Consider the following 57,671-nt stretch of genomic DNA (forward strand, 5'->3'; position numbering starts at 1 on the left):
TTTGGACCCGAAGATAAAAGGGTGATTTTAGCGATAAAAAAGGCGGATGACGCTTGCGCTTATCCGCCCTACAACTGCTTATCCGTAGGTCGGATAAGCGTTAGCGTCATCCGACATTCAGAACTTAAACCACTGAACCCCAAAGATCATATTCGTCCGCGTTTTCAACTTTCACGCGCACCACATCACCTGGTTTCAGTTTGGTTTCGCCGTTCAGGTAAACCGCGCCGTCGATTTCTGGAGCGTCAGCCATGCTGCGGCCAATCGCGCCTTCTTCGTCAACTTCATCAATGATAACCAGAATTTCGCGGCCCACTTTTTCTTGCAGACGTTCAGCAGAGATCTGCTGTTGTAGCTGCATGAAGCGGTTCCAGCGCTCTTCTTTCACGTCTTCCGGCACCGGATCGGCCAGTTCGTTGGCGGTCGCACCTTCTACCGGGCTGAACTTGAAGCAACCAACACGATCCAGACGCGCTTCTTTCAGGAAGTCGAGCAGCATCTGGAAGTCTTCTTCGGTTTCGCCTGGGAAGCCCACAATAAAGGTGGAACGCAGCGTCAGATCCGGGCAGATCTCACGCCATTGCTTAATGCGCTGCAACTGGCGATCAACGCTGCCTGGGCGCTTCATCAGCTTCAGAATGCGTGGGCTGGCGTGCTGCAAAGGAATATCCAGATACGGCAGGATCTTGCCTTCCGCCATCAATGGAATCACATCATCCACGTGCGGATATGGGTAAACGTAGTGCAGACGCGTCCAGACGCCGAGTTTAGCCAGCTGCTCACACAGGCTGACCATGCTGGTTTTCACCGGCTCGCCGTTGTAGAAACCGGTGCGGTGCTTAACGTCCACGCCGTAAGCTGAAGTATCCTGAGAGATAACCAGCAGCTCTTTCACGCCCGCATCTACCAGACGTTTCGCTTCAGACAGCACATCGCCAATCGGACGGCTGTCGAGATCGCCACGCATGGAAGGGATGATGCAGAAGGTGCAACGGTGGTTGCAGCCTTCAGAAATTTTCAGGTAGGCGTAGTGACGCGGGGTCAGTTTCACGCCTTGTTCCGGCACCAGGCTCAGGAACGGGTTATGTTTTGGTTTCGGCACATAGTGGTGAACGTGCTGCAAAACTTGCTCGTAGCTGTGCGGGCCGGTAATTTCCAGAACTTTAGGGTGCACTTCGCGGATTTGATCTTCTTTAGCCCCTAAACAGCCGGTCACAATCACTTTGCCATTTTCGTTCAGCGCTTCGCCGATCGCTTCGAGCGACTCTTGTACGGCACTGTCGATAAAGCCACAGGTGTTAACGATAACCATATCGGCATCATCATAGCTAGGCACTACATCGTAACCTTCGGTGCGCAGCTCAGTCAGGATCCGTTCAGAATCAACGAGGTTTTTTGGGCAGCCGAGGGATACAAAGCCAATACGGGGTTGTTGCATACGGGTTACGCTCACAAAGTAAACAGAAAATAAAAGCCGGGCGATTCTACACGGGTTTTGGGCAAGGCTCTACTGGTTGTTTTTAAACTGCCGCGCAAACAATTTCAGACGATTGGATAAGGCTTATTTTTGCTTAGTGGGTAAGCTGGCTCTATTATCTCCCCGCTTCGTTTGCTTGAAGTTTATATTGAAACCTCCCGCTCAAAGAGAGAACCGCACTATGCGTAAGATTTTAGCCCTTTCCGGGATGCTGACGGGTGCCTTGTTGCTGTCGGCTTGTAACGTGATTCCAACCCCGCTCAACACGCCTCCTGCAACCGCGCAAAAGTTTGTCTGTGGCGGTGAAAAACTGGCAATAGATGGCGACTACGCCTGGTATAACGGCGACCGTTATTCCTATCAAAATATGTCCGGTGGGCAGGCGTTTTACCGTTACCACAGCAGTAATTTCGGCCTGAAGAAAGTCGGTGAAAACCGCACGATGCTGATTGGCCTTGATGCCAAACCTTGTGTTGCGGCGAATTAATGATGCAGCCACACTGTCGCCTGGCGGGCCTGAGTACGCTGCTGCTCGGTTTTACGCTGGCAGGGTGTGGAACGCTGTCTAACGTCGCCCCTGAGGCCGAAGCGCCGCAAAAGGCACAGCGTGTTTGTGGCGCTTCACAACCGCGTGATATCAACCAGTGGCTTCCCACCATGGTTGAACAGCAATCGCCCGCGATGGTGGTGGGAGTGATTGATGCAAATGGGCAACGCCATTACTGGCATTTTGGCGTCACCGATAGCGAACATCAGTATCCGGTCGATGAGCACACGCTGTTTGCGGTTGGCTCGCTCAGTAAAGGCATGACCGCTGAAGCAACGGCGGTGCTGGTGGCGCAGGGGCGTCTGCATTGGTCAGATACTCTTGAAACGTTATTGCCGCCATCGGTGCCGTTAAGCGATGACGCAAAAAAAATCACCCTGCTGCAACTGGTGACGCACACTTCTGGTTTGCCACGGCAAAATATGGACTTGCCGATGCTGACCGCGTTTATTCGCTATCTGGGTAACGGTGAGAATTTCTATGCTCATCTTGATAGCGACGAGGTGGTGAATGACCTGGCTGATTTCTCCAAACCGCACAATGACGAGCCACGTTATTCCAACCTGGGCTACGCGGTGCTGGATTATGTTCTGCGTTATCAAACTGGGCGGCGCGCCGACCAACTGGTTCAGGCGTTGATCTTTGACCCACTGAATCTGCGTAACAGCAGCTTTACCCCTCAGAAATTAAGAAGTTACCCCCAGCGGGCGATTGGTCACGCGGGTAGCCAGCCAAAGTTTGTTCCGCGTGGGCAAGTGGTGCCGGACTGGCAATTCCACGGCAATATGCTGGGTGCAGGCGGTTTGTACACCGACACCGCCGATTTGCTGACGTTTGCCGCAGCCCATCTGGATAGCACGGGCGATCAAACGCTGGATAAAGCAATTAACGATACGATGCAAATCTACTATCCGCGTAACAACGAGCGGCGTGACAAAGAAGCCGCCAATATCGCCTGGGTCACGGATACTTATGGCGAGCAAGCGATCACTTATCAGGTGGGATATATCGGGGGCTACTCCAGCTATATTGGTATTGACCGCGTGAATCACTTCGCTGTGGTGGTGCTGCAAAACAGCTTCACCTGGCAAAATAACCTTGGGCACAGTGTGTTACGGCAGATGCTTGAAGAGAAGCAGCAGGCGGCCACTTGTCGGGCTCCTACCGCTGCGTAATCCCTTGTTTCGCTGCGATTGTTAGCCTTTGTAAAGCTTATTGCCATGGATCAAAAAACTCGGCAAAAAAGCCAGGTCCGGTTAAAACTTATCCATACTATAAGTGTGTGTTATTGATTGGAACCACACGGAGGGTAAATGTATGACTGGGGAGCCACTCAAACGCGATCTCTTGAAAAAGATGATCATCGCTAAAATAGACATTGCCGCTTATCTGCGCATGAGAAAAGCGAAAGGGTATATGTCGGTCGTTGAAACTGAGCATCTGCGCGATAACTTGTTCGACTTGTCGAATGAATATCGCGAGAAGTCCTTACGCCTCAAATCACCTCTTGCGCTGCAAGAAATAGCCAGCCTGAATCAAGGAATGAGCGCGGTGTGTTCTGCCGCAGTTTGCCTGATGACCGGGCGTCACGATTGCCCGCAGTACATTGCCATCGACGCTGGAAAACTGGAAAGTTGCCTGTCTGATCTGTCCGACAGCCTGAAAGAGATTATGGGCCACCCACTGGCGGTAGAAACGTGACCAGCAGGGGGAGGTGACTCCCCCTGTTTAAGTTTTTGTAAAATTCCGCGCCCTCCTGACCTGGAAGACTAACCTTATCGGATAAACCGATAAGGAGAAGGCCATGCCACGGCTGCCGTTTCGTACACTCATCGCCGCTTCACTCTTACTTTCAGCCAGCATGACTCATGCCGCCGGGGTAAAAGTTGAAGTGCTGCAAAGCAAACTTGATCACCCCTGGTCACTGGCTTTTTTACCTCAAAATCAGGGCATGCTGATTACATTGCGTGACGGGCAATTACGCCGCTGGCAGCCCGGAGAGGGCTTAAGCGATCCGATTGTCGGTGTGCCAAAAGTCTGGGCGCATGGGCAGGGAGGTTTACTGGACGTGGTGCTGGCACCGGATTTTGAAAAAAGTCGCCGTGTCTGGCTCAGTTTTGCCGAAGGCAATAGCGATGATAAAGCCGGAACCGCCGTCGGCTACGGAACCTTAAGCCGCAATATGGAACGCCTGGAAAATTTCAAAGTGGTGTTCCGCCAGACGCCGAAACTCTCGACCGGCAATCATTTTGGCGGACGCATGGTGTTTGACGGCAAGGGTTATTTGTTTATCGCGCTCGGTGAAAACAACCAGCGTTCGACTGCCCAGGACATGGATAAACTTCAGGGCAAAGTGGTGCGCCTGACGCAAGACGGCGAAGTGCCGCCGGATAACCCGTTTGTCGGCAAGCAGGGCGCGCGCAGTGAAATTTGGTCTTATGGACACCGTAACCCGCAGGGTATGGCGTTTAATCCGGCGAATGGCGAACTGTGGCTCAACGAACACGGCCCGCGGGGTGGCGATGAAATCAACGTAGCAAAGGCGGGTAAAAACTACGGCTGGCCGCTGGCGACCTGGGGCATCAATTACAGCGGGCTGCCGATCCCGGAAGCGAAAGGTGAAATTGTGGCGGGCACTGAACAACCCATTTATTACTGGAAGGTTTCCCCTGCGGTGAGCGGCATGGCGTTCTATAACGCCGATAAATTCCCGCAGTGGAAAGGAAAGCTGTTTATTGGCGCACTAAAAGAGAAAAACCTGATTGAACTGACGCTCAGTGGCGACAAAGTCACCGAACAAACGCGTTTGCTTGACGACCACGGCGAGCGGATCCGTGATGTGCGCGTCGGCCCGGACGGTTTTCTGTATGTCCTGACCGACGAATCAGATGGGCAATTGCTGAAAATCAGCCCGTCCAGCTAAAGTTTCTAACTCAGTGGAATCATAACGATTTTCTTAAATGCCGGGCGCTGGGTCAGTTGCTGATACCAGCGTTGCAGGTTCGGAAAATCATGCCATTGCACGTCGAGATTGAGCAGGTTGTAAACGCTCGGCGCAAGGGCGATATCCGCCACGCTGAACGCATCGCCACCCAACCATTTTTGCTTCGCCAGTTCGGCTTCAACGATGGCAAACAGCGCGTTACATTGCTCGATACTCTCGTCGATAAGTTTTTGACTGCGATCTTCCGGCGCGATTCGCACCAGGCTGAAAAATACGCCACGGTGCGGGCCTGCCAACGTTGTTCCTGCCCAGTCCATCCATTTTTCGCCACGCGCACGCGTCGCAGGATCTGCAATCCACAACGACTCTTTGCCATACTGCGCGGCCAGATAACGCACGATGGTATTGGACTCCCATAACGTCAGGTCGGTAGCGTCATCATGAATACAGGGCACTAACGCGTTAGGGTTCATGGCCAAATATTCGGCATCGTGGGTTTTACCAAACTTCCCGCCAGCAGGAACCGAGTGATACGCCACGCCTAACTCTTCCAGGCACCACAACACTTTCTTCACGTTGGTTGAATTGTCTCTGCCCCAAACAGTAATCATTTTGTTTCCTCTATGTTGGTTTTCATCCCAGTATGCCGTGCACTGATGAAGAAAACAGCAGCGAAACTTAACGGCAGGTAAAAAACTCATCAACGTGGCGGCAAGTCAGGCAGTTATCGAATAAACTTAAAAAACTTTACCAACACTATGTTTCATTATGTGGTTTCACAAGTTAGCTTACTGGCAACTTGAACGATTGAGTAACGGCGTGTGTCGTGACTTTTATAGAATGGATACTGGGTGGTGTTATGAAAACTTTGCAAATCCCTGCTTCGCTTCGAGCATTACTGGCAGGGTCGACCCTGCTGTTGGTAGCCGCGCCAGCGGTTAGTGCAGAACAAACTGCTGATGCACCGCAAGTTGATGCTAAAGCCTGGATCTTAATGGATTATGCCAGCGGCAAAGTATTGGCCGAAGGGAACGCCGATTTGCAGCTTGATCCGGCGAGCCTGACCAAACTGATGACCAGCTATGTCGTCGGGCAGGCTATCAAAGCGGATAAAATCAAGCTGACCGATATGGTCACTATCGGCAAAGATGCGTGGGCAACGGGCAACCCGGCGCTGCGTGGTTCGTCGCTGATGTTCCTCAAGCCGGGCGATTTAGTCTCGGTTGAAGATCTGAACAAAGGCGTGATCATTCAGTCTGGTAACGATGCAAGTATTGCGATTGCCGATTACGTTGCAGGCAGCCAGGATTCGTTCGTCAGCCTGATGAACAACTATGCGCAAAAGCTGAACCTCACCAACACCACCTTCAAAACCGTACATGGCCTGGATGCACCGGGGCAGTTCAGTACCGCGCGTGATATGGCGCTGCTGGGCAAAGCGTTAATTCATGATGTGCCTGAAGAGTACGCTATCCATAAAGAGAAAGAGTTCACCTTCAACAACATCAAGCAGCCGAACCGTAACCGTTTGTTGTGGAGCAGCAATCTTAACGTTGACGGCATGAAAACCGGCACGACCACCGGGGCAGGCTACAACCTGGTCGCGTCGGCCACCTCCGGCGACATGCGTTTGATTTCCGTGGTTCTGGGAACCAAAACTGACCGTATTCGTTTCAACGAAAGTGAAAAATTGCTGACGTGGGGCTTCCGCTTCTTCGAAACCGTGACGCCAATTAAACCGGACGCCACGTTTGTGACCCAGCGCGTGTGGTTTGGTGACAAGAGCGAAGTGAATCTCGGGGCGGGCGAAGGGGGTTCAGTAACGATCCCTCGCGGCCAGTTGAAGAACCTGAAAGCGAGCTTCTCGCTGACCGAACCTCAGCTAACCGCGCCGCTGAAAAAAGGCCAGGTCGTCGGCACAATCGACTTCCAGCTCAATGGCAAATCTATCGAACAGCGTCCGCTGATGGTGATGCAGGCCGTGGAAGAAGGTGGTTTCTTTAGCCGGATGTGGGACTTTGTGTTGATGAAATTCCATTCGTGGTTCGGCTCCTGGTTCTAATACCCTTCATATTTTGAGTTGCAGGGGTGTTGGCTACGGCCATTCACCCCAGTCACTTACTTATGTAAGCTCCTGGGGATTCACGTCCTTGTCGCCTACCTGCAATCTCAAACTATTTTGGGTATAGCTTATTTATTACCACTCAATCTGAATATTCTCCGACGCGGCAAATTCAACAAATGCCGCGTCGGGTTCTTGATTACTGATAATCAAATCAAAAGCAGCAAGCGGCCCCATACAGGCTGAACGCACTTTGCCAAATTTGCTGTCATCTACCACCAGCACGCGCTGCTGCGCCATCGCTAACGCCCAATGCTTTACTGGCAACTCATCAAGATTAAAACAGGTCGCGCCGTGACGTGTGTGAACACCCGCCGCCGAGAAAAAGGCGATATCCGGGCAGAAGTTATTCAGACATTCCTGGAAATTAATCGGTTTGAAAATCGCATTGCTGGCGTGAAATTCGCCGCCGCTCAAAATAACCCGACAGCCGGGTTTATCCTGCAACGCCAGAAATGTGTTTAACGAGTAACACACTCCGGTAAATTCCAACTCATCGTCCAGCGCTTCAATGATGTAAGGCGTGGTGGTGCCGCAATCAAAAAATACCGTCTGGTGCGGGCGAACTAATGCCGCTGCGATGCGCGCCGCATGGCGTTTTTCTTCAATACGACGGGTTTTTTGGTCACTTAACAGATAGTGGTTAGCCGTGACGCTGCGGGGTTCGAGAACCACATATCCCCCCAGCAAAACCACCGGCCCAGGTTCGCTATTGAGGTCCCGTCGAATCGTCATTTCAGAAACGCCCAACAAAGCGGACGCTTCTTTAAGGTGAATTTTGTCGCTGCGTTTAAGCGCCTGAATCAGGCGATTGATGCGTTCGTCGCGCCGGGTTTCCATAATGAGCAACTAAACCTTTTAATTCCCTCTCCAGAAGAAGAGGGTTGGGGTGAGGGCGTTAATTAACGCATCTTACCTTTGCTCAAAGGGTTAGTCACGCACCCAGCCTTTGCGGATGGGCAGGGCAAAGCAGAAACGATAGGCCTGATGCAAGCGCGCATAAAGCGACTCGCCAAGCAGGTTCCAGACCATTTGCGCCAACAGGCAAGAACACAAGCCCACCAGCAAACCGCCGAGCATATCCAACGGCCAGTGCACACCAAGATAAACGCGTGACCAGGCAATCGCACAGGCGATAACAAAAAGCACCACGCCTGACCAAACCCGATGCCAGAACAAAAACGCCAGCGCGAAGGTGAAAATCACCGTACCGTGGTCGCTTGGGAAAGAATCATCTGGCGCGTGATGCAGGAAGTTATAGCCAAACCCGCTGACAAACGGCCTGTCGTGCGGGAAAGCATGACCGATAATCCACGATAGCGACACGCTAACGATAATGGCCAGTGCGGTCTTAATCACGACGACACGTTGCGCGGTCATCTGGCGGCGTTGCCCCCACAACCACAGAATGGCAATCAACAATGGCACGATGCTAATCAAATCTTTGGCAATAAAAATGGCAAATTTAATCAACCATTCGGGTGAATCCGGTGTGGCATTAATCAGCAAAAAAAGAGACTGATTCAATTGTTCAATCATAACGTTATGAGTTCCTTAACCCGTCAAATGAAGATGATGCCGTACACCCTGCATCGTGACCATAGGACGACAGCCTACTTTGAGCTTCTTAAGAAATCCTTAAACGACTGAACGATTGTGCTTGTTAAATAACAATTCACTATCTACCGCGAAGCCAATTTATTACACTTCGTTCGTTTTTCTTCTCCTTCGAGTTTTTCATGCAAAATAATAAGCGACTGGGTCGCCAGGCACTGCTATTCCCGCTGTGCCTGGTGCTCTATGAATTTTCTACGTATATCGGCAATGACATGATCCAGCCCGGCATGCTGGCGGTTGTCGAACAATACAACGCGGGAATCGAATGGGTGCCGACCTCCATGACTGCGTATCTGGCTGGCGGCATGTTTTTACAGTGGCTGTTAGGGCCGCTTTCGGATCGTATTGGCCGTCGTCCGGTGATGTTGACCGGCGTGGTGTGGTTTATCGTCACTTGCCTGGCGACGTTGCTGGCGCAGAACATCGAGCAATTTACTTTCCTGCGATTCCTGCAAGGGGTCAGCTTGTGCTTTATTGGCGCGGTCGGTTATGCGGCGATTCAGGAATCGTTCGAGGAGGCGGTGTGTATCAAAATCACGGCGCTGATGGCGAACGTGGCGCTCATTGCTCCGCTGCTTGGCCCGTTGGTTGGGGCCGCGTGGATCCACTACGCGCCGTGGGAAACCATGTTTGTGCTATTTGCAGCCCTTGCCGCATTCTCATTCTATGGTTTGCATCGCGCGATGCCGGAAACCGCGACGCGTCTGGGTGAAAAACTCTCGCTGCGTGATTTAGGCCACGACTACAAGCTGGTGCTGAAGAACGGGCGCTTTGTGGCCGGGGCGCTGGCGATTGGTTTTGTCAGCCTGCCGTTGCTGGCGTGGATTGCGCAGTCGCCGATTATCATCATCAGCGGTGAAAAGCTGTCGACGTACGAATATGGTTTATTGCAGGTGCCTATCTTCGGCGCTCTGATTCTCGGCAACCTGGTGCTGGCGCGTTTAACGTCACGCCGCAGCGTGCGCTCGCTGATTATTATGGGCGGCTGGTGGATTGTGCCGGGCCTTGTGGTGGCTGCTGTCGCAACCGTGGCGTCAACACATGCTTATTTGTGGATGACTGCTGGGTTGAGTATTTACGCCTTCGGTATTGGTCTTGCCAACGCAGGCCTGGTGCGCCTGACGCTGTTTGCCAGCGACATGAGCAAAGGCACGGTTTCGGCGGCAATGGGCATGTTGCAGATGCTGATTTTCACCGTCGGTATCGAGGTGAGCAAACATGCTTATCTGTTTGGCGGCAATGGTTTGTTCAGCCTGCTGAATTTGCTTGGTGGTATGATTTGGTTCGGTTTGATGTTTGTGTTCTTAAAAGATAAGACCGTCGGCAACAGAACGGATGCGTAATTTTCCGGGCTTGCGGTAAAGGGCCATTGAGGATTCGTCACGTTCAGGGGAATAGTTCTGTACTGTTCCCCTGAACGCCAGCGCTAGTTAATCCGTGTACCGCTGCGCTCATCAAACAGATGCGCGAGCTGAACATCTGGCAGTAAGCGCATTTCACTCCCCGGTTTTGTTTGTATCCTGTCTCTGAATACGGCAATCGCCTTTTGATTCCCGATATTAAGGGCAATCTGTGTTTCCGCACCTGTTGGTTCTACGACGTTCACTTCTGCCAGCACTCCCCCTTGTGAAACCCGAGAAAAATGCTCTGGCCGCACGCCATACAAGACTCGTTGCCCCTGTTCGACGGCAGGCACGTTGGCTAACGGCAGGCGCAAACCATCATCGGTGACCACCGATTCACGGTCGATTTTGCCGCTAAGTAAATTCATCGAAGGTGAGCCAATAAACCCGGCGACAAAAGCATTGCGTGGGCGATCGTACAGCTCAAGTGGCGTACCGACTTGCTCGATGACCCCATCTTTGAGAACCACAATCCTGTCGGCCATCGTCATCGCTTCGACTTGATCATGAGTTACATAAACCATGGTGGCGTTCAGGCGCTGGTGCAGCGCTTTAATTTCGGTTCTCATCTCGACCCGCAGCTTGGCGTCGAGGTTTGACAGCGGTTCGTCAAAAAGGAACACGCGCGGGTTGCGCAAAATAGCTCGCCCCATAGCCACACGCTGACGCTGGCCACCAGAAAGCTGGCCAGGTTTACGTTTGAGCAATGTGGATAAGCCCAGCGTTTGTGCCACCTGAGCGACGCGTTCATCAATCAGCAGTTTTGCCACGCCCTGCATCTTGAGCGAAAACCCCAGATTCTCTGCCACAGTCATATGCGGGTATAACGCATAGTTCTGAAACACCATCGCGATGTTTCGATCCTGCGGGGAAATATCGTTAACGATTTCACCATCCAGCGCGATTTCGCCGTCGGTAATGCTTTCAAGCCCGGCAATCATGCGCAGCAGGGTGGATTTCCCACAACCTGAAGGGCCAACCAGCGCGACAAACTCGCCTTCGTGAATGGTTAATTCCAGCCCGTTGATTATCACGTTATCTTCATAACGTTTATGAATATTGCTTAACGTAATCGTTGCCATGATTTAGTCCTTCAGACCGCCTGCGGTGAGGCCGTGAACCAGATAGCGGCGCACCAGCAGCGTAAATGCCACGACCGGCAGCATCACCAACGTACCGCTGGCTGCTATTTTGCTCCACTCCCACCCCTCGTACTGGAGAAAATTAACGATTGCTACCGGTGCCGTGACGGCCTGAGTACGAGTCAGGATCAAGGCATAGAAGAAATCGTTCCACGAAAAAATAAAACACAGAATGGCGGTTGCCGCTAAGCCTGGCGCCACAAGTGGTAGCGTTATGGTCCAGAACGTTCGCCATATAGAACAGCCATCAAGCCAGGCCGCCTCTTCTAAAGCGCCAGGGACGGCTGCAAAAAAGGTCTGCATCAGCCAGATAACAATCGCCAAATTAAAGGTGAGATAGACAATCGCCAGCCCGATGACGGTGTCCTGCAAACCTAACCAGCGCCAGGCGAGATAAAACGGGATGGTGAATGCGATGGGCGGTGCCATACGGGTCACCAGAATCCAGAGTGCCACGTATCTGCGCCCGGGGAATTGCCAGCGGGTTAATACCCACGCCGCAGGAACGCCGATGACCAGCGAAAGCCCCGTTGACAGCGTACTCACCAGCAGACTGTTACCGAACGAGTGGAGAAAATTCCCCTGCCAGAGTGCGCGAAAGGCATCAAGCGTCGGGGTAAACCACAGCGTGAGATCAAACACCTCGATGGCCGGGCGAAAGGCCATCACCACCATCCACAGGAAAGGGGAAAGCACGGCCAACAGCAATAGCCAGGTCGCAACTTCCCGACTGCCTCGCAGACGAAATGGCTTTCTGCGTCTGGCGTTGCCAGACACCTGTTCAAGCGCTAGCTTTTCGCTCATCGCTCCACCCCGCTTTGCCAATGATATAGCTCAGTACAAATACCCCGACCAGAATCACCACGGCGATCGCGCTGCCATAGCCCCAGTAGGAGAAATTAAACGCCTGAATGAAGCCGTAATAGTTGGTGACTTCAGTGACCGTGCCCGGCCCGCCATCGGTCAAAATGTAAATCAGCGGGAAGGCTTTAAAGCTGTCGATAAGCCGGAAGAGGGCGCAGACCACCAACACCGGTTTAATGTAGGGCAACACGATATAGCGGAACATATTGCGCGCACTCGCGCCGTCCAGACTGGCGGCTTCTAGCGGGTCGCGGGGGATCATCTGCAAAGCCGCCAGCACCATTAACATGGTAAACGGGAACCACTGCCAGATATCCGCCACCGCAATCGCCCATAAAGCGGTCGCTGGATTGGCAATCAGCGAATTGAGGGTGATTCCCCATAGCTCTAAGACTTGATGCAGCGGGCTAATATCCGGCGTGTAAATGATTTTCCAGATAAGCGCCACGATAATCGGTGGGAGCACCATGGGAATCAAAAATAATGTCCTGGCAGTATGCAACCACGCAGAGGTGCCATTTAATAGCAACGCTAAACCCAGCCCAATAATCACCTGGAATAACACGCTGACTAACGATAATTTTATTTGCGTAATAATAGAATTCAGAAATCGTGGATCCTCGAGAAGTTGCCGGTAATTAATTAGCGGATCGCTAAAATTAAATGTTTCCTGGGGATTAGTCAGACTTAACGGTGTCAGGCTGGTAATGACTAATGCCATCGCCGGTAATAACGTAATCACCACCAGCAAAATAATCGACGGCATTAACCCAGCCAGCCAGGCGTTGCGCTGTTGGCTACGCCAGTTGGTTTTACCCTTCATCAAGGCTCCTTAGATTTTCGCACCCGAGCGTCTGAGATCGGCAATCGACGCGGTTTGAGCCTGCTGCATAGCTTGTTTAGCCGAAAGCTGACCCGAAATTATCAACGCGATAGCCTTATTGAGCTGCTGGTCAACCTGAGGGTAAACATCCACGGTGCGGTATTTCATGTAGCCACCCTGAGCTGCACGCTCAATGGCGCTGAGCGAAAGCTGAGCCAAATCGACACCGTTGATAATTTGCTTACTGCGATAGGCCTGAGAATCAATATCGCTCCGGCGTGTTGGCGAACCATACCCCGCCTGAACCGCACGTTGCGTGGTTTGCTTAGAAAGCGCCCACTGAATAAATGCCCACGCGGCTTCTTTATTTTTCGAACCGGCAGGGATGCCCAGAGCGTGTACCGCCATTCCCGGGAAGCGCCCCGCAGGCCCTTGTACCAGTTGGCCGAAATTCACGGTTTTTAATGTCCGTGAAGACGTCGGGTCGCCAAGCTGTGCAAGGTAGGCCTGGCTTGAGTCGGAGAAATTAACGCGTCCTAATTTGAGTGCCTGAGTCGATTGATCGGCGGTGTAAGTCAGGCCACCGTTAGGGCCAAACTCGCGGATAAGTCGTGCAAAATAGTCCGCCGCGGCAATAGCCTCTGGGGTATCAAGCGTTGGGAACAGGTCGTCAGGTGGATTGCGAAAAACGTTGCCGCCAAACGCTTGCAGATAAGGAATGAACGTCCAGCCGTAATGGCTATCGGTCACATAAGCCGACACACGTTCCTTTTTATTGACGGCCTGGAAAACCTTAACCAGATCGTCGGTGGTGTCAGGATATTTGAGCCCGGCTTGTGTCACTAAATCAAAGCGCGAGGCGCCTGATAGCATCCCTTCAAGTACCCACGGAATGCCGTAAAGTTTGCCATCCCGCCCGGTTTCCGGCCCCAGGCCGCCGGCCAGGAAGTCGTGCACATCCCACTCGGTACTGGTCAGGTTTGGGTTGGCGATAAATTCATCCAGTGGCGTTAACCAGCCGGAGTTTATCCAGCGGCTGGTGTAGATAAAGGTCACGTTGACCACGTCGTAGGCGGAACCTTTGGTGGACAACTCGAGATCCGCTCGCTGGTTATAAACCGGAAACGCAGGTGTATCGAAGTTCACTTTCGCCCCGGTCAACGCTTCAAATTCCGGTAGCCACTGGCGCAGTAAAGTGGGGTAGGCGGTGCTAAACGTCGAGACATTCAGCGTCACGCCATCATACTTTTTGGCACCATTAGCGCCGCGTGCAAAAGACGGTACCATCGCATAAACCCCGAAGGCCGCCATCGCTTTCAATAAATCCCGACGTTGCATCATTCTCTTCCTTTTTATTGCGCGGCTTAGGCCACTTCGCTGACGGGGGATTGTGCGTCCGGGCGGCTCAAGGTGCGGCTACGGCTGCCATCAACGGCAACGGCAGCATCACCCTCAATGGTGACTCGGCGTACGAGGCGCGGTTGCGTACCGTAATCATTAACCGCGTAATGCTGGGTGGCGCGGTTATCCCAAATCACCACGTCATCTTGCTGCCACTGCCAGCGCACGGTGTTTTCCAGTTGGATGACACGGTTTTGCAGCAGCTCAAACAGGCGTGCCGATTCACGGCTACTAAATCCAGATAAACGTTTGAAGAAATGCCCGAGCAGCAGTGCCTTTTCTCCACTGACCGGATGCACATGGACAACCGGATGCTCTGCCTCATAAACCGCAGAAACAAAGACTTTACGATGATGATCCAGGCGCTGCTGTTCAGCCACAATACGGTCTGCGCCATAGTCATAATCATTGCTGTGCACCGCTCGCAGGCTTTCGGCAAAGCGTTTTAACTCTTCCGGCAGGTTTTCATAAGCCGTCGCGGTATTTGCCCAAACGGTATCGCCGCCGTATTCAGGAATTTTCACTCCACGCAAAATAGAAATTTTTGGGAAAGCCTCAACGAAGGTGACATCGGTATGCCAGGAATCCGCTCTGCCGCCGCCTTTAGACGCGTCCAGTTCGAAGAGTTTAGTGCCGGTCGGTGCCGGAACGGTAGGGTGGGCGACCACTTTGCCAAATCGTGCACCAAATGCCTGGTGAGATTCGTCATTTAATTGTGTCTGCTTACGGAAAAAGAGAACTTTATATTTCACCAGTGCGGCTTCTATTTGTGAAAATATATTTTCATCGATGTCAGGCGTTATTTTGAAGTCAACAATCTCAGCGCCAATATTTCCGGAAACACGGCGAATAGTCAGGTTTTTAAATTCAACGTCAGGATGTGAAGAATGAATTGTCATAGTAGCGGACCATTAATGGTGAAGTGAGTCCGCAGTATAAAAATTACAAACTGATAACTTAAATAACCATTATGCATAACTTAAAAATTTGGTGGTGGCAAAGCTTAGTTAATTTACGTATATAGGCAGAAGGGGGCATTATTGGCGGGAAATAAAAATGGCTCCCGGTTAGGGGAGCCATTAAAGATTTTACTCAGTTGCGATTACTTAACCGCCATACCGGCTTGCGCACCGCTATCCGGGCTTAACAGGAAGATATCTTTCCCGCCAGGACCTGCCGCCATCACCATCCCTTCTGAGATGCCGAAGCGCATTTTACGCGGAGCCAGGTTTGCCACCATAATGGTCAAACGGCCTTCAAGTGCTGCCGGGTCCGGGTAAGCAGAACGAATGCCGGAGAACACGTTGCGTTTCTCACCGCCAAGATCCAGCGTCAGGCGCAGTAGCTTGTCAGAACCTTCAACAAATTCCGCTTTCTCAATCAGCGCCACGCGCAGATCCACTTTCGCAAAATCATCAAAGGCGATGGTTTCAGCAATCGGGTCGTCAGCCAGTGGGCCAGTGACCGGAGCGGCAGCGGCTTTCACTTCTTCCTTCGATGCTTCAACCAGCGATTCAACCTGTTTCATTTCAATGCGGTTATACAGCGCTTTGAAATTATTCACTTTGTGATTCAGCAGCGGCTGCTGGATAGCATCCCAGCTCAGTTCCGTATTCAGGAACGCTTCAGCACGTTCAGAAAGCGTTGGGATAACCGGTTTCAGCCAGGTCATCAGCACGCGGAACAGGTTAATACCCATGGTGCAGATGGCTTGCAGGTCAGCATCGCGGCCTTCAAGCTTTGCCACCACCCACGGCGCTTGTTCGTCAACGTAGCGGTTTGCCACGTCTGCCAGCGCCATAATTTCACGCACGGCTTTACCAAATTCGCGGCTTTCCCACGCTTCGCCAATAGTTTGCGCCGCATCGGTAAAGGTTTTGTACAGTGCCGGGTCAGCGATTTCAGCAGACAGCTGGCCGTCGAAACGCTTGGCAATAAAGCCTGCGTTACGGGACGCCAGGTTCACCACTTTATTCACGATGTCGCTGTTCACGCGCTGCACGAAATCTTCCAGATTCAGGTCGATATCGTCGATACGTGAAGAGAGTTTCGCGGTGTAGTAATAACGCAGGCTGTCGGCATCGAAATGGTTCAACCAGGTGCTGGCTTTAATGAACGTGCCGCGAGATTTGGACATCTTCGCGCCGTTCACCGTCACGTAGCCGTGAACGAACAGGTTGGTTGGCTTGCGGAAACCGCTGCCTTCCAACATCGCAGGCCAGAACAGGCTGTGGAAATACACGATGTCTTTACCGATGAAGTGGTACAGCTCGGTCGTAGAATCTTGCTTCCAGTATTCGTCAAAGCTTTCGGTATCGCCGCGTTTGTCGCACAGGTTTTTGAATGAACCCATGTAACCGATTGGCGCGTCCAGCCAGACGTAGAAATATTTGCCCGGTGCATCAGGAATTTCGAAGCCGAAGTACGGCGCATCGCGGGAAATATCCCACTGTTGCAGGCCAGACTCGAACCACTCCTGCATTTTGTTCGCCACTTGCTCTTGCAGCGCGCCAGAACGAGTCCAGGCTTGCAGCATTTCGCTAAATGATGGCAAATCAAAGAAGAAGTGCTCGGAATCACGCATCACAGGCGTTGCGCCGGAAACCACGGATTGCGGGTTAATCAGCTCGGTTGGGCTGTATGTTGCGCCACACACTTCGCAGTTATCGCCGTATTGGTCCGGGGCTTTACATTTCGGGCAGGTGCCTTTAACGAAACGGTCAGGCAGGAACATGCCTTTTTCCGGGTCGAAAAGTTGAGAAATGGTACGGTTTTTAATGAAACCGTTCTCTTTCAGACGGCCATAAATCAGCGACGCCAGCTCGCGGTTTTCGTCGCTGTGCGTGGAATGATAGTTATCATAGCTGATGTTAAAGCCAGCAAAATCAGTCTGATGCTCCTGACTCATTTCGGCAATCATCTGTTCTGGGGTAATCCCTAATTGCTGTGCTTTCAGCATGATAGGAGTACCGTGTGCATCGTCTGCGCAGATGAAGTTGACCATGTTTCCGCGCATTCGTTGGTAACGGACCCAGACGTCAGCCTGGATGTGCTCCAGCATGTGACCAAGGTGGATTGAGCCGTTAGCGTACGGGAGTGCGCACGTTACCAATAATTTTTTCGCGGTATGAGCCATAGTAGAAATTGCATCTTCTAAAGAGAAAAGGGCCTTAGATGTTAACTGAGAGCCGCCTTGCGGTAAACCACACAAGGTGAACAAGGAAATTTTATCGCGCCTGGTGGCTTCTGGTATGCTTAACAAACTGCAATGTCCGACAATAAAAACATAAGGAGCCGGGATGAATTCGCAATCCCCGTCAAGTCGTTCCCCCGAGCAGCTACGCGCTATGGTCGCCGGGACGCTGGCTAATTTTCAACACCCAACGCTTAAACATAATCTGACCGCGCTTAAAGCGCTGCATCACGTCGCTATGCTGGATGACACGCTGCATGTCGAACTGCTTATGCCGTTTGTCTGGCGCAGCGCGTTTGAAGAACTGCAAGAACAGTGCAGCTCAGATTTATTGCGTATTACCGGCGCGAAAGCGGTGGACTGGAAACTGAGCCACAACATCGCCACGCTAAAACGTGTGAAAAATCACCCCGGCATTAGCGGCGTGAAAAACATTATTGCGGTGAGTTCAGGCAAAGGCGGTGTGGGGAAATCCAGCACGGCGGTCAACCTGGCGTTGGCGCTGATTGCCGAAGGGGCAAAGGTCGGGATTCTGGATGCGGATATTTACGGCCCGTCGATCCCAACCATGCTGGGCGCGGAACACGAGCGCCCAACGTCGCCTGATGGCACGCACATGACGCCAATCGTAGCGCACGGCCTGGCAACAAACTCCATTGGTTATCTGGTAACGGATGAAAACGCGATGGTGTGGCGTGGCCCGATGGCCAGCAAAGCGCTGATGCAAATGCTGCAAGAAACCATGTGGCCAGATCTCGATTATCTGGTACTGGATATGCCGCCGGGAACGGGTGATATCCAACTGACGCTGGCGCAGAACATTCCGGTAACGGGGGCAGTTGTTGTCACCACGCCACAAGATATCGCGCTGATCGATGCCCGCAAAGGTATCGTCATGTTTGAGAAAGTCGATGTGCCAGTATTGGGTATCGTTGAAAACATGAGCATGCACATTTGCAGCAATTGCGGGCACCAGGAACCGATTTTCGGCACCGGCGGCGCGCAAAAACTGGCGGATCAATACCACACCAAACTGCTGGGTCAGATGCCGCTGCACATTACGCTGCGTGAAGATCTCGATGCCGGTAAACCGACGGTGATTAGCCGCCCGGAAAGCGAGTTTACGGCGATATATCGCCAGTTGGCGGGGAGCGTTGCAGCCCAGCTTTACTGGGGCGGGGAAGTGATCCCTGCGGATATCGCGTTCAGAGCGGTGTAATTTAAAATCACCCTCATCCCAACCTTCTCCCTGAGGGAGAAGGAGCACACCATACCCCTCTCCCGTGGGAGAGGGGTATGGTGAGGGCAAATCACCCCGTATAACGCATCAAATAATACTCGCCGTCCGCGCTATCCCCGGTTGATTCAATTTTCCAGCCGTGTCGCAGGTAAAATTCCAACGCATTCTCGTTCTTCACCAGACACTTCAACGTGCCGCTAGCGGTAAATTCAGCCTGGACCCTTTTTAGCAACTCCAGCCCGACTCGTTTTCCCTGGTGTTTTTGAGCGACATATAAACTATGCAAAAAATTATCGGCGATCACGACCGAAGCAAAGCCCAACAGTTCGCCGCTCTCTTGCGCAACCCAAATTTGTTCATCTTGCGTAGTGCTATCAAAATCTTCTGGCTGCCAGGCGCTGCTGTCCAGCCACGGCCAGGCGCTCAGGCGAACCTGCAAATATAAGGTCTGTAAATCGAGACGATCGTTCTCGGTAAAAGGGCGAATAAGCAAATTGATGCGCTCCATGTTCTGAATATTGCGATTATTGAGGGCAAATCAAAAATTATTGAAACCCTTCAAAGAAAGTTAAAGCATGTCAGTGTATGTTACGCGTCCATTAATACTCACTGGCGCTGATGATGTACGAATTTAACCTGGTATTACTGCTGCTTCAGCAGATGTGCGTCTACCTGGTTATCGCCTGGTTGATGAGTAAAACGCGGCTGTTTATCCCGCTGATGCAGGTCACAGTACGTTTACCACACAAATTACTTTGCTACGTCACGTTTTCCATCTTCTGCATTATGGGCACCTATTTTGGCCTGCATATCGACGACTCCATCGCTAACACGCGAGCGATTGGTGCGGTGATGGGTGGGTTGCTCGGCGGCCCGTTAGTGGGCGGACTGGTGGGCTTAACCGGAGGCTTGCACCGTTATTCGATGGGTGGCATGACGGCATTGAGCTGCATGTTTTCAACCATCGTTGAAGGATTGCTGGGCGGGTTGCTACACCGTTTTCTGATTCGCCGTGGGCGTAGCGATTTGCTGTTTAACCCGCTGACCGCAGGCGGCATTACGTTGCTGGCTGAATTCTTCCAGATGGGCATCATTCTGCTGATTGCCCGCCCGTTTGCCGATGCGCTCAACCTGGTGAAAAGCATTGCCGCACCGATGATGGTGACTAACACCGTAGGTGCCGCGCTATTCATGCGTATCCTGCTCGATAAACGCGCGATGCTTGAGAAGTACACCTCGGCATTTTCGGCTACCGCGCTAAAAGTGGCGGCCTCGACCGAAGGGATTTTGCGCCAGGGCTTTAACCAGGAAAACAGCATGAAAGTGGCGCAGGTGCTGCATCAGGAGCTGGATATCGGCGCGGTAGCCATCACCGATAATGAAAAGCTGCTGGCCTTTACCGGCATCGGTGCTGACCATCATTTACCGGGCCGCCCCATCTCGTCGGATTACACCTGGCAGGCGATTGAACGCGGTGAAGTGGTGTACGCCGATGGCAACGAAATACCGTACCGCTGCTCGCTGCATCCCAACTGCAAATTAGGCTCGACGCTGGTGATCCCGTTGTATGGCGAAAATAGCCGCGTGATTGGCACCATCAAACTGTATGAAGCGAAAAACCGCTTGTTCAGTTCGATCAACCGCACGCTGGGCGAAGGTATTGCGCAACTGTTATCGGCACAGATTCTTGCCGGGCAGTACGAACGGCAAAAACAGATGCTCACGCAGTCCGAAATTAAGCTGTTGCATGCGCAGGTCAACCCGCATTTCTTGTTTAACGCGCTCAATACGCTGGTGGCAGTTATCCGCCGTGATAACGAACAGGCCTGCCAGTTGGTGCAATATCTCTCGACGTTTTTCCGTAAAAACCTTAAACGCCCGAGCGAAATTGTCACGCTGGCCGATGAAATCGAACACGTTAATGCGTATCTGCAAATCGAGCAGGCACGGTTTCAATCGCGTTTGCGCGTGCAGCTGAATGTCCCGCAGGCGTTGGCGCAGGTGCGTTTACCGGCATTCTCATTACAGCCGATAGTCGAAAACGCCATTAAGCATGGCACTTCACAACTGCTAGGCGTCGGTGAGATCACCATAAATGCCTGCCAGACAGGCGAGCATTTGCACTTGTCCGTAGAAGACAACGCCGGTCTATATCACGACAACCCCACGGCGAGCGGGCTGGGGATGAGTCTGGTCGACAAGCGCTTGCGTGCGCGTTATGGCGATGACTGCGGCATAAAAGTGGACTTCGAATCAGACCGATTTACCCGTATTACCCTACGTTTACCTCTGGAGGAAACCCCATGTTAAAAGTGCTGATTGTCGATGACGAGCCGCTGGCGCGTGAGAATCTGCGAGTCATGCTGCAAAACGAGACCGATCTGGAAGTTGTAGGGGAGTGCGGAAACGCGGTGGAAGCGATTGGCGCCGTGCATCGTTTGCGCCCGGACGTGGTGTTTCTTGATATCCAGATGCCGCGCATCAGCGGCCTGGAAATGGCAAGCATGCTGGACCCTGAACAGCTGCCCTGGATCGTGTTTCTCACCGCCTTTGACGAATACGCGGTGCAGGCATTTGAAGAACATGCGTTCGACTATTTGCTCAAGCCAATTGATAGCAAACGCCTTGAGAAAACCCTGCACCGCCTGCGCCACGAGCGAGGGGATCAGGACATCACGCTGCTCGCACCCAATCAGGAAGATCTCAAATTCATTCCATGTACCGGGCAGAGCCGCATTTATTTGCTGCAAATGGAAGAGGTGATGTTTGCCAGCAGTCGCATGAGCGGGGTTTACGTCACCAACGCGCAGGGGAGCGAAGGATTTACCGAACTCACCCTGCGAACGCTCGAAAGCCGCACGCCGCTGGTGCGCTGCCATCGGCAATACCTGGTTAACATGGCGCATCTTAAAGAGATCCGCTTCGAAGACGGCGGCCAGGCTGAATTAATGCTGCGCGACGGGAATTCTGTTCCGGTGAGTCGCCGCTATTTAAAAAGCCTGAAAGAGGCACTGGGGTTGAAAGCGGTCTAGTTTAAAACGAGTTAGTTTTATGTAGGGTATATGCGGTCATGCCGATATACTCCCCGCTTTCAAGATTTGGAACGAGAGAACCGCCACTATGATGAATAACGACGTATTACGCAGCGTGCGCTACATGCTGAATTTAGGCAATGACGACATGGTGAAAATTTTCGCCCTGACCGACACGGCCGTTACTGCGGAGCAAATTGTTACCTGGACCAAAAAAGAAGACGAAGAGAACTTCAAACTTTGCCCGGATATTCTGATGGCAAACTTCCTTAACGGTTTGATTTACTTCAAGCGCGGCAAAGACGAAAGCAAGCCTGCACCAAAAATTGAACGCAAGATGACTAATAACATCATCCTGAAAAAACTGCGTATTGCGTTTGATTTGAAAACTGACGATGTGCTGGAAATTTTAACCAGCCAGGAATTCCGCATCTCTATGCCAGAAATCACTGCGATGATGCGTGCCCCTGAAAACAAGAATTTCCGCGAATGTGGCGACCAGTTCCTGCGCTACTTCCTGCGTGGTTTAACTTCTCGCGTACACGTCGCGAAGAAGTAATATTTATCGCGGTGGATGGCGCTGACGCTTATCCACCGTACTGCTACGGCAACCCCTGTTTATCCCCGCGCTTCATTTTTACGCTTCACAATATCTGCCATCACCGCCAACGCAATTTCTGCGGGCGTTTTGCTGCCCAGCGGCAAGCCAATCGGCGCGTGAATGCGTTGTAACTCCTCCGGGCTTAACTCTGCCAGATTGTGTAATCGCTCCAGACGGCGGGCGCTGTTCTTCTGTGAACCCATCGCACCAATGTAAAACGCAGGCGTATTCACCGCTTCCATCATCGTTAAATCATCCATACGCGGATCGTGGGTGAGAGCGACAATCGCCGTATTGGCGTGGCAGGAATTTTGTTCGAGATAGTTCGCCGGGAATTGTTTAATTAACGTGATTTCAGACTTCAGCAGGGCGGCAAAGTTTTCCAGCGCGTCCGGGCGATTCTCGCAAACTAACACTTCAAACCCGAGTGAACTGGCAAAATCTGCGCAGTACAGCGCAACGCACGACAGCCCGGCAATCAGCAACCGTGGGGCGGCGGCAATATGCAACGTTACGTGTTGCCCGTTGCGCTCGACCTGGGTGATATCGGCAAAGTCAGTCACTTCCAGATGGCAGCAAGCTTCAGGAAGGGTCAGGCATTTTTGCAGGGCAAAATGGCCGCTCAACGCATCACCCATTTTCTCAAGGTAGGCAATATTCCCCGTGCTGGCCGGTAAATACTCGACCAGAATATCGAGCACTCCGCCGCAGGGCAGCGCAATACCCGGTTCCAGCCCGCCTTCGCCGTAGCGCACAATCTGGCTGGCTTGCTGATATTCACCTTGCGCAATACGCTGTAAAAAATCCTCTTCCACACAGCCACCGGAAAGCGAGCCGCAGAAGCGACCATCGGTGGTGGCTGCCATCAGCGCACCCGGTGAACGTGGTGAAGAACCGTAAGTATTCAGTACCGTACACAGCCAGACCGGCTGCCTGGCAAGCCAGTCACGCGCCTGGCGAATCACACTCATATCAAGATGCTGCATGATTATTCTCCTCTCCCTGGGCCAGGTGTGATGGAAGGTCGATATCGCGTTGCGAATCGCCATCTTCAATCTCGATAAAATGCACCGCTTCTGCACGCAGCAGCTCGCGCGCGCCGTTATCACCTGTCAGGCTACTCAGTTTGTCGTACCAGCAATGAGCGAAACCCACCGGGTGGCCGGGTTGCGCATTCACGCGAGGGCGAACCAGTTCGTGAAGCGTCAGCGCATCCGCAACCTGGACAAACATGGCGGGGGGAACAAAGGGCATATCGGCCAGATGAATCAGCCAGCCATTCCAGTGGGGGTTCGCGCTAACGCCTGCGGCAATAGATTCTCCCAGACCTGCGCTTTCGATAAGCGTGAAAGGGATTTGTTGCGCACGACACAGTTCCTGAATATGAATATTTTCCGGACGCGTCACGACGTGAACCGCAAGATCAGTTGCGCAGGCATGACGTAGCGTTTGCGCAAACACACTGCAATTGTTAAGCCGCGCATCGAGTTTATTGCCATTTCCACCCGCTTTCCTGAAGCGTTTAGCGAACCCGGCTGCGGTGATGATAATGCCCACATTCCTGCTCAAGACTGATTCCTCGGCACTTTTTGACACACTCGTCACGTAAATTTGTTGCGCAATAGTTTGCGCAACAATGTTTTTTTTATGAAAATGAGATGTTAATTCTTACATGCTTTAACGCAAATGCATATACTTATAATAACTACGGAAATGAATATCTGGTCTTCACAAACAGTTCAAAAAAAAGACAATTATAATTTAACGGGACGTTTTATGAGCAATTTTAATCCATCGCGGCGCCGCTTTATTAAAAGTGCCGTAGTCGCAGGAGTCGCAGTCTATCTTGCCCCTCTCTACAGCCGCGCATACGCCGCACTGTTTGAAGAGAAGATCCTCAATTCCCCTGAGTGGGATGCCAAAAATAAACGCATTCGTTTCCGCATTGATGGCCAATCGAAAGTCATGGGGCACAAAGTTTTTGCCCGTGATATTCGCGCTGTTGATATGCCGCACTGGTCGCAAAAACAGGCGCACGCCTTTATTTTGCGCACCACGAAAGCCGACCGTCTGTTTAGCGGCATCGACCTGACTTTATTGGGCGATGACCTGAAACCCGATCGCCTCGTTACCGCCGAAGATCTGGCACGCGACGGTCTGGCATTCCCGGCGTTTTACGGCGAAGACATGCTACTGCCGACGGGCAAAACGCCAGCGTATTTAGGCCAGGCCGTGGCGATTTTGATTTACCACGATTTTGCCCGTTTCCGCTTTGCCAAAGACAAACTGAAATTCAAAGATGAAGCCATTCAGTACGGTGCCGAAACTGGCCCGCTTGAGCGTGATCCGTGGGGCACTTTCCGTTTTGTGCGCGTTGGTGGCGCAACATCCCAGGATGATGACAAATTCTCCAGCCTGAAAGATATGCCGATTTTCCCGTTGTCGATGAGAAGACATTTGCCGGTCTGGCCGGAAGGGCGTGAAGGCGGCAAGCTGGATGAGGAAGGCATGTTCTACGCCGGAATGATTGCCGACGAGATGAAAAACCCGCCGCAAGACTGGCTGGTGATGCAACGCCGCTACACCACGCAATCTATCGACACTGCCGCCCTTGAGCCGGATAACGCCAACGGCTGGTTCGACACCACCACGCAGACCTTGCACATGGTGGTGCCGACGCAATCCCCGCAGGAAGTCGCTGACGAGATGCCGCGCATGCTGGCAAAAGGCACCACGCCGGTAAAACAGCTGATTCTGCATCCGTGTTACACCGTGGGTTATGGCTCCAAAGATCACTACAACTTCCCGTATTACGGGGCGGTGGCAGCGATGTATGGCGACGGGCACCCGGTGCGTCTGGCCAACGATCGCTACGAGCAGTTCCAGACCTCGATCAAACGCCACGCGTTCGACATGAATTACACCATCGCGGTGGACAAGAAAACCGGCATTCTGCAATCGTTCCTCGGCGATATGACCGCCAACGGTGGCGGGCGCAGCAACTTTACGCCATCGGTATCGATGGTGGGCGCGACTGCCGCGCAGTCTATTTATTACTTCCCGAAGAGCGATTTGTCGGCGGTGGGCGTGGCCTCTCGCGCCATCGACGCCGGTTCCGCTCGCGGCTACGGCACACTGCAAAGTATGGCCGCCACCGAAATGATGGTGGATGAAATCGCTGCGCAATTAGATATCGACCCGATTGAATTTCGCATGCGCAACGCGCTGAAATCCGGCATGAAAAACACCCAGGGTGCCATTCCTGCCGGGGCGATTCGCGTGGATGAAGTGCTGGCGAAAGCAGCGAAAAATGAAATCTGGCTCAAACGTGCGGAACGCAAAGCCGAATTTGAAATGAAAAACCCAGGTAAGCGCTACGGCGTGGGCTTTGGGTGCGTGCAAAAAGACTTTGGCACAGGGGCAGAAACCTCGTTTGCCCGTGTTGAAGTGAGTGCTGACGGGCGCATTTCCTTGCACCATAGCGGCGCGGAAATGGGCACGGGTATGTCAACTTCGCAATCCGTGCTGTGCGCGCAATGGCTGGGCAAACCTGCCGACGAAGCAAATTTCTCTGTGACAGACTGGTCAACATTGCCGATTGTCACCAGCGGCGACCCGTACATTATGTCCCAGGAAGAGCAGGACAAACTGGCGACGAACCCGGCGTGGTCGCCATCTTACTGTTCGCCATCGAGCGCCAGTAACTCAGCCTATTACTTCTCGCACAGCACGCGGGAAGCGGCACGTTTAGTGTTTGAACACGGCTTATGGCCTGCGGCGATGGCCATCTGGACCACCGGAATTGGTGGCGGCCAGGCGGCTCCATTAGTGGTGCGCATTGAAGACGCCCGCTGGGTGGAAGGCGGTTTAACTGCCGCCGGAATGGAAATTTTAAGCCTCGATCTACTGGCGAAAAAAGCGCATGAAATGGGGCTGATGACCGGTGCCGCGGTGCATGTCTTTAACCGCTGGCAGTGGGCGGAAGCTGATTTCAAATTGGGTGAGCAGAGCAGACGCCTGCCTATCGACGGCCTGTCGGTGCGCAACGGTAATGGCGAATTTACCACGCTCGCTCGCGAACACGTTTATTACCCGCCAACGCAGCGTAACAACGCGGCGGTGACATACTACAGCGCCGTCGGCACGCTGGCTGAAGTTGCGGTCAGTCTCGCAACCGGCGAAGTTGAACTGCTCAATCACCATTCAATTATGGAGTGTGGCAACTTGATCGTGCCGGAACTGGTTTCCGGGCAGTTGCAGGGCGGCCTGGCGATGGGTATTGGCCACGCGCTCCACGAATATTTACCTCTCTACGAAGACGGTCCCGGGAACGGAACATGGAACTTCAACCGTTACCACCTGCCGCGTGCCAGTGATGTTGCAGTCTGGAAACAGACTGGCGATATCCTCCCCGCGCTTTCGGAAACTGACCCGCCAAAAGGCATGGCTGAAGTCGTGATGATCCCGGTTGTTGCCGCGATTGTGAATGCGATTGCCGATGCCACCGGCCACCGTTTCCGTGATTTGCCCGTCCGTGCTGAACATATTCGTGAGGTATTACCATGAGCATCAAAACTAAACCAATGACCCTGACCATCAACAACAAACCGTACGGCCCGATTGACGTGCCGGAAGGGTTGATGATGATCGATTTCCTCCACGAATACGTTTATCTGACCGGTTCGCGCCTCGGCTGCGGGCAGGGCATTTGCCACGCCTGTGTGGCGATTGTCGATAACCCAAGCGGCACCAGCGAAGAAGTACGCACCTGTATCACTGGCGCGCATTTCTTTAACGGCAAAAAAGTCCGTACCGTAGAAGGCCACGCCAAAGTTGATGAGCAGGGCGAAGTCGTCGAACTCTCGCCGATTCAACAATCCTTCCTCGATCATTACAGTTTCCAGTGCGGCTACTGCACGCCAGGCTTTGTGAACGCCGCAACGATTTTTGTTGAGAAGCTGAAACGTGAACCGATTGCACGTGAAGACCTGGAAGGGGCGATTTCCCATGCGCTGGAAAACCATATCTGCCGCTGTACCGGTTATGTGCGTTACTACGAAGCGGTGCGCGATGTGGTGCTGAAAACGCCGGGGCTGTTGAAGGAGGCGGTGAAATGAAAAAACGTCTCGCGCTCATTGTGCTGGCGATAGTCGTCATTATTGTGGCGATATTGTACTGGCGGGAATACCGCACGTATGACGGGCCGGTGCAGAAAGTCACCGCCAGCAAAGAGCAAATCGAACGTGGGAGTTATCTGGCGAAAGCGGCTGACTGTGCGGCTTGCCACACGGCATCCGGCGGCGCACCGCTGGCGGGTGGCTATCCGCTGGAATCCCCTTATGGCACGATTTATGGCAGCAACCTGACGCCATCTGCTGATGACGGGATTGGCCGCTGGACAAAAGATGATTTCTACAAAGCGCTGACCGAGGGCGTTGGCCCAACCGGGCGTCATCTGTTCCCGGCGATGCCTTATACCTCGTACAAAAACATTTCGCGCCAGGATTCTGACGACATTTATGCTTATCTGATGACGCGTCCGGCGGTGGACGTTAAGACGCCGGATAACGAAATGGCCTTTCCGTTCAACCAGCGTATCGCGCTGATTGGCTGGAATATTTTGTTCCATGACAAAGATCCGCTTCCTGCGATTTCCACCGGTGATTCAGCCGACTGGCATCGCGGCCGTTATCTGGCAGATGTGCTGGGGCACTGTGGCGAATGCCATACCGAGCGCGGTTTGCTTGGCCAGATGAAACTCGATAAAGCCATGCAGGGCGGGGAGTTAGGACGCTTTATGGCACCGGATATTACGCCAAAAGCATTAGCACAGCGTGGCTGGACGCCGCAGGATGTGAGGCAATTCCTCACCACCGGCATTGCGCCACAGGGCAGTGCGTTTAGCGAAATGCACATGGTGGTGGACCTGAGCACGCAGCATCTGACGCCTGAAGATCAAAAAGCGATGGCGACGTACCTGATGGGTGAAGCGCCTCCGGCGGCGATCCCGGCGAAACTCGGCCAGGGAAATGAAGCCGGGCGCATGACCTATCTTGATCAGTGTGCCGGTTGCCACGCTCGTGAAGGCGAGGGTAAACCGCATGTTGCCGTTTCAATGCTCAATAACGCAACCCTACGCCAGCCCGATGCAAAAAACCTGATTGTTTCGGTGATGGACGGCCTGCCTGCGCAGAACTTCCCGAACGGGGAAAGCATGCAAAGTATGCCAGGCTTTGGGGAGCGCCTGAACGATGAGCAAATCGCTGAACTGGTGAATTACCTGCGTGTGACGTGGGGTGGTTTGCCAGGTGATGTGACGGCGGAGCAGGTGAAAGCGCTGCGGGTGGAGAAGTAAACTGGGGCGTTTGGCGTATATGCCTGAAGGGTGAATGTTCCGTTCACCCTTCCGTCATAGGAACCGCACACCAGGGTGAACGGAAAATCACCGCTCTACCTTAGACATCCCCCTCGGATGAACGAAAAACCACTCACGCCCCCTTTTTAACCGCTCACGCGCCAATATAACCGCTCACTAAAACTCCCGCTTATTGCACTCCCACCCTATGCCAGCATAGCGCTGAACTTTTTATCTATGGCTCTGGAGTGGGTTATGCAACACGCACTAACGTTTGTTATCGCGACCCTGTGTATTCTGGCTATCTGCTATCGCCTTTACGGGGTGTTTTTCGTCCGTAAAGTACTGAATGCTGATGACTCTGAAATCACACCGTCACATATTCTTGAGGACGGCAAAGACTACGTCCCGACTAAAAAATGGGTTAACTTCGGCAGCCATTTTGCTGCGATTGCCGCCGCTGGCCCGTTAGTTGGCCCGGTTCTGGCTGCACAGTATGGCTATCTGCCAAGTTTCTTATGGTTGCTGATTGGTTGTGTGGTAGGGGGGGCAGTGCACGACACCGTCGTGCTTTTTGCCTCGATGAAACACCGCGGTAAGTCGCTCTCAGAAGTGGCGAAAGCGGAACTTGGCCCGGTCGCAGGGTGGTGTACCGGTCTGGCAATGTTATTCATCATCACTATCACCATGGCAGGTTTGTCGATGGTGGTGGTTCACGCGCTGGAACGTAACCCGTGGGGTACGTTTGCGGTGTTCATGACGATTCCCGTGGCGATTTGCGTTGGCCTGTGGGAACGCTATACCGGCAGTATGCGCGGCGCGACCTGGGTTGGGATTATCGTTATCTTCGCCTGCGTCATTATCGGGCCGTACATTCAGGAATCGTCTTTCGGTGAATGGCTGAGTCTGCGCGCTTCAACGGTGAGCCTGGTGCTGCCATTCTATGCGTTCTTTGCTACCGCGCTGCCGGTGTGGATGCTGCTGACGCCGCGTGGGTATCTCTCAAGCTTTATGAAAATCGGCGTGTTTGGCGCGCTGGTCGTTGGCGTGGTGTTCATTAACCCGGAAATTCAATTCCCGGCGGTGACGCAGTTTATCCACGGTAATGGCCCGGTTCTGGCTGGCCCGGTCTGGCCGTTTATCTCTATTACCATCGCTTGCGGCGCGATTTCTGGTTTCCACGCGTTTATCGGCTCAGGCACTACACCAAAACAAATCGACAAATGGAACGACATTTTGCCGGTTGCTTTCGGTGCCATGTTGGCGGAATGCGTGGTTGGCGTGATGGCGCTGATTGCGGCAACCGCACTCCATCCAGCGGATTACTTTGCGATTAACTCAGCACCTGAAGTGTTTGCAGGTTTGGGTATGAACGTGGTGAATTTGCCACAGTTGAGCGAATCTATCGGCCTGGATTTATATGGTCGTACCGGCGGGGCGGTGACGCTTGCCGTCGGCATGGCTGATATTTTCACCCGTATTCCGTGGTTCAGCCATCTGGCTTCTTACTTCTTCCAGTTCGTGGTGATGTTTGAGGCGGTATTTATTCTGACGGCGGTGGACTCTGGGACGCGTGTTGCGCGTTATCTGCTGCAAGATTTCCTCGGCGACATCTGGGCACCGCTCAAACGCACTAACTGGATGCCAGGTGCGATTGGTTGCAGCATCGTGGCCTGTGTGTTGTGGGGCTACTTGCTGAACTCGGGTGATATCAACTCTGTGTGGGCATTGTTTGGTGTATCCAACCAGTTAATGGCTTCTATCGGCCTGATGATTGGCGCGACCATTATCCTGCGCATGTCGGAAAAACGCTGGTACGTGCTGACGTGTCTGGTGCCGCTGTCCTATTTGTATGTGACGGTAAACTACGCGGCATACTGGATGGTGAAAAACGTCTATTTCAACAGTGCGGCGAAAGGTTTCAACATCTTCAACGGTACGATTTCCATTGTCATGGTCGCACTGGGGCTGGTGATTATGGTGGCGTCGATTCAACGTTGGTTCGTGCTGTGGCGTGCTCGCGGGAATTCAGAGCCGATTGAATTGTTGTCTTGATAAGAGATTAAGCTCAGGAAAGTGGCCAGCAGGTCACTTTCCGCATTCTTTAATGAATTAATGAGCGTCAGGCTCAGCGGCAAAAACCGCTTTTGCCGCACTATCACTAAGAATCCTTTCGTCTGTTGCTATCACTAAGCCTGAAGTTCTGAAAGCCAGGCATGAGCACAGTTCGGCTAGTGTGCTAATTTCTACAGCAGAAAGCCCTCCTTGATTGATCTCCAACGCGTGAACCAATATCCCCGGCCGATTAAAGGGAAGATTAAAACGGGGCATTAGCGGTTTGCCTATTTTTTGTAGAAGCTGCGCTGCCACGATAAAATCACCCACCAACAAGCGCTCTGTACTGAAATTTGCGTTGCCGGTGGCTTGCTGCTGAATATCAATATTGCGTACAGTAATTTGATTTTTTCGAATTTGAATATAAATAAGAGCCATAATCTTCATCCCTGATAAATAGAAAATCGCTAATAACGCTTTGAGGCATTACAGTAGAGATGATAATTCGCTGAGTAAATGTCCGAAATCGTACAATGGAAGGAGATTAGTGAAATGAATGATTATTTAAAAATGGGAACAAAAAGCCGGTCCTCCGTGACCGGTTTTTTTACTGGCAGGCTTTCGCTTCTGCTTTGGTCAAGTCGCTACGGCTGCAATCCAGCGGGCGACCTGATACGCCTTTAGCGTCAATGGCGGCTTGTTGCGCAGAAACAATCACACCGTGAGCGCGATGTTTGCCCGTCCAGCTAACATCAGCTGTACCATCAGGAGTGGTAGAAATAGACAGCACAACGCCCTGACCAGTCGCTTCGTAGTAATTGTCGTTCACTTTTTTCAGCTTCATTTCTTTGCCGTTCAGGTAAACCGGACCGCCCTGGTCGATATGCACTTCGCCCGGCTGGCCTTTGCCGTTAAACAGCGGCAGCGCAGCGCTCGCAGAGAAGGCGACAAAACCCAGAACCATCACTAACGTTTTCAGCTTGCTCATCATTAACTCTCTTATCAGTATTTGTTCTCAACGTTCACGGTGGTGAATATGAGAAGTGGAATATTACCGGAGCGAGATAATGCTGCCGGACGCCGGTGCCTTTATTGATTTGTATCAAATTGCTGAATGGGTTTGATGGCGATTATTCTTAATAATGATGATTCACGCCACAACCCGTTTCAACGGGTTGTGGCGTCAGGTTTACTCTTGCGTCACGACTTTGCTGGCGGGCTGCTCGAGCACCATGGTCTGCGTCTGGCTCAGACTAACGCCCGCCGCACGCAGCATTTTGAGGATCTCATACAGCAAATCGCTGCGCGTGGAACTCACCATGCGCGGGCTGTTTACATAACCCGTCACACTCAGCACGATGCCCGTTGGCCCCAATTCTTTGAAGCTGACAGACGGTTTCGGGTTTTCCAGAATGGATTCATGCAGGTTATAGGCCTCAAGCAACAAATTGCGCACTTGCTCCGGGTCAATATCCAGCGGGAAGGTGAGGGCGATGGTTGCCACACCCTGGGCATTTCCCATGGTGGCATTACGCACGTTCTGCGAAATAAGCTGCGAGTTCGGTACAATTACCGTGGATTTGTCGCCTAACTGAATCTCGGTGGCGCGCACGTTGATGCGGCGAATATCACCCTCTACGCCGCTGATACTGACTAAATCGCCCACTTTCACCGGGCGCTCGGTTAACAGAATCAGGCCGGAGATAAAGTTCTTCACGATTTCCTGCAAACCAAAACCTATACCTACCGATAAGGCGCTCACAATCCAGGCCAGTTTGTTCCACTCAATGCCGAGCATTGAGAGCGTGAGCATGATAATCAGCACGTAACCGACGTTGGTAAACAGCGTCACCAGCGATGCGCGCAGACCGCGATCCATATTGGTTTTTGGCAGGAAATCGTTATCCAGCCAGCGGCGTGTGGATCGCAGCACGTACCAGCCGATCACCAGACACAGCACCGCATTTAACGCATGCGCCGGGATAATATTCATCCCTTCGAGGCCTTTTCCGCCCCACATATCGGCGATTTTTGTGAGCAACTCCATCGGCGTCGTGGTGCCAAAGGTGCCATTCAGTAGCGCCACGGCGGCCATCACTAGCAGCGACGTTTTCCCTAATGCGGAAAACAGCGTCGCCGCGAGTGACAGGTGGCGGTCGTTGAGACTCAGCGTACTTTTGAGGATTTTCCCGCTCTGGGTAGAAGGCGAGAAGACCGCTTCACACAGGTCAACCACGAAATGAATCAGCAGATACAGGCTGGAAACCACCAGGCCAATCCACAGCAATTCAAAGGTGACGAAGCGTGCCAGCGGGATGTAACCAATCAGCAGAGCCAGCAGGATAACGAACGCGGTGAGGCTGATGACGAGGTGAATTAAGCCTGCCACCGTTGAGCGGGCTTCGGTTTGCTCGCCGTCGGCGCGCATTTTGCGGCGTATGCGATTGACGCGAATCGGTGCGACCAGGCAATTGAGCGCCACCAGTAACGCGGAAAGGCCATTACCAAATAGTGTGGCGGCAATGCTCGCGCCGACCAGAGCATTCAGCTGTTCAATAATGCCGAAGATAAAGATAAAAGTGGCCAGCAAAATCGGGAACGAAGAGAGCGTTTTCGCCAGCGGATCGGCAATACCCGGCAGACGCCAGGAAGGGTGGCTGTTTGATAACAGCGCAATCCCCAGCCCGGCGATCACCGCAGAAAAATAGGTTAGCTCAACTAGCTGCTCGGCGAATTCGTTGATCCACGCAGAAGTATCAGGCAAACGTGTGAAGATATAACACAGCAGTTGCATGCTGATACCCAGCGTCAGCATGGTGCTTAACGTGGTGAAACAGGCCAGGAAGCTGCGACGAAAACGCCCTTGCGGCAGCCAGCGGGGTAAAACCCAGTTCATTGGGCTATCCAGGCCTCTGCGGCCAAACAGCCCGATTCCCAGCGCTAACAGCAAATAGATGCCGGTGCCCAGGCGCCATTCCTCGCTCCAGGCTTGATCCCAGGCCTCGCTAACTTGTGTGCCAAAATCGCCAAACCGAGCGGCGTCTTTATCGCTGGGGTCTATGACTGGCGACCAGAATTTCTCGCCGAGAATACTGCCGGTGTTGAGTGCAATTTGGGTTTTCAGCGCGTCGCGGCGCAGGCCGGAGATTTGTGACGAAAGGTTTTGCGCACCCACGGAAATCGCTTTGGTTTGCTCAATTTGGGTGGTGAGCAAGGTCTTGCTGCTGTTGAGCTGCTTGCGTTGGCTGACCACCTGCGGCGTTTCGGCAAGCGTACCCGGTGCGGGTGGTGGCCCCAGAACATCAAGCTGCGCCTGGATTTGAGTTAACTGCGGAGCCAGCGCTACGGCGAGTTTATCGGCCTCGCTTGCCAGTTTTTGCGAATCGTCGTTAAGGCTGGTGAATTGTTTGTCCGTTTTTGCGGTTGAGACTCGCTGTTTTAGCGCATCAAGGCGCTTTTGCAATGCAGGCAGCGCGGTGCTGGCATTGACTTTAGCAGGCTCTTCAGTGGCAGTTTGTCCTGTGGAATCATCCGCATGAGATAAGAAAGGAGTCAATATCAGGCAGGACAGGAATGCCAACAGTAACGGCATTTTGAACATTTTTTGCATCATCAGGATCGATCCAGTGAATCAATAAATTAACGGCTTAAAAACAATTTACTAAGAATATCTTGTATTGGTGTAAATGGGTAGTTCCGGGAGGCTATTTTAGCCGTTTTCCTCCGCTATTTCTTAGGGCTTTATAAGACTTACCTTAGAGATAATAAAGGTTTGGTACATGTTATTAAATGTGTATTTAACTTAAATTACCCAGCGTCGAAGAGATGGTGTTTTAAATTTCGATTTAAATATCACTGATGACGATAAATAAACATCCCCACAAGGATTGCGGGGAGGGAATAGGCTATCTATAGCCCGAATTATTTAACCGGAATAATGAAGGATGCATTATTCGAACAGGGTATTTTAATAATTAAAGGAATCTCCATGAAATTCAGCAAAATTGCATCCTCATTGGTTGCCGGGATTGCATTAGTCAGCGGTGCGGCTCAGGCCGATGCGGTGAGTGTTAATGGCGGCACCGTCCACTTTAAAGGTGAACTGGTGAATGCAGCATGTGCGGTAAGCACTCAGTCTTCCGATCAAACGGTGAAATTGGGCCAATACCGTACTGCGGCATTTACTAAAGTGGGCGATACCTCCGCTCAGATCCCATTCACTATCGTTCTTAACGACTGTGACACCACTGTGTCAACCCTGGCATCCGTGGCTTTCTCCGGCCAGACCGACGGAACTGACCCTACGCTGCTCGCCATCAACTCCGGTGATAACAGCACTACGGCAGGCGGCGTTGGTATTCAAATTCTGGACAACAAATCAAAAGTGCTGACCCCGGATGGCTCCACATTCTCCACCGCGCAGACCCTGATTGATGGCACCAACACCCTGCCATTCACCGCGCGTTATAAAGCAACTGCCGCCACTGCAACAGCAGGCCAGGCCAATGCTGACGCGACTTTCGTGATGAAATACGAATAATAAGTCTGAACAAGGATGACGACAGCCTCAGGGATGGGGCTGATGCAATGCAACTCTTTGGAAGGCGACAATGATAAGGATAATCCTGTTGTTCCTGCTATTCGTAACCAGCGTGTCGGTGCAGGCAAACCGCGTTGTGGTGGTCGACGGCGGGAAGGTAAAAATGCAGGGTTCACTGGTGAACGGAGGCTGCTCTGTGGCATCGGAAAGCCAGGATTTGACCGTGCAAATGGGACAATACAAAAGCTCCTTCTTTAAAGAGGTGGGTAACTACGCGCCTGTCAGTATTCCCTTTGCGATACATCTGACCGATTGCGATACCGAAATCTCTGATTTAGTGGGGATCTCCTTTCAGGGCGTCACGCCTGAGCAAGACCCGCAGGTATTTCTGGCCTCGACCCGTATTGGTGAGATTGATTCCAGCTCGGGAATTGGTCTGGCGTTATTTGATAGTGAGCAAAAGCTCATTATTCCTAATGCCGCACCAGGATATTTTGTGTCAATTAAAGAGCAAGAAACGACGCTGCATTTTACCGCTCGCTATCGTTCGGTGACACAACAAATGACGCCCGGAAATATCCATTCCGATGTCTGGTTTACGCTCATTTATCCCTGAATCATAGAATTTAATAATAGTCATAATGATGGTGCCGTGTGATGAATAATTTATTTAAACAAGGCTCGGCCGCAATGCTGTGCCTGTTAATTTTTTGCTTTAACGTACAAGCCGCGGGTGGTATTGCGCTGGGCGCGACACGCGTTATTTATCCTGCTGATGCTAAACAAACTTCGCTCTCGATTAATAATAGCGACAACAAAGAGCGCTACCTTGTGAATTCGTGGGTCGAAAATAACCTGGGCGTCAAAGATAAGACGTTTATCGTGACGCCTCCGCTTTTTGTCAGTGAACCCTCAAGCGAAAACACGCTGCGTATCATTTACGCAGGCCCGCCATTGCCCGCTGACCGCGAGTCCGTTTTCTGGATGAATGTGAAAGCCATTCCGTCAGTCGACAAAAGTAATCTCGAAGGCAGCAACGTGCTGCAACTGGCGATCCTGTCACGCATCAAACTGTTTGTGCGCCCTAAAAACCTGCAAATGCAGCCAGAAGAGGCGGTAAAACAGCTGCGCTTTAGCCGCAGCGGCGAACACCTGCGTGTTCACAATCCCTCTCCTTATTACATCAGCACGGTCAATCTGAAAGTCGGCAACGAGAAACTGGCCAATACCATGGTCGCGCCAAAAAGCGTGTCGCAGGTGATTATTCCCGCAGGCATAAAAGGCGCTATCTCGTTCCAGACGGTGAATGACTACGGTGCGGTCACGCCTGTGCAAGCAGGCGTAATGCTGTAATGCAGGTAATCTGCACAATAAGGATACCTGGCAGATGAACAATCAGTCACTCGCCCCGCTGACGGCGATGATAATGGCAGCACTCTGGCCCGGAACGAGCTCAGGTGAAAGCTACTTTAACCCTGGGTTTTTGTCGGCAGAAGATGCCGCCGTTGCGGATTTGTCGCGTTTTGAAAAAGGCAGCGATCAGGCTCCGGGTGAATATCGCGTCGATATCTGGCGTAACGATGAATTTATCGCCACTCAGGATATTCGTTTCATTGCCAGTGACGCCAAAAGCGGAAAAGTAAAATCAGGCGGACTGGTGCCGTGTCTGGACACTGACTGGCTCAAACGCCTCGGTTTAAACATGCTCGCCTATCCAGCGCTTGCCAGGTTGAAAGCCGGTGAATGTGTGCCGATGGAAGAGCTGATCCCGGGTTCCGAAACGCACTTTGATTTTGCCAAATTACGCCTGGATATCAGCTTGCCGCAGGCATCGCTGCTCAATAGCGCCAGGGGTTATATTCCCGCCCAGGAGTGGGATGAAGGTATCCCCGCCGCTCTGCTGAACTACAGCTTTACCGGCAACCACGGCAGTTCCGACGATAACTACTATTTAAGCCTGCAAAGTGGCCTGAACTATGGCCCGTGGCGGCTACGTAACAGCGGAGCCTGGAGCTACACCCGCGGCGATGACTACCGTTCCAGCCACTGGAATAACATCAGCACCTACGCGCAACGGACGATTATTCCGCTCAAAAGTGAACTGGTGATGGGCGACAGCAACACGGGCAGCGATGTGTTCGACAGCCTCGGCTTTCGCGGCGCACGGCTCTATTCGGCGGACAGTATGTACCCCGACAGTCTGCAAGGCTACGCGCCAACGGTGCGCGGCATCGCGCGAACTAACGCCAAAATTACCATCCGCCAGAACGGGTTTGTCATTTACCAAAGCTACGTCTCGCCGGGCGCGTTCGCTATCAGTGACCTGAACCCAACCTCTTCGAGTGGCGATCTCGACGTTACCCTGGAAGAAAAAGACGGAACCCAGCAAAAATACACTGTGCCTTACTCCACCGTTCCGCTGTTGCAGCGTGAAGGACGATTGAAATTCGATGTGGTTGCCGGGGATTTCCGCAGCGGCAGTGACCAACAAAACACACCATTCTTTACCCAGGCCACGCTCGTTGCCGGGCTATCTGATGGCTATACCGTTTACGGCGGCACGCAGCTTGCCGAGGATTACACCGCAATGGCGCTGGGGGCAGGCAAAAACCTCGGCGAATGGGGCGCCATTTCAATGGATGTTACCCATGCGCGCAGCCGGCTTGCGGACGACAGCGAGCATCAGGGGCAGTCATTACGCTTCCTGTACGCCAAATCACTCAGCGATTACGGCACCAACTTCCAGTTATTGGGCTACCGCTACTCGACGCGTGGGTTTTATACGCTCGACGAAGTGGCCTACAAAAATATTGAAGGCTATGAATACGCGACGGATGACGCCAGTGGGAATAAAACGGAGCCGGTTGTGCAGAGCTACCACAACTTGCGCTTCAGCAAGCGCGGGCGTTTTCAAATTAACGTTTCTCAGTCACTGGGCGATTACGGGTCGCTATATGTTTCAGGCAGCCAGCAAACTTACTGGGAAACCCATCAAAACAACACCTGGTATCAGACCGGGTACGCCAGTGGCTGGCGCGGGATAAGCTATTCACTTTCGATGTCATGGAGCAAATCGGTGGGGATTTCCGGGAACGATCGCATCATGGCATTCAACCTTTCTGTGCCGTTCAGCACCTTGCTGGGGCATGGATATTCGCGAACCAGCACCCTCGACCGCGCTTATGCCACTTTTGCTGCCAGCAATAATTCTGATGGCGACGCCACGGTACAAACCGGCATCGGCGGCACGCTGCTGGAAGGGCGAAACCTGAACTACAGCGTGACTCAGGGTTATAGCGATACCAACGGATACAGCGGAAGCGCGAATGCTAACTGGCAGGCGACGTACGGCACGCTGGGACTGGGTTACAACTACGACCGGGATCAGCACGACTTTAACTGGCAGGCATCTGGCGGCGTAGTCGGGCACGCCGATGGTGTCACCTTTAGCCAACCGCTAGGCGATACCAATGTGCTTATCAAAGCGCCGGGAGCCAGCGGGGTTGGCGTTGAAAATCAGACCGGGGTGAAAACCGACTGGCGAGGTTATGCGGTGATGCCGTATGCCACGGTTTATCGCTACAACCGCATTGCGCTGGATACCAACACTATGGATAACCACACCGATATTGAAAATAACGTCAGTAATGTGGTGCCGACTGAAGGCGCAGTGGTTCGTGCTGAATTTAATGCGCGCATTGGCGTGCGGGCGATTATCACCGTGACGCGAGGCGGAAAAGCCGTGCCGTTCGGTTCCGTGGTGCGTGAAGAAACCAGCGGTGTCACCAGCATGGTCGGGGATGAAGGACAAATTTATCTCAGTGGGTTGCCGCTTCAGGGAAAACTCCTTGTTCAGTGGGGCGATGGCAAAGGTTCACAGTGTTTCGCACCGTATACATTGCCGCCGGAAAGCCTGTCTCAGGCGGTTGTCGTGGCGAATGCTACCTGCTCATAGAATGGTTGAGCGATTCAGGGATCTGTTTATGAAATTGATGACATCACTAGCGGGAACCGTACTGTTGACTTGCGCACTCCCTGCGTTTGCGACGGTCTGCCACAATTCCAACGGTGTGCCGACGGATATTTTTTACGATCTGTCAGATGTGTTCACCAGCGAAAACAATAACGTCGGGCAAATTATCACGCTGGCGGCAAAATCAGGCTGGGTGGGGGTCAATGCGACTTGCCCGGCGGGAACTCAGGGCGACACCACCATGCGCAGTTATGTGAGTAACTTGCCGGTGCAAGAAACCATCGGCGGGTATCAATACTTGAAACTCAATGACTACCTGGAAGGGGCCATGAGTATCACGGACAGTTATTCCGGGCAGTTTTTCCCGCCGAAAAATTATATTCAGATGGGACACCATCCCAATGTGCCTAAGCAACAGCCTTTTGGGGTTCAGGACTCGCAGCTCATTTTTAAGCTCAAAGTGACACGGAAATTTATCAACATGGTGCCCATCCCACGGCAGACCATGTTTACGGTGTATGTCACCACGCGAAACACCGATCCGTTGACCACCCCGGTTTACACCATCAGTTACAGCGGGAAAATCGAAGTGCCGCAAAACTGTGAAATCAACGCCGGGCAAATCGTCGAATTTGATTTTGGGGATATCGGCGCGTCGTTGTTTAGCCAGGCGGGGGCGGGGAATCGCCCGCAGGGGGTGACACCGCAAAGCAAAACGGTGGCGATAAAATGCACCAATGTGGCGGCGCAGGCCTATCTCTCCTTGCGCCTGGAAGCGGAAAAAGCCTCCGGCAAAATGATGGTATCGAATAATAACGATCTCGGATTTATCGTCGCCGATAGCAGCGGGCAGCCGCTGACGCCAAACGATCTCAGTAGTAAAATCCATTTTCGCCTTGATGATGCCGCCGCGGCGCAAGTGGGCATTCGCGCGTGGCCGGTGAGCGTCACAGGGAACAAACCTGCGGAAGGGCCGTTTAGCGCGCGGGGCTATTTGCGGGTGGATTATGACTAAAATCGCCAGCGGCACCTTTTTACGCGTTTTATTGTTGGTCGGCGGTGTGGTGAGTCATGCGCAAGCCGACACGCCACTTGGCGAAGTGAATATCGAACTGCGCGGAAACGTGGTGGATTTCAGCTGTTACGTCGAGATGGGGGATGAGGATAAAACCGTTCAGTTGGGACGCTGGCCGACAAAACAGCTGCGTACCGCAGGCAGCACGACGCAAAGCATGCCTTTCACATTGAAACTGAATGGCTGCCCGCCAGGCGCTGCATCGATAACGTTTTCGGGCAAGCAAGCCACCGGTAATCCCGGATTACTGGGGCTGAACGAGAGCAGTGGAGCGACAAATGTGGCTGTCGAATTGCGCGATAAAGACAAAACCCAGTTGCCGCTGGACCAGGCAAGCCAGGACGTTGCCGTGGATATCAACGGTAATGCCGTGTTAACTTTTTTTGCCAATTACATCGCACTGGCTGATAACCCCCAACCGGGGCAGGCCAATGCGGATGCGACTTTCATGATTAATTATTATTAATCGATCGGGATGTATCGTAGTGACATAAAAAAACCGGGAGCTTGCCCCGGTTTTTTTATGCTTTACTGTGATGTGTGTCGCGTGGCTATAATAATTCTTTCACACGGGCATAGTCGATAAGTTCGACAATTGAAGAGACATGCAGTTTTGAAAATATATTTGATTTGTGCGCGCTAATGGTTTTGTTGCTCAACAGAAGTTGCTCGGCGATTTCTTTATTTGACAAACCATTAGCCAGGTAACGTAATACAGTTATCTCCCGATTAGACAATGGCATATCATCGGTTCCGGCTTTGCGTGAGGCCGGGTTGCTGATTAATTCCAGCGTTTCAGAGGGGAAGAAAGAATACCCCGAAAGCAACATCTCGACTGCATGATAGATATCTTCCTGATCCTTTCTTTTACTGACAAAGCCATTTGCCCCGGCCTGAATTGCCCGCCCGGCATAAAATCGCTCAGATTTCGATGAGAGGAAAAGTATGCGCGTGTCAGCCTGTATGCTTTTGATTCTCTTTAATAAAGTAAAGCCATCGATGGACGGGAGTTCGATATCCAGAATCACTAAATCGACAGTGTGGGTGCGCATATAGTTAATCACCTCACGGCTATCGTCTGTTTTCATAACAACATCGATATTTTTATTTTTTTGTAACAGAACTTCTATCGACATTCTGACTATAGGATGTTCGTCCATAATAATTACGGATGCAGGTTTCATATTCTTGCCTCGGTTTTTGAGAAACACATCGCATTGACGCAGAGTCACTGGCGGTGAAAGTGGTGAAACGTTTCACTGATGAGTATTTTATATTGTATGCAAGATGCTTCCTTGAACTTAAAACAGTCCTTCAAATTTACTATTCCATAGTGGTTTTGAACGTAATAAAAGGGTTTATTTCATTAGTAAAAAGAATGTATTCATATTAGCTAAATGAATGGTTGGATTATACAGCCATATTATTTCAGAGAAAGGCTAGTGTTATCTTGATGCAATAATGCTGCGATCAAATTCTAATTAAATTGGTTAATTATTTGTTATTTGGATAATGCACCTGTGTTAAGTTAAATGAATGGCAAAAAAGCTTGTTTTGAATATAAAGAATAGTGTGAAATCTTAAATGTTTAATATTTGTTATCTGTAACATGGAATCATTACATGATTTATCGCGTTGACGTGGCATAGCAAGCGGAAAACCGATTTTCCAGGAATAGTTATAATTGTGAAGTGTTTGATCTGATTTAACATAAATACAACATTGAAAATAGGCAATTTCCTAGCCTTCATCCATAAGGTTGTTATTTAGCGTAGCTATTCTTTTCCTGACAACGGAGAGGATAATTTATTTAAAAGGTGTATGAGTGCCTTGTTGTTCTTGAGGCCAAGACGGGAGGCGATGCGCCCAAGCGTATACACAACAAAGTGGTAAGGTTTGTTGAATGACAGGGCTATCGTTTTCAATGAGTCACCTTTTGCCACAGCCAGCAGAATGTTCCATTCGCGATGTGATAGCGGAGCCGCGGGCGAGAAAACAAGCTCTTGCTCGTCCCGGTTCAGGTTCAATATTTTGAGCAACTCCGAAATGGTCTGCCGCCTTTCGACGACCGGGAAGCTGGAAGCCGCATCAATCAGTCTGGCGATGTTTTGGCAACGGCAGGTAGTAAATTGCATGATATTGAGTTCGGGCCAGCTCTTTTGCCATCTCCGCGTTGTATCCAGCACATCAATAGTAGCCTCGTTCACGCCAGCCAGATCTATCAACATACGCGGTTGCGGGTTTTGGTTAAGTAATTTTTCAGCCTCGTCCAGGGTTGCGCAAACGTGAGTGCGCTGGTGCTTGAAAACACACTCATTGAGGGCGAGAGACAAGTAGTTGTCGCCCGTCATAAGGATGATATCGAGCGGTTCCGCCAGAGACTGCGTATGTATCTGATGTTGCAGGTATTCCAGACGGTCGAAGACAATAGGTGTCATTCTGGCATGGAGATTGGCAAGGCCACTGTTTCTGATGCGGCGATATCTGCGTTTACGTGCGGCTATGTACAAATGCTCAGTCTTCTAGTGTGCGAACAAGGGGGAAATTCGCTTTGCTACGGCAGGGAATCAATGCTGAATGAGACGTTATTTCCATATTTTTGTTGATAGCACAATGACGACTGAAAGGGGGTCGCTAAGGTTGCTCAGAAGCTGAATGCTCACAGCTTCTGATTATATCGTTGGAAGGGATACTGACAGGGATTAAAAGTGTTAGATATTAGGTTTGACTTAAGTACATATAAGCTGTTTCTTAAATAAGAGGTCAGTTATGGATTAAAAAAAGGAGGTTAGTTTTAAGAAATTTATGCAATTCGTATTGATCGCGAATACCCAATTTCCTCATGATTGCCTTACGATGTAATTTTGCGATATTTTCATCGAGTTTCATCAAAGAGGCTGAATCTTTTAGCGAATGGCCCTTAGCGATATGTGAGAGCAACTGACGTTCGACAACGGTGAAACTGCGTGTGGTGCAGTATTGGCAAATCCCGGCAGGAATCGCAACGGTGTTTTTCCCATGTCTGGACGGTTCAATCCACCAGGTTATTTTGCGGGTTATTTCATCAATTTCATCTTCTCTGAAGATAACCGGCAACATATACAAACATGGCCGAAACATTAGATTCTGATGTTCTTTTTGGCGGCAAATGAGAATAATTCGTTGAGACTTTGTTGCTTTAGGCATTTGATAGCAATCAGCAGTCACCCAATTATCATCCAAAGACAAAAATAAAATATCGGCGCAATGATGGTGTTCGGGAGATAAAAAACAAAAATCTTTTTTAAGGTGTTGGCACACATTTGCAACGATAATTTTTATACCGTGAGTGAAATGGCTATTTTTTTCGCGTATCGCAATTGTAAGCATAAGATCTCTCATTGAGAAATAGAACGAAGGGCGATGGTAATGAAGTTAACAGGCAAACTGAATAACTTGAGACTTAATCGACATGTCGCTGAGGATGACTCAATACCAGGGGGATTCCTGGTATGAAAAATGCAGGAAAATCAGTTGCGAAGGGATTCGATAGCAACAGGTTTGCCGGTATGATAGCCCTGAAGCCAACCCACACCCATGGTGATGAGCATTTTTTTAATTTCTTCGCTTTCAACAAATTCCGCGACAACTTCCAGATTTTTGAATTTCGCGGCTTCGCAAAAAGACATCACGATAAAATGGTCGAACTTTTCAGCAACAATATTGCGGACAAATGAACCATCTATTTTAAGAATATCTGCTTCTAAGTTTTTCAGGCGAGAATAACTGGAGGCACCGGTCCCAAAATCATCAATTGCAATCTTACAACCCTGGTTACGCAACTCTCGTAATACATTTGCAGCATTCAAGTTATCGATAATATCTGATTCAATAATTTCGAAGATGATACGTTCCGGGCGAATTGACCAGGTGTTAAATAAAGTGAAAAGCCTGTCGAGGAAATCAGATTTTATCAGCGACTGCGGGGTAAGATTTATCGAGAAACGACTGTCCGGTTGGGATGACCCCAGAGAGTGCATAAAACGAAACGTCTGCTCTATGACCGTCATATCCACTTCTGCGAGCAGGCCGGCTTCTTCTGCAAAGGGCAAAAAGGTATTCGGGAAAAGTAAATTATTATTCCCCGTGTTAATCCGTATCAGGATTTCTTGATATCTGTCGGAACTGCTCGTGGAGACGATAGGCTGCGCCAGTAATACAAATGATTTTTGGTCTATTGACTGCTGCAACAGGTGGCGTATCACCGCTGGATTGACAGCGCTATCGCCAGCTTCATTCATATTCAGGTTTTCAGGTTTGCCATTTTGCAGCGAAACGAAAGTGCTGGCATTGAGTTGCCCGACAACATACGAAAGATTGGGGATGTTGTTATCGTAACGCATCCAGGATAAGCCAAAGTTTAACCCTAACTCCATCTCCCCCCAGGAAAAACGAAACGAAGTCATGGCTTTATAATAAGAGTCGATAAGACTTTCATTCATATTGTCCAGACGCAGGAAAATACCATATCCAGGACTGTAATAAATATTGTCATACCCCTTAAGCAGCGGTGTTAAGTATGCAACCACGGCTTTAACAAATTCAAAGCGGAAAGCAATACCATGAGCTTGTGTTAAAGAGTTTAATTCCGGGCACTGCACGGTACATAACCCTGCGTTCGGATACTGTATGAGATCTTTTTTAAGCGCTTGTAAATTGGGCAGGCCGGTATGAGGTTCAGATAACGAGATGCGCTTAAGATGTTTGATGTAGTTAAGAATGCGTGTTGCCAGTACACCAACAAGGACAATAGTCAGAGAAAATATGGCAATCATTGATGATGCAAGCGCCAGATGGCCGATATAGTGCTCTACCGTAAATTCATTTTTTATCGATATATAATTATCAGTGTAATAGCCTAACAAAATGAGCATGAAAACCCATAATGGGTTTATGAGTGCATGGCCCAATCGGATTGAGCCCCAAAGCATTACGGGTAATAGTAATACTATGGAATAATCAGTAAATATTAAAATGTCATTTCTTGTTGTAATCATGCAGTACATAATAGCAATTAAAAGCATTGCCCATACTAGCTGACTTATTGCATGTGGCCCATTAACAATCAAATCTTTTAACTGGCGCAAATAGCTTAAAAACCATGAGGGTTTGTAGCAGGTGCGGAAAAGTAAATAGCAAAATGGGACACCTGTAATACAGGACGTCAACATCCATTGAATATTGATCAGCGTGATAACGCTAAATATGTTTTCATCAGAAGCTGAGATAAAACGAAATTTGAGCAGTAACCACTGGTAGAGCACGGTAAATGTAAAACTATTAAGGCAAATGAGCCAACATATGCGTTGCGCAGAGAGGCGACTGCGCCCAAAACTGACCATGCCTCGTTTGCCCGTTGCACAAAAATAGAGCGTGACACAGATTAAAGCACTGCTCAACTGTGCAGCGATACTCAGGTAATCAAACAATGGATAGTGGTAAAAACTGTAAAGGGCAAACAGGGCTAACGTCGGGAGTGCCCTGCGATGGTATAAAATCAGCAATGCTGTAACGATGGGTAAGGTCAGGTCATAAAACCGTAGCGGTATCCCAACTATTTCAACACGATGACCCAGTTTCGCAGCAAGCGAATATAAAAAGAAAAATGTGACACATATTTTAATGTGCTGTTGAATACTTGCTGATAAAACCATATTTTTTAGCGTAAAACCCTAAATTTGATTAATAAACGCGCGCTGCCCAATATAAGATATTTTAGAATATCATGTTTTTAATAAACCAACGCTCAACAGTTTTGTGGGTATTAATTTCATATGGAATCTTGTGCGAGTCAATTGGAATATAGACCTGCGCGAAGATTACTTGTTGTTTCTTTGCTATGAATGTTGTTTTTATTGGTTAAATGTTTTTAATGCTTGTGAATATGTGATTGTCATTATAATAATATAATTCGATGATGACATTCTCCTGTTATATTCACAAAGCTATAACTGTTGCGCATGAAAGTTACACCCTGCTAAAAATGTTAATTACTTGTTGATGCCCGCTATTAATTTTATGTATAAATTACTCTAAACAATACAGCGTGAAGAAAGGGTAACAGTATGGAAATAATCACACCGAGATTGATCCTCCGGCCACTTCGTTCGGAAGATGCCGAGCAAATTCAAAACGTATTTCCGCGCTGGGAGATTGTGCGTTACCTGGTTTCTACTGTTCCATGGCCTTATCCACCTGGCGCGGCAAAACATTATGTCGATAATGTTGCGCTGCCTGCGGTAAAAGAAGGAAAGGGCTGGTTCTGGTCCATTCGGCGTAAAGAAAATCCGCAGGAATTAATTGGGCTAATTTGTCTGATGGATACTCCAGATAACAACCGTGGTTTCTGGTTAGTCCCGGAATGGCAAGGACAGGGCCTGATGAGTGAGGCCTGCGGTGGAGTGAATGATTTCTGGTTTGAAACACTCGAGAAAGACGTGTTACGCGCGCCAAAGGCCGTCGCCAATGACCGTTCCAAAAACCTTTCCATCCGTCACGGTATGCGGCTTATCTGCACCGAAAAATCGCAATATGTGAGTGGTGAAATGGATTCGGAGCTTTGGGAAATAACCCGCGATGAATGGCGGCAATTCAAAAAGTTAACGTCGCTGGCTTAACCTCTGGCAGCACAGGCGGTTTACAGTCACTGTCGCGCGCATTATTCTTGTGAACGCAAAAGTATGATTTATCAATGACTCGGGGTGCCCTTCTTTGTGAAGGCTGAGAAATACCCGTACCACCTGATCTGGATAATGCCAGCGTAGGGAAGTCAGATGCCTGCCCGGTCATCTCTTCTTCACGCCAGGCAGGAGCTTACAAGATGCAACCTGACCTGCTACCCGGCCACTGCGCCGCCTCGGTTTTACATAACTTACGCAGCACTCCCCCTTTAGTCCATTGCATGACCAATGATGTGGTGCAGAGTTTTACCGCCAACGTGCTGCTCGCCATTGGCGCGGCTCCCGCTATGGTCATTGAGCCCGAAGAGGCCGCGCAATTTGCCCCCATTGCCAGTGCATTGCTGATTAATATCGGGACACTCACCGCCGACAGCAGCCGCGCAATGCTGGCCGCCATTCACGCCGCGAATCAATCATCCACGCCATGGGTACTCGATCCGGTTGCCGTCGGCGCTCTGGCGTTTCGTACCCGATTTGCACGCGAAGTTCTCGCGCTAAAACCTGCCGCAATCCGCGGTAATGCTTCAGAAATCTTAGCATTAGCGGGGGAGCATTCCGCAGGCCGTGGCGTAGATAGCGCTGACGATGCACTTTCTGCATTACCCGCCGCCCTTAAACTGGCACAGCTTACTGGCGCGGTGGTGGCAGTCACCGGCGAGGAAGATTACGTCACCGATGGCGAAAACGCCTGGAGCGTTGCGGGCGGCGGCGTGTTGATGACGCGCGTGGTCGGCACCGGTTGCGCGCTTTCCGCCGTGGTTGCCGCTTGCTGTTCGCTGCCAGGGTCAAGGCTGGATAACGTCGCTGCCGCCTGCCAGTTTATGAAATTCGCCGGTGAACAGGCGATTGCCGTGAGTCGCGGTCCTGGCAGTTTTGTCCCGGCGTTTCTTGACGCACTTTACGGGCTCAATGCGGAGGCTCTGGCATGAAAGGGCAAAAACGTATTAACGCATTGACTATTGCTGGCACTGACCCGAGCGGGGGCGCGGGCATTCAGGCTGACCTGAAAACATTCTCGGCACTGGGTGCGTATGGCACCAGCGTGATCACCGCGCTGGTGGCGCAAAACACGCGCGGCGTGCAGTCTGTTTATCGCATTGAACCGGCGTTTGTCGCCGCCCAGCTTGATTCAGTGCTCAGTGATGTGCGTATCGATACCATTAAAATTGGCATGCTGGCTGAAACTGATATCGTCGAAGCGGTGGCTGAACGGTTGGCTTTTTACCATGCGCAAAACGTGATACTCGATACGGTCATGCTGGCGAAAAGTGGTGATCCCTTGCTTGCGCCCTCTGCGGTCGATAGCCTGTGTCGTCGGCTGTTGCCGCAAGTGGCGCTGATCACACCGAATCTGCCTGAAGCCGCCGCGCTGCTGGATGCGCCTCATGCCCAAAATGAGCGAGAAATGAAGGAGCAGGGTGATGCGCTGCTGGGGATGGGTTGCAAAGCGGTGTTGATGAAAGGCGGCCATCTTGATAACGCCGAAAGCCCGGACTGGTTATTTACCCGTGACGGTGGGCAGCGTTTTACCGCTCCGCGCGTCCAGACTCGCCACACTCACGGTACGGGATGTACGCTTTCTGCGGCCCTTGCCGCACTTTATCCGCGCTATCTGGACTGGCCGAAGACGATTTCGGCGGCTAAAGCGTGGCTATCTCAGGCGTTAGAGCAGGCAGATTCGCTGGAAGTGGGCAACGGAACTGGACCGGTGCATCATTTTCACCAATGGTGGTAATCGAGGTAATACCTGTATAAGACCATTGAGTTATACTGGTTTCACCTTATCTTCCGGACATTTGCGCGACATGGAACAGGTTCACCTTCAGCTCATTGAACAACTCGTCCAGCGGTTTTCGCAGGCCGACAACACGCCGCTGTATTTGAAATTCGCCGAAACGGTGAAATCGGCCGTACGCAGCGGTGTTTTGCCGCAAGGGAATATTCTGCCGGGGGAGCGAGATCTCAGTCAGTTGACCGGCGTTTCGCGCATAACGGTGCGCAAAGCGATGCAGACGCTGGAAGATGAAGGGGTGGTGACGCGTTCCCGAGGCTACGGCACGCAGATTAACAACACGTTTGAGTATTCGCTGAAAGAGGCGCGTGGCTTTTCGCAGCAAGTTGTGTTGCGCGGTAAAAAGCCTGACACGCTGTGGGTCAACAAACGCGTGGTGAAATGCCCGGCAGATGTGGCCGAACAACTGGCGATTCTCGCCGATAGCGATGTTTTCCTGCTGAAACGTATTCGTTATGTCGATGAAGATGCGGTTTCGGTGGAAGAGTCTTACGTGCCAACGGAATTAATTGCGAACGCTGATGACATCGGCGTTTCGCTGTATGACTATTTTCGCAGCCAGAATATTATCCCGCAGCGAACGCGCAGTCGCGTCAGCGCCAGAATGCCCGACAGCGAGTTCCAGTCGCATATTAAGCTGGAAACAGCGGTGCCGGTTCTGGTGATCAAACAGGTGGCGTTTGACCCGCAAAACCGGCCTATCGAATACAGCATTAGTTATTGTCGCAGCGACTTATATGTGTTTGTCTGTGAAGAATAATACCCGTCATACTTCAAACGGCATCTTTGTTGGCTGCGTTCGCTTGCCCGAATCGCTTAGTTGACTAAGCTCATCGGGACTCGCTCTCTTGCCGCCGCGATGCCGCTCGAATTATTTTGGGTATTGGCAGAGTTGCTCAATAAAGGGGGCGCAATCGCCACCGCGGTGGCTAACGACATAAGAAGCCACGGCATTACCCAGACTTACCGCATCGCCGAGGTTCCAGCCCGCCGCCAGCCCAGCCATAGTACCACCCGCATGGCTGTCGCCTGCGCCAATCGTATCTACAACCACAGCCGGGAACGGCGCTGCCAGACCAATACTTTCCGCTGAAGCAAACCTGGCACCTTCTTTATCGAGCCGCACAATTAACGGCGAATTGTAGCACTCAAGCCATTTCTCGCAAATTCCTGCAATATCATCGCCCGCCACATTCAACCACTGCGCGGCAATTGCGGCTTCCTGGCGGTTAAGTGAAACCATCGGTTTGCAGGCCATAATCCGTGCCAGCAGTGGCTCAGGAATATCCGCAATACGCGGGCCAAAATCGATAAATGCGCTCACGTCATGCAGCGATTCCAGCCAGTTCACCAGTAATTCGGCACACGGCCCGGCAAGTTGATATCCAGACAGCGAAAGCAGGGTACCGGGCGCAAGCTGCAATTTATCCAGCCACTGCTGATTCCACTGGTGTTCGACGCCACGAAACGACATAAACGTTCTTTCGCCATCCGGCTCCACCAGCGCCAGACACCAGCCGTTATCGCCGCTGGTGGTATGGATTTCGCTGATGATCCCTTGCTTTTCCAGGCTTGAGCGAATGATATCCGCCCAGGTTCCCTGGCCAATCGGTAGCGCATTTTTAGACGCAATGCCCAGGCGTGACAGCGTGAGCGCGATGTTCAGCGCGCAACCGCCAATGTTCACGCTTTGCTGTTGCAGTTCGATATCACATCCGCGCCACGGCAGGGCGTAAGCGTCAGCTATGACGTCAATAACCGCCGAGCCGAGCACGCATACCGGGCGTTTCGCCGTAAGTGTTGACAGGCGGGAATGCAATTCACGGGCATTCATTTTGCGCCTCCCTTTGCTGGCGATAGCCCATAAACAGGCGGCTGTAGCGCATAAAATCAAGCTGGTTAACGTCATCAAGCTCGCGTTTAAGTTCGCTATCAATGCTTTCTACGCCGTGTAGCGCGCCACAAATCGCCGTCGCCATCGCCCCAATAGTGTCGGTATCCCCGCCCAGGTTGGCGCATAAAATCGCGCAACGATTAGGGTTGGTTTGTGCCAGTTCCACCATCGCAATCGCTGCGGCGACAGATTCAATGGTGCTGGTGCCCGTGCCGACCAGGTGGTAAACCTGCTCCATACCAGACTCGGTGCCGCGCGCGGTTCTGGCAACATTTAACGCCAGCTCAATACGCGCCCCGAGGGACGCATTAAACGTAGTGACTCGCTTTTCCTGCGCGTGGCGAGCGATGGACGGCAGTTCATCGCAAATGGTTTCCCAGTTCCGGCCTTCAATCGCTTTTGAAATCGCCCAGGCAATCACCACCGCGCCGGAAATCGCCAGATCGGATTTGTGCGTTGGGCTTGAGGCCAGTGCGACTTCATCAATAAACGCGTCGAGATTATGTGTCGGCAACAGGCAACCCAACGGCGAGGCGCGCATGGCCGCCCCGTTAGTGACGCCATTGTTTTCCAGCTCGCTGACTGGCGTGCCTTGCTTAATCGCATTCAGCGCAATTTTGGAGGTTGGCCCAAGCACATTCTTGTTGAAAGCATCGAAGCCTTCCGCCCAGCGCAGAATATTGCGCCCGATGGTGTCAGGGTTGACTGCACCGTGATGCTCGATAATCGCGTCGGCCAGCGCCAACGCCATCGAGGTGTCGTCGGTGAATTCGGCGCGGTTGAAATAACAGGCGGCGTTGTTTTCCGCCGGCCCCGGCAGAAAGCGGTCAATCCAGCCAAAATGCGCTTTTACCCGCGAACGCGGCCACAACTCCGATGGCATCCCCATCGCATCGCCTAATGCCTGGCCGTAAAAGGCCCCCAGAATACGATTTTCCATCATTATGCTTCCTTTAAATCTTTGTCAGATTGGCTGCCAGCAACGGCAATAGTCGTGATTTCTTTGTCGGACTCGCGGAAAAACACCATGAACAACACGGTAATGACCGCAATCATCACAGCACCAAAGCCCCACATTCCCGCCCAGTTGAAGGTCTGACCGTTGACAGGTGTTGGGTAGGCGAACATTTTTTCCATCAGTTGTGCGCCGATACGATAACCAAGCAGGCTACCAAAGCCCTGGCAGCACAGAGTGATAAGTCCTTGCGCCGCAGTACGCATATGCACCGGCGCTTTTTTATCGACGTAGATATAGGCAGTGACGTAGTAGAAATCGTAACTCACGCCGTGCAGCAAAATACCGAGGAACAGCAGACCGTAAGTAAAGATATGGTCGGCGCCGCCGTACACGAAGAATCCGTAGCGAATGGTGGCGGTGATAAGACCAAGCAGTAATACCTTTTTAATGCCAAAGCGCTTAATGAAGAACGGCAGCGCCAGCATAAAGAAGATTTCGGAGAACTGGCCGAGCGTCATCCATCCAGTGGCGTTATGCATACCCACTTCGGTCAGGTAGCCGTTGGCGAAGATGTAATAAAAAGCCAGCGGCATGGCAAACAAGAAAGAGCAGAAGAAAAACACCAGGAAGTTTTTGTCTTTCAGCAGCACGATAGCATCCAGCCCGAGCATCACTTTCAGGCTCATTTTGCCGGTACTTTTCGGCGGGGTATTCGGCAGCGCCAGCGCGAATACCCCGAGCAACGCAGAGCTGCCTGCGGTGATAAGCAACGGGATGTTGGTCGGCGAAATATCGCTAAAGCCCAGCATCTGCGGCAGGAAACCGCAAACTAACCCTGATGCAATCCAGCCGATAGTGCCCATCACCCGAATGCGCGGGAAGTCCCGCTCCACATCATCGACATTGGAAAATGCAATGCTGTTTGTCAGCGCGATAGTTGGCATGTAGGTCAGGGAATAGGCCAGCAGCAGCGGGAAGAAATAGACAAACTCGGTTTGCTGCGCCGCCAGATACATCAGTACTGCACCAACAAACATCAGCAGGGCGAGCACCTTTTGCGCGGCAAAGAAACGGTCAGTCAGCGAGCCGACCAGAATCGGCGAAAGAATTGCCGCGATGGCGGTACAGGCGTAAGACCAACCAATTTCAGTCGGGCTAAAGCCACTTTTACTCAGGAACAGCCAAAGAGGGACGAACCAGGCTCCCCAGATAAACCATTCAATAAACATCATGAATGAAAGGCTAATTGTTGTACGTTTCATATTTAGAACCTTCATGATTGTGTTGGGTACACCACAACAATACCAATCAATAATACCTTTTAAATACCTTTGTGTTGTTTCTTTGACCGCTGTTGCAAAAATACACCGCCTGGCGACAAACCGTTACAAGCCAAAACCTACCTAAAGTGCTGCCCTGGGTGGCGAAGGTTGCCAGTCACGACCAGGATTATGGCTGCCTGTTTTATTCGAAGGCAGGCCAGGAATAACCATCGTCAGCGGGCAGGGTGCTCGCTGAAATAACGGGAGTGCATTATGACTGATATTGCGCAGTTGCTAGGCAAAGACGCCGACAGCTTGTTACAGCATCGTTGTATGACTATTCCGGCAGATCAGTTGCATCTGCCAGGCTCGGATTATGTAGACCGCGTGATGGTGGATAACAACCGCCCGCCAGCGGTGCTACGGAATATGCAAACGCTGTATAACACCGGGCGGCTGGCAGGCACCGGCTATCTTTCCATTTTACCTGTCGATCAAGGGGTGGAACATTCTGCTGGCGCATCGTTTGCCGCAAACCCACTCTATTTTGACCCGAAGAATATTGTTGAGCTGGCGATTGAAGCGGGCTGTAACTGTGTCGCTTCAACCTATGGCGTGTTGGCCTCGGTATCGCGCCGTTACGCGCACCGCATTCCTTTCCTCGTCAAACTCAACTATAACGAAACGCTGAGCTATCCGAACACCTTTGACCAGACGCTATACGCAAGCGTTGAGCAGGCGTTCAATATGGGCGCGGTGGCGGTCGGCGCGACCATTTATTTCGGTTCGCCAGAATCTCGCCGCCAGATTGAAGAGATCTCGGTTGCGTTTGAGCGTGCGCATGAACTCGGCCTGGTGACGGTGCTCTGGGCGTATCTGCGTAATCCCGACTTCAAAAAAGATGGCGTGGATTACCACGTTAGTGCTGATCTTACCGGGCAGGCGAACTATCTGGCAGCGACCATTGGCGCGGATATCGTGAAGCAGAAAATGGCCGAAAATAACGGCGGCTACAAGGCGGTGAACTTTGGTTACACCGATGACCGTGTGTACACCAAACTGACCAGCGATAACCCAATCGATCTGGTGCGTTACCAACTGGCGAACTGCTATATGGGCCGCGCCGGGCTGATAAACTCCGGCGGGGCTGCGGGTGGTGAGACTGACCTGACGGACGCGGTCCGCACTGCGGTCATTAACAAACGCGCGGGCGGCATGGGGCTGATTCTGGGGCGCAAAGCCTTTAAGAAATCCATGTCTGAGGGCGTGAAGTTAATTAATGCGGTTCAGGATGTTTATCTGGATGGGAAGGTGGGGATAGCGTGATTGCTCGCTTGCCCGGCTCGGTGATGCTCTGTTCACCGGAACGTATAAGGTTATGGAAGTGTGGTGAATTTCCGTTCACCTTTGCGAACTGTGTTCCTACATATACCTGTTCACGGTGAACGTGCCATGGGGATTACGACATCCCCCTGGCGACCCCGTCGCCCGGCAAGTCAATCGCCGCTTACGCGGTAAACACCGTTTTTCACCCAACATTCGCGGTCGTTCGCGATTCGCTCCCGGCGATCGCTCTCTCACGTGGTTCCCGACCACGTGACCACGACTGAAGGGTAAAAACCGGCGCGATTGAAGCCGGGAATAAGGGCAACGTCAAAAGCTAAAGTCAAAAGACTGGCTGGTTTGGGTTTTGACCTTAGTCCCGGTAAAAATTGCCCCAGCGTTACCCATAAGTCAGGGTTGAGCTGCCGTCCGCCGTGAAAGTGAGCGGGCGCCGGGGTTGCCAGGGGGCTGGCGTGAGCCACCTGGCACGTTCACAGTTCACCGATAAATGAGGGATCGAATAACGTTCGGGTGAACGGAAAATCACCGCTCCGCCATAGGCATCCCCCCGTTATCTCCGTCACAATTCCATAACATTTTGTGAAAAACATCACTTTCCCCTGTGCAGATGTCCAAAAAATCACCTCTATTTAGGCACCTTTGAACGAGGCGAAGGTGCTTTTTTACGCATACAGTAGATGGTGAAACGCTGTTTTAAAATCACAAAAGGACACTAACAGCCGTGAAAATTGAATCTGTAAACGTCACCGTTTTTACTTACCCAACCCGCCGTGTTTCTGACAGCGCAGGTCACTCGCACCCAGGCCCTGAGAGCCTGGCAAAAATGGCGATGCTCACGATCACTACCGACGAAGGGGATTGCGGGTATTCTTTCGCGCCGCCAGAAGTGGTGCGCCCTTATGTGGTCAATGCGTTTTTCCGCAAAGTGTTGGTCGGGCAAGATCCGTTTAACCGCGAGCGCATCTGGCAAGATCTGGTGCACTGGCAGCGTGGCAGCGCCCATCAACTCACCGAACGTGCGCTGTCGTTTGTCGAACAGGCGCTGTGGGATTTGATTGGCCGCAAACTGAAAGTCCCGGTCTACAAATTGCTCGGCGGATTCCGTGACAAAGTCCCGGCCTACGGCAGCACCATGTGCGGTGACGAACTGGAAGGCGGGTTATCCACGCCAGACGAATTTGGCCAGTTCGCTGAAAAACTGGTCGCCCGTGGCTACAAAGCCATAAAACTCCACACCTGGATGCCGCCTGTTGCATTCGCGCCAGACCCAAAAATGGACGTCAAAGCCTGCGCCGCCGTGCGCGAAGCCGTTGGCCCGGATATCGATTTAATGCTCGACGGCTACCACTGGTATAGCCGCAGCCAGGCGCTGTACATCGGCAAGGCACTGGAAAAACTCAACTTCGCGTGGTTTGAAGAGCCGATGGAAGAAGAGAGCATGGCGTCTTACGTCTGGCTTTCAGAGAACCTGTCGATTGATGTTGTCGGGCCAGAAAGTCTTGGTGGCAAGCACCACAGCCGCGCCGATTGGGTGAAGGCAGGTGCCTGCGACATTCTGCGCGCCGGGGCCAATGGCGTCGGCGGGATTGCGCCAACCATGAAAGTGGCGGCACTTGCGGAATCCTTCGGCATGGATTGCGAAGTTCACGGCAACGGTGCGGCAAGCCTCGCCGTGGTGGGTGCGATTCGTAACTGCCGCTGGTACGAGCGTGGTTTACTGCATCCGTTCCTCGAATACGATGAGCCAGCCGCCTACCTCAACAGCATCGTAGACCCGATGGATGCTGACGGTTTTGTGCATTTGCCACAGCGTCCGGGCCTGGGTGAAGACATCAATTTTGAATATATCGAGATGAACGCCGTTAGCCGCGATTAACCCGCGCAAAAAATAATAATCCCGGCGCGAAAGACGCCGGGGAATACTGACCCTACAAAAACGGTATCTATCATGAATCGAAGCTCCCGGCTGGGGGCGTGGCTTCTCACGCTCCTGTTCATGCTCGGCAGCGGTTCAGCGGTGGCAAAAACGCCGCCTGACCAGCTGATTATCGGCATGAATATGAATAACCTGCTCACGCTTGACCCGGCCGCGATGACCGGCAATGAAGTGGTGGGGCTGGTGGTAAACCTTTATGACTCGCTGGTGGAATTAGATCCGGCAAAACTCACGAACGTGCGCCCGGCACTGGCGAAATCCTGGGAGATTTCACCAGACGGTAATCGCCTGACCTTCCACCTGCGCGACGGGGTGAAATTCCACTCTGGCAACGTACTCTCCGCAGACGACGTGGTGTGGTCGATGCGCCGCGTGCTGCACCTAAACCTGGCGCAGGCATCGGTGTGGAAATCCTACGGCTTTAGCAAAAAGAACGTCGATGAGCATGTGAAAGCTCTTGATGCTTCAACGGTGGAAATCACGCTGCCGAAAGCCAACGACCCGCAACTGGTGATTTACTCGCTGGCCGCCCTCGGTAGCGTGGTGGTGCTGGACAGCAAAACGGTCGAGCAGCATGTGCAAAACGACGACTGGGGCAATCGCTGGCTGACGACCAACGAAGCCGGTTCCGGCCCGTTCAGCCTCGAAGTGTGGCAGGCGAAAGACGTGCTGCGCATGAAGCGCAACCCGGATTACTGGCGCGGTGAACCGAAACTGGCACGCGTGGTGTTCCGCCACTTCCAGGAATCGCAAACCCTGCGCCTGATGATTGCCAAAGGCGATTTAGATATTGCCAGCAATATGGCGGTTTCGGACGTTAACGCCCTGCGTAAAGATCCGGAATTGACGGTCGATGCGGTGAAAAAGGGCACCATTTATTACGTCGCCATGAGCATGAAAGAGCCGCATTTTGCCAACCCGAAAGTGCGCGAAGCGGTGCGCTATCTGATCGATTATCAGGGCATTAACAAAGCGCTGATGCCGGGCTATGGCGTGCTGCACCAGCGCCCAATCCAGTCTGGAATGCCTGCCACCTTGCCCAATCCTGGTTACGCGCTGGATATTCCCCGTGCGAAAAAACTGCTGGCCGAAGCGGGTTATCCGGATGGATTCGATACCACCTTGCGCGTGCTGGCGGATCAGCCGTTCCTGAACATCGCCATTGCGGTGCAGTCCACGCTGATGCAGGCGGGGATCAACGCCAAAATTGTCACCGGAACCGGCAACCAGATTTACGGCGCGATGCGCGAGCGTAAGTTCGACATGCTGGTCGGGCGCGGCGGCAGCGGTGTGGAACCACATCCCCACTCCAGCCTGCGATCGCTGGTCTATAACCCGGACAACAGCGACGCGGCGCGTTTG

51 protein-coding genes and 1 riboswitch (2 of these 52 cut by a window edge) are annotated in these 57,671 nt (G+C 51.9%); of the genes, 28 read left to right on the plus strand and 23 right to left on the minus strand.

Features of this window, described 5'->3' with window-relative positions:
• Window positions 1–25: the 3' end of a glutathione ABC transporter permease GsiD gene (gene gsiD / locus DY231_RS07370; protein ID WP_034496948.1), read on the plus strand. 887 nt of this gene lie to the left of the window's left edge; only the last 25 of its 912 coding nucleotides appear in the window; its start codon lies off the left edge, out of view; the stop codon is at window positions 23–25.
• A 99-nt stretch (window positions 26–124) separates the two neighbouring features.
• On the opposite strand, the gene rimO is transcribed toward gsiD, so the two are convergent.
• A complete protein-coding gene (gene rimO / locus DY231_RS07375) occupies window positions 125–1,438 on the minus strand; it encodes a 30S ribosomal protein S12 methylthiotransferase RimO (protein WP_115627811.1) in 1,314 nt (437 codons plus the stop codon).
• A gap of 220 nt (window positions 1,439–1,658) precedes the next feature.
• Between rimO and DY231_RS07380 the strand changes: the two genes are divergently transcribed.
• From DY231_RS07380 to DY231_RS07395, 4 genes are all read left to right on the plus strand, one after another.
• Window positions 1,659–1,964, plus strand: a complete 306-nt coding sequence (locus DY231_RS07380; protein ID WP_034496942.1) for a hypothetical protein — start codon at window positions 1,659–1,661, stop codon at window positions 1,962–1,964.
• Entirely contained in the window at window positions 1,964–3,199 is a 1,236-nt protein-coding gene (locus tag DY231_RS07385) for a serine hydrolase domain-containing protein (protein WP_305954886.1), read from the plus strand. The genes DY231_RS07380 and DY231_RS07385 overlap by 1 nt, the downstream gene beginning before the upstream one ends.
• 142 nt (window positions 3,200–3,341) lie before the next feature.
• Window positions 3,342–3,725: a biofilm formation regulator BssR gene (locus DY231_RS07390; RefSeq protein WP_115627812.1), complete on the plus strand. Its 384-nt coding sequence runs from the start codon at window positions 3,342–3,344 to the stop codon at window positions 3,723–3,725.
• Between the two features lie 103 nt (window positions 3,726–3,828).
• A complete protein-coding gene (locus DY231_RS07395; protein ID WP_115627813.1) occupies window positions 3,829–4,947 on the plus strand; it encodes a PQQ-dependent sugar dehydrogenase in 1,119 nt (372 codons plus the stop codon).
• Window positions 4,948–4,952: 5 nt separating this feature from the next.
• On the opposite strand, the gene DY231_RS07400 is transcribed toward DY231_RS07395, so the two are convergent.
• A complete protein-coding gene (locus DY231_RS07400) occupies window positions 4,953–5,579 on the minus strand; it encodes a glutathione S-transferase family protein (protein WP_115627814.1) in 627 nt (208 codons plus the stop codon).
• A gap of 248 nt (window positions 5,580–5,827) precedes the next feature.
• Between DY231_RS07400 and dacC the strand changes: the two genes are divergently transcribed.
• Window positions 5,828–7,030 (plus strand): serine-type D-Ala-D-Ala carboxypeptidase, encoded by a 1,203-nt coding sequence (dacC, locus tag DY231_RS07405; protein WP_115627815.1) that lies wholly within the window; start codon window positions 5,828–5,830, stop codon window positions 7,028–7,030.
• A gap of 135 nt (window positions 7,031–7,165) precedes the next feature.
• Here the strand turns inward: dacC and deoR are convergent, their stop codons facing one another.
• Together deoR and ybjG are read right to left on the minus strand one after the other, a co-directional pair.
• A complete protein-coding gene (deoR, locus tag DY231_RS07415; protein ID WP_115627816.1) occupies window positions 7,166–7,930 on the minus strand; it encodes a DNA-binding transcriptional repressor DeoR in 765 nt (254 codons plus the stop codon).
• A 90-nt stretch (window positions 7,931–8,020) separates the two neighbouring features.
• Window positions 8,021–8,629, minus strand: a complete 609-nt coding sequence (gene ybjG, locus DY231_RS07420) for an undecaprenyl-diphosphate phosphatase (protein WP_115627817.1) — start codon at window positions 8,627–8,629, stop codon at window positions 8,021–8,023.
• Between the two features lie 200 nt (window positions 8,630–8,829).
• Between ybjG and DY231_RS07425 the strand changes: the two genes are divergently transcribed.
• Entirely contained in the window at window positions 8,830–10,050 is a 1,221-nt protein-coding gene (locus DY231_RS07425; RefSeq protein WP_115627818.1) for an MFS transporter, read from the plus strand.
• A gap of 83 nt (window positions 10,051–10,133) precedes the next feature.
• Here the strand turns inward: DY231_RS07425 and DY231_RS07430 are convergent, their stop codons facing one another.
• The 6 genes from DY231_RS07430 to metG form a co-directional block, all read right to left on the minus strand.
• The gene (locus DY231_RS07430) at window positions 10,134–11,192 is read right to left on the minus strand and encodes an ABC transporter ATP-binding protein (RefSeq protein ID WP_115627819.1); all 1,059 of its coding nucleotides are present in this window, start codon (window positions 11,190–11,192) and stop codon (window positions 10,134–10,136) included.
• 3 nt (window positions 11,193–11,195) lie between these two features.
• Window positions 11,196–12,056 carry a carbohydrate ABC transporter permease gene (locus DY231_RS07435; RefSeq protein WP_115627820.1) on the minus strand — a complete coding sequence of 287 codons (861 nt, stop codon included), beginning with the start codon at window positions 12,054–12,056 and terminating at the stop codon, window positions 11,196–11,198.
• On the minus strand, window positions 12,034–12,939 hold the full coding sequence (locus tag DY231_RS07440; RefSeq protein ID WP_115627821.1) for a carbohydrate ABC transporter permease: 906 nt from the start codon (window positions 12,937–12,939) through the stop codon (window positions 12,034–12,036). The genes DY231_RS07435 and DY231_RS07440 overlap by 23 nt, the downstream gene beginning before the upstream one ends.
• Before the next feature lie 9 nt (window positions 12,940–12,948).
• On the minus strand, window positions 12,949–14,280 hold the full coding sequence (locus tag DY231_RS07445) for an ABC transporter substrate-binding protein (RefSeq protein WP_115627822.1): 1,332 nt from the start codon (window positions 14,278–14,280) through the stop codon (window positions 12,949–12,951).
• Between the two features lie 23 nt (window positions 14,281–14,303).
• Window positions 14,304–15,239 (minus strand): TauD/TfdA dioxygenase family protein, encoded by a 936-nt coding sequence (locus DY231_RS07450; protein WP_115627823.1) that lies wholly within the window; start codon window positions 15,237–15,239, stop codon window positions 14,304–14,306.
• Window positions 15,240–15,442: 203 nt separating this feature from the next.
• On the minus strand, window positions 15,443–17,476 hold the full coding sequence (gene metG, locus DY231_RS07455; RefSeq protein ID WP_115627824.1) for a methionine--tRNA ligase: 2,034 nt from the start codon (window positions 17,474–17,476) through the stop codon (window positions 15,443–15,445).
• 163 nt (window positions 17,477–17,639) lie between these two features.
• On the opposite strand from metG, the gene apbC reads away from it, so the two are divergent.
• Complete coding sequence (apbC, locus tag DY231_RS07460; RefSeq protein WP_115627825.1) at window positions 17,640–18,752, plus strand: iron-sulfur cluster carrier protein ApbC; 1,113 nt, start codon at window positions 17,640–17,642, stop codon at window positions 18,750–18,752.
• 91 nt (window positions 18,753–18,843) lie between these two features.
• Here the strand turns inward: apbC and DY231_RS07465 are convergent, their stop codons facing one another.
• Complete coding sequence (locus DY231_RS07465; RefSeq protein WP_370511286.1) at window positions 18,844–19,266, minus strand: GNAT family N-acetyltransferase; 423 nt, start codon at window positions 19,264–19,266, stop codon at window positions 18,844–18,846.
• A 128-nt stretch (window positions 19,267–19,394) separates the two neighbouring features.
• Between DY231_RS07465 and DY231_RS07470 the strand changes: the two genes are divergently transcribed.
• The 3 genes from DY231_RS07470 (at window position 19,395) to DY231_RS07480 (ending at window position 22,364) form a co-directional block, all read left to right on the plus strand.
• Complete coding sequence (locus tag DY231_RS07470) at window positions 19,395–21,083, plus strand: sensor histidine kinase (protein WP_115627827.1); 1,689 nt, start codon at window positions 19,395–19,397, stop codon at window positions 21,081–21,083.
• Window positions 21,077–21,805: a two-component system response regulator BtsR gene (gene btsR, locus DY231_RS07475; RefSeq protein ID WP_115627828.1), complete on the plus strand. Its 729-nt coding sequence runs from the start codon at window positions 21,077–21,079 to the stop codon at window positions 21,803–21,805. The genes DY231_RS07470 and btsR overlap by 7 nt, the downstream gene beginning before the upstream one ends.
• 88 nt (window positions 21,806–21,893) lie before the next feature.
• Window positions 21,894–22,364: a YehS family protein gene (locus DY231_RS07480; RefSeq protein WP_034496898.1), complete on the plus strand. Its 471-nt coding sequence runs from the start codon at window positions 21,894–21,896 to the stop codon at window positions 22,362–22,364.
• 59 nt (window positions 22,365–22,423) lie between these two features.
• Here the strand turns inward: DY231_RS07480 and DY231_RS07485 are convergent, their stop codons facing one another.
• Window positions 22,424–23,392 (minus strand): XdhC family protein, encoded by a 969-nt coding sequence (locus DY231_RS07485; protein WP_115627829.1) that lies wholly within the window; start codon window positions 23,390–23,392, stop codon window positions 22,424–22,426.
• Window positions 23,379–23,975 carry a nucleotidyltransferase family protein gene (locus DY231_RS07490; protein WP_256682648.1) on the minus strand — a complete coding sequence of 199 codons (597 nt, stop codon included), beginning with the start codon at window positions 23,973–23,975 and terminating at the stop codon, window positions 23,379–23,381. The genes DY231_RS07485 and DY231_RS07490 overlap by 14 nt, the downstream gene beginning before the upstream one ends.
• Window positions 23,976–24,182: 207 nt before the next feature.
• Here DY231_RS07490 and DY231_RS07495 point away from each other — a divergent pair, with 207 nt between their 5' ends.
• The 4 genes from DY231_RS07495 to DY231_RS07510 all read left to right on the plus strand — a co-directional run bounded on the left by DY231_RS07495 (window position 24,183) and on the right by DY231_RS07510 (window position 30,816).
• The gene (locus DY231_RS07495) at window positions 24,183–26,972 is read left to right on the plus strand and encodes a xanthine dehydrogenase family protein molybdopterin-binding subunit (RefSeq protein ID WP_115631787.1); all 2,790 of its coding nucleotides are present in this window, start codon (window positions 24,183–24,185) and stop codon (window positions 26,970–26,972) included.
• Window positions 26,969–27,523 carry a (2Fe-2S)-binding protein gene (locus DY231_RS07500; RefSeq protein WP_115627831.1) on the plus strand — a complete coding sequence of 185 codons (555 nt, stop codon included), beginning with the start codon at window positions 26,969–26,971 and terminating at the stop codon, window positions 27,521–27,523. Before DY231_RS07495 ends, DY231_RS07500 begins: the two co-directional genes overlap by 4 nt.
• Window positions 27,520–28,761, plus strand: coding sequence for a cytochrome c (locus DY231_RS07505; RefSeq protein ID WP_115627832.1), 1,242 nt, complete (start codon window positions 27,520–27,522; stop codon window positions 28,759–28,761). The genes DY231_RS07500 and DY231_RS07505 overlap by 4 nt, the downstream gene beginning before the upstream one ends.
• A gap of 255 nt (window positions 28,762–29,016) precedes the next feature.
• Window positions 29,017–30,816, plus strand: a complete 1,800-nt coding sequence (locus DY231_RS07510; RefSeq protein WP_034496884.1) for a carbon starvation CstA family protein — start codon at window positions 29,017–29,019, stop codon at window positions 30,814–30,816.
• 57 nt (window positions 30,817–30,873) lie between these two features.
• Here the strand turns inward: DY231_RS07510 and DY231_RS07515 are convergent, their stop codons facing one another.
• The 3 genes from DY231_RS07515 to DY231_RS07525 all read right to left on the minus strand — a co-directional run bounded on the left by DY231_RS07515 (window position 30,874) and on the right by DY231_RS07525 (window position 34,426).
• Complete coding sequence (locus tag DY231_RS07515) at window positions 30,874–31,254, minus strand: hypothetical protein (RefSeq protein WP_115627834.1); 381 nt, start codon at window positions 31,252–31,254, stop codon at window positions 30,874–30,876.
• 169 nt (window positions 31,255–31,423) lie between these two features.
• On the minus strand, window positions 31,424–31,804 hold the full coding sequence (locus DY231_RS07520) for a hypothetical protein (protein WP_218568332.1): 381 nt from the start codon (window positions 31,802–31,804) through the stop codon (window positions 31,424–31,426).
• A gap of 201 nt (window positions 31,805–32,005) precedes the next feature.
• Entirely contained in the window at window positions 32,006–34,426 is a 2,421-nt protein-coding gene (locus tag DY231_RS07525) for a DUF3772 domain-containing protein (protein WP_115631788.1), read from the minus strand.
• Between the two features lie 378 nt (window positions 34,427–34,804).
• Here DY231_RS07525 and fimA point away from each other — a divergent pair, with 378 nt between their 5' ends.
• The 6 genes from fimA to sfmF all read left to right on the plus strand — a co-directional run bounded on the left by fimA (window position 34,805) and on the right by sfmF (window position 40,870).
• A complete protein-coding gene (gene fimA, locus DY231_RS07530; protein WP_115627835.1) occupies window positions 34,805–35,356 on the plus strand; it encodes a type 1 fimbrial major subunit FimA in 552 nt (183 codons plus the stop codon).
• 70 nt (window positions 35,357–35,426) lie between these two features.
• On the plus strand, window positions 35,427–35,972 hold the full coding sequence (fimI, locus tag DY231_RS07535; protein ID WP_115627836.1) for a type 1 fimbrial protein subunit FimI: 546 nt from the start codon (window positions 35,427–35,429) through the stop codon (window positions 35,970–35,972).
• 41 nt (window positions 35,973–36,013) lie between these two features.
• Window positions 36,014–36,709, plus strand: coding sequence for a type 1 fimbria chaperone FimC (gene fimC, locus DY231_RS07540; RefSeq protein WP_115627837.1), 696 nt, complete (start codon window positions 36,014–36,016; stop codon window positions 36,707–36,709).
• 34 nt (window positions 36,710–36,743) lie between these two features.
• Window positions 36,744–39,311 (plus strand): fimbrial biogenesis usher protein, encoded by a 2,568-nt coding sequence (locus DY231_RS07545; protein WP_115627838.1) that lies wholly within the window; start codon window positions 36,744–36,746, stop codon window positions 39,309–39,311.
• Window positions 39,312–39,339: 28 nt separating this feature from the next.
• Window positions 39,340–40,344, plus strand: a complete 1,005-nt coding sequence (gene fimH, locus DY231_RS07550; protein WP_115627839.1) for a type 1 fimbria D-mannose specific adhesin FimH — start codon at window positions 39,340–39,342, stop codon at window positions 40,342–40,344.
• The gene (gene sfmF, locus DY231_RS07555; protein ID WP_115627840.1) at window positions 40,337–40,870 is read left to right on the plus strand and encodes a fimbria assembly protein; all 534 of its coding nucleotides are present in this window, start codon (window positions 40,337–40,339) and stop codon (window positions 40,868–40,870) included. Before fimH ends, sfmF begins: the two co-directional genes overlap by 8 nt.
• Before the next feature lie 85 nt (window positions 40,871–40,955).
• On the opposite strand, the gene fimZ is transcribed toward sfmF, so the two are convergent.
• The 4 genes from fimZ to DY231_RS07575 all read right to left on the minus strand — a co-directional run bounded on the left by fimZ (window position 40,956) and on the right by DY231_RS07575 (window position 46,097).
• The gene (fimZ, locus tag DY231_RS07560) at window positions 40,956–41,588 is read right to left on the minus strand and encodes a fimbria biosynthesis transcriptional regulator FimZ (protein ID WP_115627841.1); all 633 of its coding nucleotides are present in this window, start codon (window positions 41,586–41,588) and stop codon (window positions 40,956–40,958) included.
• A gap of 591 nt (window positions 41,589–42,179) precedes the next feature.
• On the minus strand, window positions 42,180–42,842 hold the full coding sequence (locus DY231_RS07565) for a helix-turn-helix transcriptional regulator (RefSeq protein WP_115627842.1): 663 nt from the start codon (window positions 42,840–42,842) through the stop codon (window positions 42,180–42,182).
• A gap of 325 nt (window positions 42,843–43,167) precedes the next feature.
• Entirely contained in the window at window positions 43,168–43,773 is a 606-nt protein-coding gene (locus DY231_RS07570; protein ID WP_115627843.1) for a LuxR C-terminal-related transcriptional regulator, read from the minus strand.
• A gap of 140 nt (window positions 43,774–43,913) precedes the next feature.
• Window positions 43,914–46,097, minus strand: a complete 2,184-nt coding sequence (locus DY231_RS07575; RefSeq protein WP_115627844.1) for a sensor domain-containing phosphodiesterase — start codon at window positions 46,095–46,097, stop codon at window positions 43,914–43,916.
• A 411-nt stretch (window positions 46,098–46,508) separates the two neighbouring features.
• Here DY231_RS07575 and DY231_RS07580 point away from each other — a divergent pair, with 411 nt between their 5' ends.
• The 4 genes from DY231_RS07580 to DY231_RS07595 all read left to right on the plus strand — a co-directional run bounded on the left by DY231_RS07580 (window position 46,509) and on the right by DY231_RS07595 (window position 49,675).
• Complete coding sequence (locus tag DY231_RS07580; protein WP_115627845.1) at window positions 46,509–47,060, plus strand: GNAT family N-acetyltransferase; 552 nt, start codon at window positions 46,509–46,511, stop codon at window positions 47,058–47,060.
• Between the two features lie 70 nt (window positions 47,061–47,130).
• A riboswitch (TPP riboswitch) is annotated at window positions 47,131–47,227 on the plus strand.
• 36 nt (window positions 47,228–47,263) lie between these two features.
• Window positions 47,264–48,052 (plus strand): hydroxyethylthiazole kinase, encoded by a 789-nt coding sequence (gene thiM, locus DY231_RS07585; protein ID WP_115627846.1) that lies wholly within the window; start codon window positions 47,264–47,266, stop codon window positions 48,050–48,052.
• Complete coding sequence (gene thiD / locus DY231_RS07590) at window positions 48,049–48,858, plus strand: bifunctional hydroxymethylpyrimidine kinase/phosphomethylpyrimidine kinase (RefSeq protein ID WP_115627847.1); 810 nt, start codon at window positions 48,049–48,051, stop codon at window positions 48,856–48,858. The genes thiM and thiD overlap by 4 nt, the downstream gene beginning before the upstream one ends.
• Before the next feature lie 70 nt (window positions 48,859–48,928).
• The gene (locus tag DY231_RS07595) at window positions 48,929–49,675 is read left to right on the plus strand and encodes a GntR family transcriptional regulator (RefSeq protein WP_115627848.1); all 747 of its coding nucleotides are present in this window, start codon (window positions 48,929–48,931) and stop codon (window positions 49,673–49,675) included.
• Between the two features lie 111 nt (window positions 49,676–49,786).
• On the opposite strand, the gene DY231_RS07600 is transcribed toward DY231_RS07595, so the two are convergent.
• The 3 genes from DY231_RS07600 to DY231_RS07610 are packed head-to-tail and all read right to left on the minus strand — an operon-like array spanning window position 49,787 to window position 53,029.
• Window positions 49,787–50,749 (minus strand): PfkB family carbohydrate kinase, encoded by a 963-nt coding sequence (locus DY231_RS07600; RefSeq protein WP_115627849.1) that lies wholly within the window; start codon window positions 50,747–50,749, stop codon window positions 49,787–49,789.
• Window positions 50,736–51,752: an ADP-ribosylglycohydrolase family protein gene (locus DY231_RS07605; protein ID WP_115627850.1), complete on the minus strand. Its 1,017-nt coding sequence runs from the start codon at window positions 51,750–51,752 to the stop codon at window positions 50,736–50,738. Before DY231_RS07605 ends, DY231_RS07600 begins: the two co-directional genes overlap by 14 nt.
• The gene (locus DY231_RS07610; protein WP_115627851.1) at window positions 51,752–53,029 is read right to left on the minus strand and encodes a nucleoside permease; all 1,278 of its coding nucleotides are present in this window, start codon (window positions 53,027–53,029) and stop codon (window positions 51,752–51,754) included. Before DY231_RS07610 ends, DY231_RS07605 begins: the two co-directional genes overlap by 1 nt.
• Window positions 53,030–53,302: 273 nt before the next feature.
• Here DY231_RS07610 and fbaB point away from each other — a divergent pair, with 273 nt between their 5' ends.
• The 3 genes from fbaB to DY231_RS07625 form a co-directional block, all read left to right on the plus strand.
• Window positions 53,303–54,355, plus strand: a complete 1,053-nt coding sequence (gene fbaB / locus DY231_RS07615) for a class I fructose-bisphosphate aldolase (protein ID WP_115627852.1) — start codon at window positions 53,303–53,305, stop codon at window positions 54,353–54,355.
• 739 nt (window positions 54,356–55,094) lie between these two features.
• A complete protein-coding gene (locus DY231_RS07620) occupies window positions 55,095–56,249 on the plus strand; it encodes a mandelate racemase family protein (protein WP_115627853.1) in 1,155 nt (384 codons plus the stop codon).
• 72 nt (window positions 56,250–56,321) lie between these two features.
• On the plus strand, window positions 56,322–57,671 hold the 5' portion of the coding sequence (locus DY231_RS07625; RefSeq protein WP_115627854.1) for an ABC transporter substrate-binding protein. The gene runs 285 nt beyond the window's last position; the window shows 1,350 of its 1,635 coding nt (coding positions 1–1,350); its start codon is at window positions 56,322–56,324; its stop codon lies off the right edge, out of view.

The organism is Buttiauxella agrestis, from assembly GCF_900446255.1.
Classification (GTDB): Bacteria; Pseudomonadota; Gammaproteobacteria; order Enterobacterales; family Enterobacteriaceae; genus Buttiauxella; species Buttiauxella agrestis.

Excerpts from the sequence above, each read along its gene's own strand:
- DY231_RS07395 (WP_115627813.1), top strand. The coding sequence starts at position 3,829 with ATGCCACGGCTGCCGTTTCGTACACTCATCGCCGCTTCACTCTTACTT.
- DY231_RS07450 (WP_115627823.1), bottom strand. The coding sequence starts at position 15,239 with ATGACAATTCATTCTTCACATCCTGACGTTGAATTTAAAAACCTGACT.
- DY231_RS07480 (WP_034496898.1), top strand. The coding sequence starts at position 21,894 with ATGATGAATAACGACGTATTACGCAGCGTGCGCTACATGCTGAATTTA.
- fimH (WP_115627839.1), top strand. The coding sequence starts at position 39,340 with ATGAAATTGATGACATCACTAGCGGGAACCGTACTGTTGACTTGCGCA.
- DY231_RS07600 (WP_115627849.1), bottom strand. The coding sequence starts at position 50,749 with ATGAATGCCCGTGAATTGCATTCCCGCCTGTCAACACTTACGGCGAAA.
- DY231_RS07520 (WP_218568332.1), bottom strand. The coding sequence starts at position 31,804 with ATGAGCAAGCTGAAAACGTTAGTGATGGTTCTGGGTTTTGTCGCCTTC.
- thiD (WP_115627847.1), top strand. The coding sequence starts at position 48,049 with ATGAAAGGGCAAAAACGTATTAACGCATTGACTATTGCTGGCACTGAC.
- fimA (WP_115627835.1), top strand. The coding sequence starts at position 34,805 with ATGAAATTCAGCAAAATTGCATCCTCATTGGTTGCCGGGATTGCATTA.
- DY231_RS07575 (WP_115627844.1), bottom strand. The coding sequence starts at position 46,097 with ATGGTTTTATCAGCAAGTATTCAACAGCACATTAAAATATGTGTCACA.
- ybjG (WP_115627817.1), bottom strand. The coding sequence starts at position 8,629 with ATGATTGAACAATTGAATCAGTCTCTTTTTTTGCTGATTAATGCCACA.
- fimZ (WP_115627841.1), bottom strand. The coding sequence starts at position 41,588 with ATGAAACCTGCATCCGTAATTATTATGGACGAACATCCTATAGTCAGA.
- fimC (WP_115627837.1), top strand. The coding sequence starts at position 36,014 with ATGAATAATTTATTTAAACAAGGCTCGGCCGCAATGCTGTGCCTGTTA.
- DY231_RS07515 (WP_115627834.1), bottom strand. The coding sequence starts at position 31,254 with ATGGCTCTTATTTATATTCAAATTCGAAAAAATCAAATTACTGTACGC.
- DY231_RS07485 (WP_115627829.1), bottom strand. The coding sequence starts at position 23,392 with ATGCAGCATCTTGATATGAGTGTGATTCGCCAGGCGCGTGACTGGCTT.
- DY231_RS07445 (WP_115627822.1), bottom strand. The coding sequence starts at position 14,280 with ATGATGCAACGTCGGGATTTATTGAAAGCGATGGCGGCCTTCGGGGTT.
- DY231_RS07545 (WP_115627838.1), top strand. The coding sequence starts at position 36,744 with ATGAACAATCAGTCACTCGCCCCGCTGACGGCGATGATAATGGCAGCA.
- btsR (WP_115627828.1), top strand. The coding sequence starts at position 21,077 with ATGTTAAAAGTGCTGATTGTCGATGACGAGCCGCTGGCGCGTGAGAAT.
- DY231_RS07390 (WP_115627812.1), top strand. The coding sequence starts at position 3,342 with ATGACTGGGGAGCCACTCAAACGCGATCTCTTGAAAAAGATGATCATC.
- DY231_RS07510 (WP_034496884.1), top strand. The coding sequence starts at position 29,017 with ATGCAACACGCACTAACGTTTGTTATCGCGACCCTGTGTATTCTGGCT.
- DY231_RS07470 (WP_115627827.1), top strand. The coding sequence starts at position 19,395 with ATGTACGAATTTAACCTGGTATTACTGCTGCTTCAGCAGATGTGCGTC.
- DY231_RS07595 (WP_115627848.1), top strand. The coding sequence starts at position 48,929 with ATGGAACAGGTTCACCTTCAGCTCATTGAACAACTCGTCCAGCGGTTT.
- DY231_RS07435 (WP_115627820.1), bottom strand. The coding sequence starts at position 12,056 with ATGAGCGAAAAGCTAGCGCTTGAACAGGTGTCTGGCAACGCCAGACGC.
- metG (WP_115627824.1), bottom strand. The coding sequence starts at position 17,476 with ATGGCTCATACCGCGAAAAAATTATTGGTAACGTGCGCACTCCCGTAC.
- DY231_RS07385 (WP_305954886.1), top strand. The coding sequence starts at position 1,964 with ATGATGCAGCCACACTGTCGCCTGGCGGGCCTGAGTACGCTGCTGCTC.
- DY231_RS07380 (WP_034496942.1), top strand. The coding sequence starts at position 1,659 with ATGCGTAAGATTTTAGCCCTTTCCGGGATGCTGACGGGTGCCTTGTTG.
- DY231_RS07440 (WP_115627821.1), bottom strand. The coding sequence starts at position 12,939 with ATGAAGGGTAAAACCAACTGGCGTAGCCAACAGCGCAACGCCTGGCTG.
- rimO (WP_115627811.1), bottom strand. The coding sequence starts at position 1,438 with ATGCAACAACCCCGTATTGGCTTTGTATCCCTCGGCTGCCCAAAAAAC.
- DY231_RS07500 (WP_115627831.1), top strand. The coding sequence starts at position 26,969 with ATGAGCATCAAAACTAAACCAATGACCCTGACCATCAACAACAAACCG.
- apbC (WP_115627825.1), top strand. The coding sequence starts at position 17,640 with ATGAATTCGCAATCCCCGTCAAGTCGTTCCCCCGAGCAGCTACGCGCT.
- sfmF (WP_115627840.1), top strand. The coding sequence starts at position 40,337 with ATGACTAAAATCGCCAGCGGCACCTTTTTACGCGTTTTATTGTTGGTC.
- DY231_RS07565 (WP_115627842.1), bottom strand. The coding sequence starts at position 42,842 with ATGACACCTATTGTCTTCGACCGTCTGGAATACCTGCAACATCAGATA.
- deoR (WP_115627816.1), bottom strand. The coding sequence starts at position 7,930 with ATGGAAACCCGGCGCGACGAACGCATCAATCGCCTGATTCAGGCGCTT.
- fimI (WP_115627836.1), top strand. The coding sequence starts at position 35,427 with ATGATAAGGATAATCCTGTTGTTCCTGCTATTCGTAACCAGCGTGTCG.
- fbaB (WP_115627852.1), top strand. The coding sequence starts at position 53,303 with ATGACTGATATTGCGCAGTTGCTAGGCAAAGACGCCGACAGCTTGTTA.
- DY231_RS07570 (WP_115627843.1), bottom strand. The coding sequence starts at position 43,773 with ATGCTTACAATTGCGATACGCGAAAAAAATAGCCATTTCACTCACGGT.
- DY231_RS07525 (WP_115631788.1), bottom strand. The coding sequence starts at position 34,426 with ATGCAAAAAATGTTCAAAATGCCGTTACTGTTGGCATTCCTGTCCTGC.
- thiM (WP_115627846.1), top strand. The coding sequence starts at position 47,264 with ATGCAACCTGACCTGCTACCCGGCCACTGCGCCGCCTCGGTTTTACAT.
- DY231_RS07430 (WP_115627819.1), bottom strand. The coding sequence starts at position 11,192 with ATGGCAACGATTACGTTAAGCAATATTCATAAACGTTATGAAGATAAC.
- DY231_RS07505 (WP_115627832.1), top strand. The coding sequence starts at position 27,520 with ATGAAAAAACGTCTCGCGCTCATTGTGCTGGCGATAGTCGTCATTATT.
- DY231_RS07400 (WP_115627814.1), bottom strand. The coding sequence starts at position 5,579 with ATGATTACTGTTTGGGGCAGAGACAATTCAACCAACGTGAAGAAAGTG.
- dacC (WP_115627815.1), top strand. The coding sequence starts at position 5,828 with ATGAAAACTTTGCAAATCCCTGCTTCGCTTCGAGCATTACTGGCAGGG.
- DY231_RS07425 (WP_115627818.1), top strand. The coding sequence starts at position 8,830 with ATGCAAAATAATAAGCGACTGGGTCGCCAGGCACTGCTATTCCCGCTG.
- DY231_RS07605 (WP_115627850.1), bottom strand. The coding sequence starts at position 51,752 with ATGATGGAAAATCGTATTCTGGGGGCCTTTTACGGCCAGGCATTAGGC.
- DY231_RS07580 (WP_115627845.1), top strand. The coding sequence starts at position 46,509 with ATGGAAATAATCACACCGAGATTGATCCTCCGGCCACTTCGTTCGGAA.
- DY231_RS07610 (WP_115627851.1), bottom strand. The coding sequence starts at position 53,029 with ATGAAACGTACAACAATTAGCCTTTCATTCATGATGTTTATTGAATGG.
- DY231_RS07495 (WP_115631787.1), top strand. The coding sequence starts at position 24,183 with ATGAGCAATTTTAATCCATCGCGGCGCCGCTTTATTAAAAGTGCCGTA.